This is a genomic window from Streptomyces sp. NPDC088812, from assembly GCF_044750285.1.
Taxonomy (GTDB): Bacteria; Actinomycetota; Actinomycetes; order Streptomycetales; family Streptomycetaceae; genus Streptomyces.
The window spans coordinates 57,672-115,342 of sequence record NZ_JBIVJP010000012.1; the positions used below are offsets into that span (position 1 = coordinate 57,672).

Annotated in this window: 46 protein-coding genes and 1 pseudogene (2 of these 47 cut by a window edge); 20 read left to right on the forward strand and 27 right to left on the reverse strand. The window is 71.9% G+C overall.

Annotated features, from left to right (window positions below):
* Positions 1-208, reverse strand: partial view of a TetR/AcrR family transcriptional regulator gene (locus ACIP67_RS21705; RefSeq protein WP_401693739.1) — the 5' end (the start) only. The gene continues 464 nt to the left of window position 1, outside the view; the window shows 208 of its 672 coding nt (coding positions 1-208); the start codon lies at positions 206-208; the stop codon falls past the left edge of the window.
* Positions 209-311: 103 nt separating this feature from the next.
* On the opposite strand from ACIP67_RS21705, the gene ACIP67_RS21710 reads away from it, so the two are divergent.
* On the forward strand, positions 312-1,265 hold the full coding sequence (locus ACIP67_RS21710) for an NADP-dependent oxidoreductase (RefSeq protein ID WP_401693741.1): 954 nt from the start codon (positions 312-314) through the stop codon (positions 1,263-1,265).
* A gap of 687 nt (positions 1,266-1,952) precedes the next feature.
* Here the strand turns inward: ACIP67_RS21710 and gap are convergent.
* Both gap and ACIP67_RS21720 read right to left on the reverse strand, forming a co-directional pair.
* Positions 1,953-2,951 carry a type I glyceraldehyde-3-phosphate dehydrogenase gene (gap, locus tag ACIP67_RS21715; protein WP_401693742.1) on the reverse strand — a complete coding sequence of 333 codons (999 nt, stop codon included), beginning with the start codon at positions 2,949-2,951 and terminating at the stop codon, positions 1,953-1,955.
* 177 nt (positions 2,952-3,128) lie between these two features.
* Positions 3,129-4,085 carry a GlxA family transcriptional regulator gene (locus tag ACIP67_RS21720; protein ID WP_401693743.1) on the reverse strand — a complete coding sequence of 319 codons (957 nt, stop codon included), beginning with the start codon at positions 4,083-4,085 and terminating at the stop codon, positions 3,129-3,131.
* A 31-nt stretch (positions 4,086-4,116) separates the two neighbouring features.
* On the opposite strand from ACIP67_RS21720, the gene ACIP67_RS21725 reads away from it, so the two are divergent.
* Positions 4,117-4,590 (forward strand): GNAT family N-acetyltransferase, encoded by a 474-nt coding sequence (locus tag ACIP67_RS21725; protein WP_401693744.1) that lies wholly within the window; start codon positions 4,117-4,119, stop codon positions 4,588-4,590.
* 250 nt (positions 4,591-4,840) lie between these two features.
* On the opposite strand, the gene ACIP67_RS21730 is transcribed toward ACIP67_RS21725, so the two are convergent.
* Positions 4,841-5,971 (reverse strand): sulfite oxidase, encoded by a 1,131-nt coding sequence (locus tag ACIP67_RS21730; protein WP_401693745.1) that lies wholly within the window; start codon positions 5,969-5,971, stop codon positions 4,841-4,843.
* A 321-nt stretch (positions 5,972-6,292) separates the two neighbouring features.
* Here ACIP67_RS21730 and ACIP67_RS21735 point away from each other — a divergent pair, with 321 nt between their 5' ends.
* The 4 genes from ACIP67_RS21735 to ACIP67_RS21750 all read left to right on the forward strand — a co-directional run bounded on the left by ACIP67_RS21735 (position 6,293) and on the right by ACIP67_RS21750 (position 13,066).
* Positions 6,293-9,154, forward strand: a complete 2,862-nt coding sequence (locus ACIP67_RS21735; RefSeq protein WP_401693746.1) for a peroxidase family protein — start codon at positions 6,293-6,295, stop codon at positions 9,152-9,154.
* Between the two features lie 13 nt (positions 9,155-9,167).
* Positions 9,168-10,541 (forward strand): hypothetical protein, encoded by a 1,374-nt coding sequence (locus ACIP67_RS21740; protein ID WP_401693748.1) that lies wholly within the window; start codon positions 9,168-9,170, stop codon positions 10,539-10,541.
* Positions 10,542-10,588: 47 nt separating this feature from the next.
* A complete protein-coding gene (locus ACIP67_RS21745) occupies positions 10,589-12,298 on the forward strand; it encodes a thiamine pyrophosphate-binding protein (protein ID WP_401693750.1) in 1,710 nt (569 codons plus the stop codon).
* A gap of 156 nt (positions 12,299-12,454) precedes the next feature.
* Positions 12,455-13,066, forward strand: coding sequence for a GNAT family N-acetyltransferase (locus tag ACIP67_RS21750; protein WP_401693752.1), 612 nt, complete (start codon positions 12,455-12,457; stop codon positions 13,064-13,066).
* Between the two features lie 124 nt (positions 13,067-13,190).
* On the opposite strand, the gene ACIP67_RS21755 is transcribed toward ACIP67_RS21750, so the two are convergent.
* Positions 13,191-13,676: a hypothetical protein gene (locus ACIP67_RS21755; RefSeq protein WP_401693754.1), complete on the reverse strand. Its 486-nt coding sequence runs from the start codon at positions 13,674-13,676 to the stop codon at positions 13,191-13,193.
* Between the two features lie 212 nt (positions 13,677-13,888).
* Between ACIP67_RS21755 and ACIP67_RS21760 the strand changes: the two are divergent.
* Positions 13,889-14,566: pseudogene (locus ACIP67_RS21760) on the forward strand (DUF4397 domain-containing protein); the annotation flags it as partial.
* 182 nt (positions 14,567-14,748) lie between these two features.
* Here ACIP67_RS21760 and ACIP67_RS21765 read toward each other — a convergent pair.
* The 3 genes from ACIP67_RS21765 to ACIP67_RS21775 all read right to left on the reverse strand — a co-directional run bounded on the left by ACIP67_RS21765 (position 14,749) and on the right by ACIP67_RS21775 (position 18,232).
* Positions 14,749-16,554, reverse strand: coding sequence for an FUSC family protein (locus tag ACIP67_RS21765; RefSeq protein ID WP_401693756.1), 1,806 nt, complete (start codon positions 16,552-16,554; stop codon positions 14,749-14,751).
* A gap of 71 nt (positions 16,555-16,625) precedes the next feature.
* A complete protein-coding gene (locus ACIP67_RS21770; RefSeq protein ID WP_401693758.1) occupies positions 16,626-17,387 on the reverse strand; it encodes an IclR family transcriptional regulator in 762 nt (253 codons plus the stop codon).
* Positions 17,388-17,467: 80 nt separating this feature from the next.
* Entirely contained in the window at positions 17,468-18,232 is a 765-nt protein-coding gene (locus tag ACIP67_RS21775) for an SDR family NAD(P)-dependent oxidoreductase (RefSeq protein ID WP_401693760.1), read from the reverse strand.
* Between the two features lie 250 nt (positions 18,233-18,482).
* Between ACIP67_RS21775 and ACIP67_RS21780 the strand changes: the two genes are divergently transcribed.
* The 5 genes from ACIP67_RS21780 to ACIP67_RS21800 all read left to right on the forward strand — a co-directional run bounded on the left by ACIP67_RS21780 (position 18,483) and on the right by ACIP67_RS21800 (position 23,608).
* Positions 18,483-18,635, forward strand: a complete 153-nt coding sequence (locus ACIP67_RS21780; RefSeq protein ID WP_401693762.1) for an SDR family oxidoreductase — start codon at positions 18,483-18,485, stop codon at positions 18,633-18,635.
* A gap of 137 nt (positions 18,636-18,772) precedes the next feature.
* Positions 18,773-20,125, forward strand: a complete 1,353-nt coding sequence (locus tag ACIP67_RS21785) for an MFS transporter (RefSeq protein WP_401693764.1) — start codon at positions 18,773-18,775, stop codon at positions 20,123-20,125.
* A 42-nt stretch (positions 20,126-20,167) separates the two neighbouring features.
* A complete protein-coding gene (locus ACIP67_RS21790) occupies positions 20,168-20,461 on the forward strand; it encodes a YciI family protein (RefSeq protein ID WP_401693766.1) in 294 nt (97 codons plus the stop codon).
* Positions 20,462-20,631: 170 nt separating this feature from the next.
* Complete coding sequence (locus ACIP67_RS21795; protein WP_401693769.1) at positions 20,632-21,438, forward strand: IclR family transcriptional regulator; 807 nt, start codon at positions 20,632-20,634, stop codon at positions 21,436-21,438.
* Between the two features lie 430 nt (positions 21,439-21,868).
* Positions 21,869-23,608, forward strand: coding sequence for an FAD-dependent oxidoreductase (locus tag ACIP67_RS21800; protein WP_401693771.1), 1,740 nt, complete (start codon positions 21,869-21,871; stop codon positions 23,606-23,608).
* Between the two features lie 198 nt (positions 23,609-23,806).
* On the opposite strand, the gene ACIP67_RS21805 is transcribed toward ACIP67_RS21800, so the two are convergent.
* Positions 23,807-26,260 carry a SpoIIE family protein phosphatase gene (locus tag ACIP67_RS21805; protein WP_401693773.1) on the reverse strand — a complete coding sequence of 818 codons (2,454 nt, stop codon included), beginning with the start codon at positions 26,258-26,260 and terminating at the stop codon, positions 23,807-23,809.
* Between the two features lie 162 nt (positions 26,261-26,422).
* Between ACIP67_RS21805 and ACIP67_RS21810 the strand changes: the two genes are divergently transcribed.
* Positions 26,423-27,265, forward strand: coding sequence for an IclR family transcriptional regulator (locus ACIP67_RS21810; RefSeq protein WP_401693775.1), 843 nt, complete (start codon positions 26,423-26,425; stop codon positions 27,263-27,265).
* Between the two features lie 185 nt (positions 27,266-27,450).
* Entirely contained in the window at positions 27,451-28,710 is a 1,260-nt protein-coding gene (locus ACIP67_RS21815) for an MFS transporter (protein WP_401693777.1), read from the forward strand.
* 95 nt (positions 28,711-28,805) lie between these two features.
* Here ACIP67_RS21815 and ACIP67_RS21820 read toward each other — a convergent pair whose 3' ends face one another.
* From ACIP67_RS21820 to ACIP67_RS21840, 5 genes are all read right to left on the reverse strand, one after another.
* Entirely contained in the window at positions 28,806-29,981 is a 1,176-nt protein-coding gene (locus ACIP67_RS21820; RefSeq protein WP_401693779.1) for a spore photoproduct lyase family protein, read from the reverse strand.
* A 409-nt stretch (positions 29,982-30,390) separates the two neighbouring features.
* Positions 30,391-31,008: a hypothetical protein gene (locus ACIP67_RS21825; RefSeq protein ID WP_401693781.1), complete on the reverse strand. Its 618-nt coding sequence runs from the start codon at positions 31,006-31,008 to the stop codon at positions 30,391-30,393.
* A 567-nt stretch (positions 31,009-31,575) separates the two neighbouring features.
* Complete coding sequence (locus ACIP67_RS21830) at positions 31,576-33,027, reverse strand: ricin-type beta-trefoil lectin domain protein (protein ID WP_401693783.1); 1,452 nt, start codon at positions 33,025-33,027, stop codon at positions 31,576-31,578.
* Between the two features lie 225 nt (positions 33,028-33,252).
* Positions 33,253-33,702, reverse strand: coding sequence for a carbohydrate ABC transporter permease (locus tag ACIP67_RS21835; protein WP_401693785.1), 450 nt, complete (start codon positions 33,700-33,702; stop codon positions 33,253-33,255).
* A gap of 380 nt (positions 33,703-34,082) precedes the next feature.
* Complete coding sequence (locus ACIP67_RS21840; protein WP_401693787.1) at positions 34,083-34,763, reverse strand: TetR/AcrR family transcriptional regulator; 681 nt, start codon at positions 34,761-34,763, stop codon at positions 34,083-34,085.
* Positions 34,764-34,894: 131 nt separating this feature from the next.
* On the opposite strand from ACIP67_RS21840, the gene ACIP67_RS21845 reads away from it, so the two are divergent.
* The 3 genes from ACIP67_RS21845 (at position 34,895) to ACIP67_RS21855 (ending at position 38,511) form a co-directional block, all read left to right on the forward strand.
* The gene (locus ACIP67_RS21845) at positions 34,895-36,184 is read left to right on the forward strand and encodes an MFS transporter (protein ID WP_401693789.1); all 1,290 of its coding nucleotides are present in this window, start codon (positions 34,895-34,897) and stop codon (positions 36,182-36,184) included.
* A 40-nt stretch (positions 36,185-36,224) separates the two neighbouring features.
* Positions 36,225-37,979: a glycoside hydrolase family 3 protein gene (locus ACIP67_RS21850; RefSeq protein WP_401693791.1), complete on the forward strand. Its 1,755-nt coding sequence runs from the start codon at positions 36,225-36,227 to the stop codon at positions 37,977-37,979.
* Positions 37,980-38,049: 70 nt separating this feature from the next.
* Positions 38,050-38,511, forward strand: coding sequence for a nuclear transport factor 2 family protein (locus ACIP67_RS21855; protein ID WP_401693793.1), 462 nt, complete (start codon positions 38,050-38,052; stop codon positions 38,509-38,511).
* Positions 38,512-38,834: 323 nt separating this feature from the next.
* On the opposite strand, the gene denD is transcribed toward ACIP67_RS21855, so the two are convergent.
* The 10 genes from denD to ACIP67_RS21905 all read right to left on the reverse strand — a co-directional run bounded on the left by denD (position 38,835) and on the right by ACIP67_RS21905 (position 50,224).
* Positions 38,835-39,833, reverse strand: a complete 999-nt coding sequence (gene denD, locus ACIP67_RS21860; protein ID WP_401693795.1) for a D-erythronate dehydrogenase — start codon at positions 39,831-39,833, stop codon at positions 38,835-38,837.
* A 717-nt stretch (positions 39,834-40,550) separates the two neighbouring features.
* The gene (locus tag ACIP67_RS21865) at positions 40,551-40,931 is read right to left on the reverse strand and encodes an adenylyl-sulfate kinase (RefSeq protein WP_401693797.1); all 381 of its coding nucleotides are present in this window, start codon (positions 40,929-40,931) and stop codon (positions 40,551-40,553) included.
* A gap of 7 nt (positions 40,932-40,938) precedes the next feature.
* Positions 40,939-42,231 (reverse strand): MFS transporter, encoded by a 1,293-nt coding sequence (locus ACIP67_RS21870; protein WP_401693799.1) that lies wholly within the window; start codon positions 42,229-42,231, stop codon positions 40,939-40,941.
* Positions 42,215-43,189, reverse strand: coding sequence for a glycosyltransferase family 2 protein (locus ACIP67_RS21875; RefSeq protein ID WP_401693801.1), 975 nt, complete (start codon positions 43,187-43,189; stop codon positions 42,215-42,217). The genes ACIP67_RS21870 and ACIP67_RS21875 overlap by 17 nt, the downstream gene beginning before the upstream one ends.
* 11 nt (positions 43,190-43,200) lie before the next feature.
* Positions 43,201-44,172, reverse strand: coding sequence for a dimethylarginine dimethylaminohydrolase family protein (locus tag ACIP67_RS21880; protein ID WP_401693803.1), 972 nt, complete (start codon positions 44,170-44,172; stop codon positions 43,201-43,203).
* Complete coding sequence (locus ACIP67_RS21885) at positions 44,163-45,491, reverse strand: sulfotransferase (RefSeq protein ID WP_401693805.1); 1,329 nt, start codon at positions 45,489-45,491, stop codon at positions 44,163-44,165. Before ACIP67_RS21885 ends, ACIP67_RS21880 begins: the two co-directional genes overlap by 10 nt.
* Positions 45,491-45,853, reverse strand: coding sequence for a hypothetical protein (locus ACIP67_RS21890; RefSeq protein ID WP_401693807.1), 363 nt, complete (start codon positions 45,851-45,853; stop codon positions 45,491-45,493). Before ACIP67_RS21890 ends, ACIP67_RS21885 begins: the two co-directional genes overlap by 1 nt.
* Entirely contained in the window at positions 45,814-47,082 is a 1,269-nt protein-coding gene (locus tag ACIP67_RS21895) for an alpha-galactosidase (RefSeq protein ID WP_401693809.1), read from the reverse strand. The genes ACIP67_RS21890 and ACIP67_RS21895 overlap by 40 nt, the downstream gene beginning before the upstream one ends.
* A 318-nt stretch (positions 47,083-47,400) precedes the next feature.
* On the reverse strand, positions 47,401-48,669 hold the full coding sequence (locus ACIP67_RS21900; protein WP_401693811.1) for an MFS transporter: 1,269 nt from the start codon (positions 48,667-48,669) through the stop codon (positions 47,401-47,403).
* Between the two features lie 322 nt (positions 48,670-48,991).
* Positions 48,992-50,224 carry a cytochrome P450 gene (locus tag ACIP67_RS21905; protein WP_401693813.1) on the reverse strand — a complete coding sequence of 411 codons (1,233 nt, stop codon included), beginning with the start codon at positions 50,222-50,224 and terminating at the stop codon, positions 48,992-48,994.
* 720 nt (positions 50,225-50,944) lie between these two features.
* Here ACIP67_RS21905 and ACIP67_RS21910 point away from each other — a divergent pair.
* Entirely contained in the window at positions 50,945-51,781 is an 837-nt protein-coding gene (locus ACIP67_RS21910; protein WP_401693815.1) for a prephenate dehydratase, read from the forward strand.
* A gap of 42 nt (positions 51,782-51,823) precedes the next feature.
* Here ACIP67_RS21910 and ACIP67_RS21915 read toward each other — a convergent pair whose 3' ends face one another.
* Positions 51,824-52,042, reverse strand: a complete 219-nt coding sequence (locus ACIP67_RS21915) for a hypothetical protein (RefSeq protein WP_401693817.1) — start codon at positions 52,040-52,042, stop codon at positions 51,824-51,826.
* A gap of 134 nt (positions 52,043-52,176) precedes the next feature.
* On the opposite strand from ACIP67_RS21915, the gene ACIP67_RS21920 reads away from it, so the two are divergent.
* Together ACIP67_RS21920 and ACIP67_RS21925 are read left to right on the forward strand one after the other, a co-directional pair.
* Positions 52,177-53,721: an NAD(P)-binding domain-containing protein gene (locus tag ACIP67_RS21920; RefSeq protein ID WP_401693819.1), complete on the forward strand. Its 1,545-nt coding sequence runs from the start codon at positions 52,177-52,179 to the stop codon at positions 53,719-53,721.
* Positions 53,714-55,189 (forward strand): class I adenylate-forming enzyme family protein, encoded by a 1,476-nt coding sequence (locus ACIP67_RS21925; protein WP_401693821.1) that lies wholly within the window; start codon positions 53,714-53,716, stop codon positions 55,187-55,189. The genes ACIP67_RS21920 and ACIP67_RS21925 overlap by 8 nt, the downstream gene beginning before the upstream one ends.
* A 409-nt stretch (positions 55,190-55,598) precedes the next feature.
* On the opposite strand, the gene ACIP67_RS21930 is transcribed toward ACIP67_RS21925, so the two are convergent.
* The gene (locus tag ACIP67_RS21930) at positions 55,599-56,864 is read right to left on the reverse strand and encodes a cation:proton antiporter (RefSeq protein ID WP_401693823.1); all 1,266 of its coding nucleotides are present in this window, start codon (positions 56,862-56,864) and stop codon (positions 55,599-55,601) included.
* Positions 56,861-57,671, reverse strand: partial view of a cytochrome P450 gene (locus ACIP67_RS21935; protein ID WP_401693825.1) — the 3' portion only. The gene runs 557 nt beyond the window's last position; only the last 811 of its 1,368 coding nucleotides appear in the window; its start codon lies off the right edge, out of view; the stop codon is at positions 56,861-56,863. Before ACIP67_RS21935 ends, ACIP67_RS21930 begins: the two co-directional genes overlap by 4 nt.

The following is a 57,671-nucleotide window of genomic DNA, read 5'->3' on the forward strand; positions in this document are numbered from 1 at the left end:
GGCACGCCGCGACGTGCTCGGCAAGCGCCGCGGTGACCAGGTCGGCACGTGAGGGGAAGTGCCGGTGGACCGTGGCGACGCCCAGGCCGGCGCGGCGGGCGATCTCCCGCATCGGCAGGTCGAGTCCTTCGGCGGCGAAGGCGGCGCGGGCGACCGCGACGATGCGCCGGCGGTTGTGTTCCGCGTCCGCCCGTGTTTTCCGAGTCACTGTGCTTGCCGTGCCTCTCGCTTGAACCTGATCCGGATCAGCTGCTCCACCTCCATGTCTACCGTGGGGCGACGCCCGGACGGCCCGGGCCGGAGAGGTGATCATGCGCGCAGTGACGTTCGACCGGTTCGGCCCCCCGGAGGTGCTCGGCGTCGGATCCGTGCCCGAGCCGCACGCGGGCCCGGGCGAGGTCCGGATCGCGGTCCGTACAGCCGGGGTGGCGCCGGTCGACCTCGCGCTGCGGGCCGGCGACTCGCCCTCGCGCGACAGCCTCGCCCTGCCCCACATCCCCGGGGTGGACGCGGCCGGGGTGATCGACGAGGTCGGTGCGGGCGTCATGGACCACGCGGTCGGCGACGAGGTGTTCGGCGCGGTCGACGTGGCCCGGCTGGGCGGGGCGAGCGCGCGGTTCGCCGTGCTCGCGTTCTGGGCGGCGAAGCCGGCCGGCTGGTCCTGGCAGGAAGCGGGCGCCGCGGCGACGGGTGTCGAGACGGCGACCCGGGCCCTGGATCTGCTCGGCATCGCCGACGGGCAGGACACGACACTGCTGATCGATGGTGCGTCGGGCGGCGTCGGGAGCATCGCTGTGCAGCTGGCGGTGGCGCGAGGGGCCCGCGTGCTCGGGACCGGCCGCCCCGGCAGCCACGACTTCCTCGCCTCTCTCGGCGCTACTCCGGTCGACTACGGACCCGGTCTGGCCGAACGGGTCCACGCACTCGGCATTCCCCGGATCGACCCCGCGCTCGACGTGGCCGGGGCGGGCTCGCTGGACGAACTCGTCGCCCTGGCCGGCGGCTCGGAGTCCGTGGTCACGCTCGCGGACTTCACGGGTCCCGCCCGCGGGGTGCGCCTCTCGCTCGGCCGGTACGGCGGCCAGCCGGACGGGTGCCACGGGCTGGAACGCGCCGCGGACCTGGCCGTACGGGGAGGGTTCCGCGTACCGGTCCAGGCGGTGTTCCCTGCCTGCCGTGCGGCCGAGGCGCACACGGCTGCGGCAGCGGGCCCGCGCCGCGGAAAGACGGTCCTCGACCTCACGGGACTCACGCCCCACATCTGACGCCGCTCACACGCGCCTCCGGGACCGCCTCGAACTGCGACCGGCCGAGACCGTGGTCCGCCGGCTCGACGGCAACGCCGCCGGGCGGATCCTTCAACAGGTCCCCTGCCTCGACGCCCCGGCCGTCGCAGACGCCGTCCGCGCTGCGACGGGCTTCACCGAGGTGCACCGCCACGGCGAACCCTGGCGCCCACGCCCCCCGCATCGGCAGCTTCCACACTGAGCAACTACTACGGTCCGGCATCAAGATCTGGTCAGCCCTCCACGGAGTGGCCAGTCGCACGCTCATCAGCGTGACCCTCCACATCCCCCGCCGACGCTACGACCAGGCGAAGACATATGGGCACAGCGCCCCGCCCCGGCAGCTCGAATGCCGGGGACGGGACGCTTGTGCATTACGGAGGCAGATCAGCCGAACCAGATGATGGCCAGGGCGGGCAGGCATGCGGCACCCTGTGCTGTGCGGGCAACGTTCCGTTCCCGCTGGGCACATGGGGACGCGATGGGGTGGAGAGACGCGGACCGGCCGGTGGCTCGAGCGGCTGCGATCGCCTGGCATGCGGTCAGGGCGGGGGAGCCGATCACGGTCCTGTCGCGGGAGAGCCGGAAGGGTACCCCGGGTACCGGGAGCACTCCGCCGAGCCCGACCTGACCCGCGCCCTGGGCGAAGGCGGGGTCGGCGTCCGGTCAGCGGGCGGCGAGGAACTCCAGCGTGTCGATCACACGGTTCGAGAAGCCCCACTCGTTGTCGTACCACGCGACCACCTTGACGTGGCGGCCGTCGACGCGGGTGAGGGCCGAGTCGAAGATCGACGAGGCGGGATTGCCCGTGATGTCGGACGATACGAGCGGGTCGTCCGAGTATTCGAGGACGCCGGCGAGCGGCCCCTCCGCTGCGGTGCGGTACGCCGCCAGCACGTCGTCGCGCGTCACGTCACGGGCGACGGTCGTGTTGAGTTCGACGATCGAGCCCACCGGCACCGGTACGCGGATCGAGTCGCCCGACAGCTTGCCGTCGAGGTTCGGCAGCACCAGGCCGATCGCCTTCGCGGCGCCGGTCGTGGTCGGTACGATGTTGACGCCGGCGGCCCGGGCGCGACGGGCGTCGCGGTGCGGACCGTCCTGGAGGTTCTGCTCCTGCGTGTAGGCGTGCACCGTCGTCATGAACCCGTGCTCGATGCCGGCGAGATCGTCGAGCACCTTGGCCAGCGGGGCGAGCGCGTTGGTGGTGCAGGAGGCGTTCGAGACGATCGTGTGCACGGCCGGGTCGTAGGCGTCGGTGTTGACCCCGAACGCGAGCGTGACGTCGGCGCCGTCCGACGGCGCGCTGACGAGTACCTTCCTCGCGCCCGCGTCGAGGTGGGCGCCGGCGGCCTTGGCCGAGGTGAAGCGGCCGGTGGCCTCCAGCACGATGTCGACGCCGAGTTCGGCCCACGGCAGCTGCGCCGGTTCGCGCTCGGCCAGCACCGTGATCCGACGGCCGTCGACGACGAGGGCGTCCCCGTCGACGGTGACCGGGCGCCCGAGCCGGCCGGCCGTGCTGTCGTAGGCGAGCAGCCGGGCGAGAGTGGCGGGCTCCGTCAGGTCGTTGACGGCGACGATCTCGAGGGCGCTGTCGCGCTCCAGCAGTGCGCGCAGCACATTGCGTCCGATGCGGCCGAATCCATTGATGGCGATGCGAGTCATGAGTGAGGTCCCTTCCCTTCGCCACCAGGGTCGCCCGCGGCTCGCGCCGCTGACAGTGGCGGGATCGCCACGGTTCAAAAGGATCCCGCCAGGCGGTGCCGGGTCGCGCCAGGCGGTGCCGGGTCGCGCCAGGCGGTGCCGGGTCCCGCCAGGTGGTGCCGGGGGGTGTCGGGCGGGTTACTCGCCCCGGGTGAAGGTGCGCCGGTACTCGCTCGGTGTGGTGCCGAGGATGCGTTGGAAGTGCAGGCGCAGGTTCGCACCGGTGCCGAGCCCGACGTCGGCGGCGATCTGTTCGACGCTGCGCTGCGAGCGCTCGAGCAGTTCGCGGGCCAGATCGATGCGGGCGCGCATCACCCACTGCATCGGCGTGTAGCCGGTCTCCTCGACGAAGCGCCGGGAGAAGGTGCGCGGCGACACCCCCGCCTGCCGCGCCAGTACGTCGAGGGTGAGGGGCTCGCCGAGCCGGTGCAGCGCCCACTCGCGGGTGGTGGCGAACCGCTCGCCGAGCGGCTCGGGGACGCTGCGCGGCACGTACTGGGCCTGGCCGCCGCTGCGGTAGGGGGCCGCGACCAGACGCCGGGCCGCGTGGTTGGACGCGGCCACGCCGAGGTCGCCGCGCAGGATGTGCAGGCACAGGTCGATGCCGGAGGCGGCGCCGGCCGAGGTGAGCACGCTGCCCTCGTCGACGAACAGCACGTTCTCGTCGACCCGGACGAGCGGATGCCGGGCCGCGAGTGCCCGCGTGTAGTGCCAGTGCGTCGTGGCGCGTCTGCCGTCGAGCAGGCCCGTGGCGGCCAGCGCGAAGGCGCCCGTCGAGATGGCGGCGAGCCGCCCGCCCCGGTCGTGGGCGGCGATCAGGGCGTCGACCACGGCCTGCGGCGGGTCGTCGCGGTCCGGGAACCGGTAACCGGGGACGAAGACGATGTCGGCCCACGCGAGCGCGTCGAGGCCGTGGGCGACGTAGTACGCGAGGCCGTCGCCGCCGGTCACGGGACCGGGTGTCGCCCCGCACACCCGCACCTCGTACGGCATGCTCGCGCGGGTCGTGAAGACCTGCGCGGGAATTCCGACATCGAGCGGCTTCGCCCCCTCGAGCACAAGGACGGCGACGCGATGCAGGCGGGACACTGGCACAGGGAGAGGTTACCGGGGCAAGGCTCCTGCCATGATTCGTGTCATGCGCACACGGATCACACAGGCCGGGACAGCCGACATCCGTCAGGTTCTCGCTGATCACCACCGGTACTGGGGAGACCGCGACCTCAGGTCCCTGCACCTTCCGGCGCTGGTGCAGGAGTTCGGTGAAACCTGTCTGGTCGCCCGAGCCGAGGACGGCATTCACGGGTACGTCATCGGGTTCGTCACCCCGACCGGCACCGGATACGTACACCTCATCGCCACTCGGGACGACGCCCGCGGCACCGGTCTCGGGCGCCGTCTGTATGCGGCGTTCGCCGACGCCGCTCACCACCACGGCGCGCTGCGACTGAAGGCGATCACGTCACTCGGAAACACGGGCTCGATCGCATTCCATCGCCGCCTCGGTTTCGACGCGAAGACCGTCGACGACTACAACGGTCCGGGCCAAGCCATGGTCGTCTTCGACCGCGTTCTGCCGTTCGACGCAGCGCAGCCCTGAGCGACCGGCCGTCCCCTCGCCGGCAATCGCTCCCCGGGCCCCGAGCTCTGAGTGCTGGCAGCACCGGTGGGAGCTTGGGGTGCTCTCCGGGATGAGGATGCGATGGCGCTGGCGAAGTCCGGGGGCGCTCCGGACAGGGCGACGCCCGGGCGGGGATTTCCTGTCCGGGCTTTGAGGCAGGCTCGGTGTCGGATGGTGCCGGCGCCGATGGGTGTCGTGCTCGTCGGGGACGCACAGCCAGGCTGTGCGGTCATGCGCGGTCAGCGGGGTCGGGACAGAGCACCGGCACCCGCTGGACGAGGTTGTTGGCGAACCCGCCTCGGTTCCACGGCTGTTCCAGTGGCTGGGTGCTCCCCGCCGCGTCGCGGGCACGGGTGCTCAGGACATGGTCGCCGGGGACGGCGGACCACGGGAAGGACCACCGGCGCCAGGCCCATCGGTGTCTGTGATCCGGTTCCAGCTCGGCCGGGTTCCACGTCGCGCCGCCGTCTGCGCTCACCTCCACCGACGTCACCGGGGCGCGCCCCGACCAGGCCCGTCCTTCCAGGAGGACCGGGCCGGGCGCGACCACCCGCGTCCTGGACATGAAGTCGGGGAAGCCCGGCGGGATCAGCAGTGCCCGGGGAGCGATGCGGGTGACCGGCTCGCCCGCCTCCTCGGGTACCTGCCTGACCCGGTAGGCCACGGATTGCTGGAAGCCGGTGAACGGTGTGTCGACGACCGTGATGTCCCGCAGCCACTTCACCTGGGCCATCCCGTACCAGCCGGGCACCACCAGGCGCAGCGGGCTGCCGTGCTGGGGCGGCAGAGGTTCGCCGTTCATCGCGTAGGCCACCAGGACCGTGGGCTCGTCGCCGACGGCGACGTCGAGGGGAAGACTGCGCCGGTAGTCCTGTTCGACACCGCGTTCCACGCCGTGGTCCGCCCCGGTGAACACGACGTCGACCACGTCGGACGCGACCCCGGCTTCGTCGAGGAGCAGCCGCAGCGGCACGCCCGTCCAGTCCGCCGTGCCGACGGCTTCGACCAGCCACGGCTGGCTCACCGGCCTCGGCGTCAGCAAGGCCCTGCCGTTGCCCGCGCACTCCATCGTCACGCGCGTGGTGACCGTGGGGTAGGCGCGCAGCTGCGACGGCGAGAGGCTGAGCGCGCGCCGTACGCGGCCGCTCACCGTCAGCCGCCAGGCGGATGCGTCCGGTACATGGGGGATGTCGTAGTGCGTCAGGAGGTAGTGAAGGCCCGGCGGGGTGACGTCGTGGCGCATGGCCTCCAGGGGCATGCCATGGTTCCGGGCGGCAAGAGCCAGTTCGTCCTGCCCCAGGCCCTCGCCGGGTGTGGCCAACCGGGCGGGAGCGCTCACGTCGCCGAGTCGACGCCCCATGCCCTGATTGTCCCCTTCCCGTGCCGTCCCTGCATCGGCGGCCGACACGCGCCCGCGCCGCGCCCGCGCGGAGACGTTCGGGCGTGGAACGTCGGACGGGGAACGTCGGGCGGGGAACGTCGGACGGAGAAGTTCGGCGGGGGAGAGGCCGGGGCGGGCGCGTGGTGGTCGGCGTCGGCGTCGACGTCGACCGAGCAGGCGGACCACCGACCGCTGACCGCTGACCGCTGACCACCGACCGCCGACCGCCGACCCGGTCGGCATCCTCCGTATGCCCTGCTCCACGAGACAGCGCCTCCGGCGTCCGAGAGTGTTTGGGGCATGCGCGATAACCAGCAGTACGAGCGGTACGTCGGCGGCAGTCCGGAGGCCGAGCGCCTGATCTTCGAGCGGCTCGCACGGGACCTGCTGCGAGTGCAGCTGAAGTCGATGAAGCGCAGCGGCTCCGCGGCCCTCCAGCGGACTTTTCACGCCAAGTCGGTCCTGGGCGTGGAGAACGCCGGACTGAGGTTCCGCGACGATCTTCCCGCCGAGTTGCGCACGGGTTTCGCCAGGCCCGGAGCCGAGTATCCGGTCACGGTCCGGCTGTCCAACGCCAGCGGTGTCCGTCAGCCCGACCACACGCCCGACCTGCGCGGTGCGGCGCTGCGCGTCGAAGTCGGTCCCGACGAGATCCACGATCTGCTGATGACGAGCTTCCCGGTCTCCCATGCGCGCAACGCGCGCGAGTTCGTCGTGTTCGCGAAGGCCATGGCAGGTGCGGACTCCCGGCTCCGCAAGGCGTTCGCGTTCTTCGTCGAGCTGCCCCTGGCCGTCGGCTGGTCCACGGCCACGCGCATGCGGCGCAACGTGTCCACGGCAGCCCGGCGCCCGGTGCGCAGCCTGGCACTGGAGACGTACTGGAGCCGCGGCGCCATCCTGTGGGGCGACGCCGGACCGGTGCGGTATCAGCTGCGCCCCGCCGCCGGAGCCCCAGCGGCCCCGGATCCGTCCCGCACGGACCCCGACTACCTGCGGCGTGAGCTCGCGCGCCGGCTGCGTCAGGCGGACGTCGTCTTCGACGTGTGTGTGCAGCGCTACGTGGACGGCAGGCGCACGCCCATCGAGGACGGCGCCGCCGAGTGGAAGGAGGAGGACGCCCCCGTCCTGCCGGTGGCGACCCTGACGATCCCGCGCCAGGACGTGGACACCGCCGTGGCGCGTGCCGTGGGCTCACGGATCGACCAGCTGGCGTTCAATCCGTGGAACACCACCGACGCCTTCCGCCCCCTGGGCAACCTCAACCGGGCACGCAAGGTCGCCTACGAAGCCGCCGGCGACCACCGGCTGGGCCACCGCTTCGTCACCCTCGAGCCGCGGCGCAACACACTGCTCGGACTCCCGCTGCGGGCCTTCTTCCGCGCCGTCAACCGCTTCGTCCCGTGGCACCGGCTGCCCACCCGGCCCGGCCTGCTCAACCTCATGGCCTTCCGGCAGACGCTGCGCCGCCGCAACCTCCTCGACACCGATCTCCACGAGGCCCCACCCGCGGCCCGGCCCGCACCGGTCCCGATCGACGAGGCCCTGCGGACCCGGCGCAGCTACGACGGCTCCTGGAACGACCTCTCGGCACCCGCGATGGGCGCCGTCGGCGCCACCTTCGGCCGCAACATGCCGCCGGTCCATCGACCGGACCTGTTCGACACGCCCAACCCGGTCACCGTCAGCAGGCAACTGCTGCACCGCGAGGGGTTCGTTCCAGCGACGTCGTTGAACGTCATCGCCGCCGCGTGGATCCAGTTCCAGGTGCACGACTGGGTCGACCATCAGCGTCACCCCGTCGGCGAGAAGTCGGTGGAGGTGCCGCTGCCCCCCGGCATGACCTGGCGCAACACCCCTGGCGGAGCGCCGGAGAAGGTGATGCGCTTCGCCGAGAACAAGGCCCTGTACCAGCCCGGCGGGGGGCAGCCGCCGACGTTCGCGAGCGCCGTCTCGCACTGGTGGGACGGCTCGGAGATCTACGGCAGCACCGAATCGGTCGCGAAGTCCCTGCGTGAGCCCGACGGCCGCGCCGAACTGCGGCTGGAGGAGGGACACCTCCCGCTCGGCAACGGCCTCCCGGTCACGGGCTTCCGCGACAGCTGGTGGCTCGGCCTGAGTGCGATGACGACGCTGTTCGCCCGTGAGCACAACGCCGTCTGCCGGGCGCTGCGTGACGAGTACCCGCACATGGACGAGGACCGCATCTACCACACGGCGCGACTTGTCGTCGCCGCGCTGATCGCCAAGATCCACACAGTCGAGTGGACACCGGCGATCCTCGCCACCAAGGCGATCGACATCGCCCTGAAGACCAACTGGCAGGGCCCGCCCAAGACCTGGCTCGACCAACTGGGCACCTGGCTCTTCGAGGCGCACGACCTCGGTGGGATTCCCCGCACCCTGCCCGATCACCACGGTGCGCCCTACTCCCTCACGGAGGAGTTCACCACCGTCTACCGGCTGCACCCGCTCCTCCCGGACGACTTCGAGATCGTCGACCACCGGTTCGGCCACCGGCTCGACACCCTGACGTTCAACGGTCTTCAGGGTGCCGCCGCGGAGCCGCTCATCCGCAAGACCGGTCTGGCGGACACGCTCTACTCCTTGGGAATCGCCCATCCCGGGGCGATCACCCTGAACAACTTCCCCCGTGCCCTCCAGGCGTTCGAGCGCGACGGAGAGGTGATCGACCTGTCGGTGGTCGACCTGGTGCGCACCCGGCGCCGCGGCGTCCCGCGCTACAACGACTTCCTGTCCGGCCTGCACAAGCCGCGCATCCGGCGGTTCGAAGACCTCTCCCACGACCCGGAGACGGTCGTCCGCCTGAAGGACGTGTACCGCTCGGTCGACGACATCGACACCATGGTGGGGCTCTTCGCCGAGAATCCCCCCACCGGCTTCGGATTCAGCGACACCGCCTTCCGCGTCTTCATCCTGATGGCCAGCCGTCGGCTGCAGAGCGACCGCTTCCTCACCGTCGACTTCAGGCCCGAGGTCTACACACCGCTGGGCATGGACTGGATCGAACGGGGCGGCATGACGAGCGTCATCCAGCGGCACTGCCCCGAGCTGGCGAGCCTCCTCCCGCGTACGGCCAGCGCCTTCGCGCCCTGGCGCGCTGTCCAGCCCGTGCGCAACCACGGCGACGCGGACCACGGCTGATCGGGGGAAGGACATGTCGGTACAGCAGAGAGCCGGGCACGCCGGCCTCGAGGACCTCCTGGCCCGGCCGCTCTGGGAGACCGTCTTCGCACGACGCACCCACCGGGTCAGCAAAGGCGCGTCCGTCCCCGCCAGGTCGATGAGCTACGACTCCCCGCACCGGCCGCAGCCCCTGGGAGAGCTGGAAGAGGCCGTGCTCATCGCCCTCACCGGCTGCTCCGGACTCAGCATGCCCGACCGGCCCTTCGAGGACCCGCGCGATCACCAGCCCATCATGGCCAAGCCGAACCTCAACATGGTGGGGCGTACGGCAGGCAGCCCCGACAACGCGCAGGGCACCCACTTCTTCATGATCAACGACAGTGGGACGTACTACCTGAGGAAGCTGCCCCCGTCTCCCCGGCCGGGATTCGATCCCGACACGCTGATCGAGCGGGCCGGCCAGGCGAAGGTACGGGTACTGGACCACCGCCTGGACGTCGCCGAGGGCATGCGCGACTTCCCCGCCTACCTCGACTCCAACCGCTTCCTGTCCAACCTCCGGGGCACCACGGTCTTCCTGCCGGTCGTCGACCTCTCCCACCAGTACATCAACGCGCTGATGTACCTGCTGACCCAGCCCGAGGGAGCCCGGCCCACCTTCGTCGACGACCGCAACTTCTACCGCCCGGCCGGGGTGCGGAAGTGGGTGCGCAACGGCTTCCTCAACCCCGACCTCAAGCTGCCGCTCGGCGCTCTGGGGCCGATGCGCACCCAGGTGGAAGCCGATCTGCTGCTGCAGAACATGATGCTGGTCGCGGACGCCATGGGACTCGGCGCCTGGATCCACGCGTCGATCAACCCTCAGATCATGCTGGGCGACCCGAAGTTCTCCCGCGCCTACGGACGCATGCTGGGCTTCGACTTCGTCACCCCGCGCTTCCGGCCCGCCGACATCCTGCGCTGGCAGGTGCCGCTGCCGAAGTACGCGGCCTTGCGCGCCCACCCGGTGGGACTGCGGGCCGGCGGCGAACACCTCATCAAGGGCGCCTGTCCCCCCAACTACCCGTCGATGGAGGCCGCCGTCGACGCGGTGGTGCGGAGCAAGTTCGGCAAGGGCGGCATCTACGAGGACAAGGAGGTCTTCAGCCGCATCTACAAGGACGGGTACGCACCCCGTTACCTCGAAGAGGCAGGCGAGTACGACCAACGGGTGATCGACTGCGCGCGGGACGTCTGCGTGTACGTCCACGCCACCCACGGGCGCTTCCCGGCACACACCGACGCCCTCCACGTACCCGGCATCTGGCTGCAGACGCACCACCTGGAATCCGAGTACTACGAGCGGTTCTTCCGCAGCGGCCTGACCGACGCCCACCGCGGCCACGCCGCGCGATGGGACCGGTAGCAGCCGCCCCCTCGCGAACCCCGCAAGCACGAACCGAAGGATGCGCCATGCAGGTCTACGAAGCCATCGTCAAGGGGCTGGAAGGCATCGGCGTGCGGGCCGCCTTCGGCGGTGCCGGGGAGAACGCCGCCGGCCTGATGCTGGCCCTGAAGCATTCCGGGCGGATCCGGCCGATCATCACGCGACACGAGCAGGCCGCGTCCTTCATGGCCTGCGGCTACGCCATGTACACCAACCGGCTGGGATTCTGCTTCGCGACCGCCGGCCCCGGTGCGTTCAACCTGTTCTCCGGGCTGGCCATGGCGATGTCCGACTCATACCCGGTCCTCGCCGTCTCCGGATACGCGTCGCGGACATGGCAGGGATGGGGATCGCTCAACGAGACCTCGGGCCTCAACCGCACGCCCGACTCGCAGGCGATGTTCGCGGCCACCACCAAGAAGTCCTTCCTGCTCACCGACATCGACGACACGTGCGACGTCCTCGAGGAAGCGGTCAACATCGCCTTCGAGGGCAGACCCGGGCCCGTGCACATCCATGTCCCCGAGGACCTCACCCACCGCGGTGTCGAGGTCACGAACTTCCGGCCCGTCCGGCTCGACGTCGCACCGGTGCTGCCCGATCCGGCGCGCGTGGAGGAGATCGCGTCGGTGCTGGCCGACGCGCTGGCGGAGCGGAAACGGATCGTGGCCCTCGTCGGCTTCGGCGCGGTCCGCAGCGGAGCGGGACCGCAGGTCAAGCGATTGATCGAGCGGTTCCAGATCCCTTTGCTCACCACGCTGGACGGCAAGGGCATCGTGTCCGAGGGGCACCCGCTCGCCGTGGGCGTCTTCGCGGACAGCGGCCACTCCAGTGCCTGGAAGGCGTTCCGTGAGGCCGACATCGTGCTGTGCATCGGGAACTCCCTCAACCAGCACGCGACGTTCAACTACCGCGAAGACCTCTTCAAGGACAAGCTGCTCATCCACGTGAACATCTCCGAGACGGAGTTCCGCAAGGCGTACCGGCCCGACCACGAGCTCCTCGGCGACGCCCGCCCGGCGGTGGAGGCCCTGGCCGACGCGCTGGAGAGGAAGGTGGTCGGCGACGTGCCGGCGGCCGATGTCGAGCGCCGGGACTACGAGGCCCGGCACATCACCCACCTGACCGGGAAGATCCACCCGGGCCGGCTCGCGCAGACGATCGGCCGGATGCTGCCGCCGCACGCCGTCCTGCTCGCGGACGCGGGCGCCCACCTGGCCTGGCTCGGCTACTACGTGGAGCTGGAGGAGGGACAGAACTTCCGCAAGGCCGGCTCCTTCGGGCCGATGGCCGGGCACGTCAACGGGGCCATCGGTCTGAAGGTCGCGCACCCGGAACGGACCGTCGTCGTCGGCTGCGGCGACGGGTGCTACTCCCTGTCCGGTTTCGAGCTGATGACCGCCGTCGAGAACGACATCCCCGTCATCTGGGTCATCTTCGACGACGAGGAGTTCAAGCTGATCAAACTCTTCCAGCTCGTGACCTACCGGGAGAGTGCCCTCGTCGAGTTCCGTAACCCGGACTTCGCGGCGTACGCGCGTGCGTGCGGCGCCGACGGCTACCGCGTCGAGACGCTCGACGAGTTCGAGGAAGCGTTCCGTGCGGCTCTCGCCTCCGGCCGGCCCACCGTCATCGATGCGAGGATCACCCGCTGGGCGGTCCCCCACTACAGCCCCTCACCCGACGGCGTGATCGACGCCCTCGTGGAAGCCGTCGAGAAACGCTTCCGCGACTGATCGACCGGGTCCCCGAGGCGGCGGCCGACGGCTCCGGCCGACGAGCCGCGGCCGGGGCGGCCGCCGTCCGTCCTGCTCGACCGGGCCGACCCTTGTCGCCCGGGGCCGGCGGTCAGTAGGTTCGGCCCACCGAAGTCGGAGCGGAGGGTTGCCTGGATGCTCACCTTGACCGCGATCGCCGATGACCCGCTCGTCCTGACGCGGCCCGTGAGCCTGGACGACGGTCCGGATGTCGTCTGCCGCCCGCTCACGCACGACGACGCGGATGCTCTGGCTGCCTTCCTCACGGGACTGTCCGCCGAATCGAGGCGACTGAGTACGTTCGACGGGTACGGCCTCGGGGCTGCCCGGGAACTCTGTGACGCGATCGCCCGTTACGACAAGCTCAGGCTGGTGCTCGACGAGGTGCCGTCCGGCAGGATCGTCGGCCTCCTGGAACTCAGCCTCGATCTGCACCCGTCGGACATCGCCCGCTATCGCAAGGCGGGCATCCACCCGGCGGCGACGGACTGCCGCTTCGGCCCGACCCTGGCCGACGACTATCAGGGGAAGGGGGTGGGGACACGGGTCTTCCCGCTCATCGCCGACGTCGCACGGCGCTTCGGCAAGAAGAGGATCATCCTGTGGGGTGGCGTCCTGGCCGACAACCCGCGCGCCATTCGCTACTACGAGAAGCAGGGCTTCCGAACCGTCGGCTCGTTCACCGGCGTCGACGGCGCGCGCTCACTCGACATGATCCTCGACCTGTGTCCGTCGCCGGGCCGGTGACGGCCCTCGCCCAGGGTTCCGTGGCACGCGCGCAGCCTTCGCCGGCACGGGACAGGGCTGCCGGGACCGCCGGTCGCAGTGGGCCCGGTGCGGTGCTCGCGCCGAGCCCGGGCGCACGCGGGAATCAGGTCTCCTCGTCGGCGCGGCCCTCTCCCACCATGTACCGCCAGACCAGGGAGTGAGCCAAGGTGATCAGGACGATCAGCATGAGTGCCTCGGTCTGGATGGGGCGCAGTCCGACGTGCCGGGCGAGTTCCGGGAAAGCGCCGACGACGGCGATCAGGGCGTAGAGCAGTGCGGCGGCGGCCTGCTGCCAGGTGATGAAGTGGTCGCCGCGTGAGCGGGCCAGCAGCCACAGGGTGCACACGCAGCCGATCACGGACAGGACGATGAAGGCCGTCCGCCAGATTCGCGGCTGCTCGGTGCCGCCGACCTGGGCGAACAGGCCCATCAGGGCGGGCAGCAGGAAGGACAGGTAGATCCCGCCGACGACACGGCGCAGGGCGGGGTCGCGCATCCAGTCGGTGTGGCTCTGGACGACGTTCCACCACAGGCCGACCAGGGCGAAGCAGGTGGTGGAGAAAAGGGCGTAAAAGGTGCTGACATCCATGAACGACGAGGATGGCAGCGCTCCGGGCCCCGGCGGGCGCCACACGCCCACGGAGCGTCCCCGCACCACCAGGGCACCACCCGACTGGGCACCGACGACACGGCCGGCGTCATCGACACCTCTTCATTCCCACGGAAGTGAAACCGCCCCGCCCCTCACCGCCGAATGCCCTTCACACAGCCCACCGAGGAAAATGTGCGGAAGGAAGCGTCATGACGTCTCGGACTTTTACCACCTGTGTCGGCATGGGCACGATCACCGCCCTGGTGTTCGCCTGCGCGGTCCCGGCGCTCGCCCAGCCCTCGCCCGCCGATACGGGAAAGGCGACGGTCAGCGTGCTGCACGCGGTGCCGGGGCTCACGGTCGACGTCTACGCGGGCGACCGGCAACTGGTGCCCGACTTCGAGCCCGGCACCCTGACCGAGCCCCGGCAACTGGACGCCGGTTCGTACGACATCAGGATCTTCGAGGACGGGCAGGGACCTGACGGCACCCCGGCCGTCCAGAAGAAGATCGACGTGCCCGCGGGGGCCGACGCGACGGTCGTGGCCCATCTCGCGGAGAACGGCACCCCGGCACTGGACGCCTTCGTCAACGACGTGTCGAAGGTCGAGGCGGGCAAGGCCCGGCTCACCGTCCGGCACGTCGCCGCGGCGCCCGCGGTCGACGTACGTGCCGACGGCACCCCGGTGTTCGAGGACCTGGCCAATCCGGACGAAGCCATGGCCGAGGTACCGGCCGGAACGGTCCGGGCCGACGTGGTGCCGGCCGGCACGGACACCGTCGTCATCGGCCCCGCCGACCTGGACCTCGCCGCAGGCACCAGCACGGTCGTCTACGCCTGGGGCAGCGCCGACGACAAGAGTCTCCGGCTGAAGACACAGACGTTCGACGAGTAGCCCGGCCGCCCCGGCCGGCGCGCCCGCGGAGCGGAGTGCCTGCCGGGACCCCGGGCGACAGCACCCGCGGTGGGGGCCGCCCCCCGGCGTGCGCGCGATGACGGATCGCGGGACCTGCCGGGGAACCGCATCGCGGGCGGCACGGGACCATCGACGGCCCCATGCGGGCTCAGTCAGGCGGGCCACAGGGGAACGGACATCCTCCACCTGTGCGTCGTCGTACCGCAGGAGAGGGCGTCGCGGGTCTTTTCGACGGTGGCGACCACGCAGACTGCGTGCACCAGGTCGGTGGTCCGTGGCTCGGGCTTCCACCGGGTGAGCAGGAGCACGTCCCGCGCGGCACCGGCGGACAGGGCCGTGGCGGCATCGGGGTGCCAGACCGCGGCCAGCGCATCATGGGCCAGGTCGCCCACGGCCCGGTCGACGGGAAGCCAGGCAGCCAGCGCCGGGTCGTCGGCGAGTGCGCGGATGAGCATCCCGTTGTGCCGTTCACGTTCGTAGGCGACGTCACGGCGGGCCTGCCGAGCCTCGGAGGAGGCCGGGTCGCCCCGGTCGATGCAGGCGAGCAGCCGGGCAATGGCGTCCACCGTGCGGTGGTACTGGCGGATCTGGGCGGCCCGGGGCCCGCGCCGTCCGGTGGACCACAGGACGACCAGCGCCACACCGCAGCCGGTCAGGGTCTCGACGACGCGGTCGGCGAACAGGTGGCCGACCGCCGGGTCGGGTGAGGAGGCGGTGTTCGCCATCATCGCCATCGCTGTCACCGCTACGACGGCGAGCGTGTACTGCCGGCTGAGCAACAGGTTCATCCCGTACACACCGATCAGCAGGATGACCACTTGCCCGGACCTGGTCGGGCCCAGGGACCAGACCCCGGCCACCACGAGGACCCCGAACAGGGTGCCGAGGACGCGGTGCAGGGCCCGTTCGAGGGCGAAGTCCCGGGCGGCGCCGGAGTGCAGTACGACGGCCGAGGACAGCACGGCCCAATACGGGTGCCCGATCCCCAGGAACTGGGCGACCAGCACAGCGGCCCCGGCGGACAGGGCGTTGCGGCCGGCGGTGAGGCGGGCCGGGGAGTGTCGGTCCAGGGCGTGCCCGAGCAGCCGGCGCGGTGCCGGTCGTCCGACGTGACTGTCTCGCGTCTCCTCGTATCCGGCGACGGTTCCGGGAAAGTGGTCGGCCACCAACCGGTGGGCCAGTCTCGACTCGATGTGCAGCAGGTCGTCGACGAGCGCGCGGTGCGCGGCGTTGCGGGCGTGCGCGGCGCGGAGCATGCCCCAGGCCCGGTGGACGGCACCGGTGGCGTGGTCGCGGGCGGTGAGCAGGGGCTCGTCGGTCTGGCCGTCGGGGCGCCCGGGCATTCTGGTGCCGTCTGGGTGCGCGGGCATCCGGGCGTAGGTGTCGACGGCGTCCCGGGCGGCAGCCACCGCGCTCCGCTCGGGGTGGCGTGGACGCACCGCCAGGTCGGCGAAGCTGAGCAGGCCGGTCAAGAGGGCGGAGCAGAAGGTGACAAGAACGATCTGCCATGCGTTGTCGGTGTGGCTGCCCAGATAGGCGCCCAGGGCGCAGGCGAAGAACGTGTTCAGCGGCCCGGGCCCTGGCCCGACCACGAAGGCGTAGTACAGGGTGACGGCCACCAGGGTGACGACGGCCAGGGTCGGGGCCATCAGCCAGGGCAGGGGCGAGATCAGTACTCCGAGCGCCATCGAGCCGGGCAGGACGCAGGCCACGACCGAGAAGGTGCGGATGCGGGAGCGGAGCGGCCGGCCGGTGTTCCACAGGGCGATCAGGGATCCGAACAGGGCCATCGGACCCACGTCCAGGCCCGCGATCGCGGTGATCACCAGGACGGGGACGGCCATCACCAGCGAGGTGTACAGGGCCGTACGCCACTGCCCCGGAGCCGGTGTGCAACGGAGGAAGGTGACGATGCGGGCGCGTGTCCCGCTGGTGGCCTGGGCCGAGCCGGGCGGCATGGGGGAGGGGTCTCCTTCGGGTTGCTGTCGGGTGCCGGCCACCGCGGGTACGACGTCGGGCGCCTCGCGCGTCAGGTGGCCGACGGGCGCAGGAGCCCGGCGGCCCCGCGCAGGGCCGCGGCGTGCCGGGCACGCTCCAGACCGCCGCCCCGGTCCGCGGGCATGGACGCCATCAGGGCCAGCCGGTCCCGCCAGCTGTTGCCGGTCAACGGCACGGCGACGGCGTTCATGCCCTGCACCGACTCGCCGACGCTGTCGGCATGGCCGAGTGTGCGGATACGGGCCAGTTCGGAGAGCAGGGCCGTACGGGAGACCACGGTGTGCTCGGTGACGCCGGTCAGCCGCTCACGCGGGTAGAGGGCGCAGACCTGTTCGGTCGTCAGCTGTGCGAGCAGCACCTTGCCGGCCGACGTGGCGTGCGCGGGGTGGGCGCGGCCGATCTCCAGGACCGCGCGCACCGGGTGGGGCGACTCCCGGCCGTCGGTGATGATGACCTGGTCGCCGATCAGAGCGGCGGTGCTGATGGTCTCACCGGTGGCGGTGGCGGCCGCGTCCAGGACCGCCTGGAGGCGGGTCCTGGTCTCGGGGTCGTAGCCGGCCGGCCGGCCGAGCGTGACCAGTTCGGGCCCCGCCGAGTAGCCGCGTCCCGAGGCGTCACGGGCAGCGAAGCCGCGGGCCTCCAGGGTGCTGAGCACCCGGTGCGCGGTGGAGCGGGCCACGGCCAGTTCCCTGGCGGCCTCGGTGACCGAGAGGGTGTCATGGGTGAGGAACAGCCGCATCATGCGCAGTCCGGTGTCCAGTGACTCGATGACGTAGCTCTTGGTGTCGGCCACGGTGTCCTCTCGGTGGGCTGCGGGTGCCGGGTGCCGCCGGGTCGGTGTGGCGGCACCCGGCACCCATGATCCAGGGCCGGTCACACGGCGGTGTAACCACCGTCCACCACCAGCTCGGTGCCGGTGACGAAGCGGGACTCGTCCGAAGCCAGGTAGAGGACGCCGTACGCGATGTCCTCGGGGGTGCCGCGGTGGCCGACCGGGGTGCTGTCCAGCATCCGCTGGGCGTAGGCGGCGGCCTCGGGCGACGGGTCGGCGGAGAGCGACTTGCTCAACTCGGTCTCGATCGAGCCGGGGTGGACGGAGTTCACCCGGATGCTTGCCTTGGCGTAGGTGGCGGCGTCCGCCTTGGTCATCAGCCTGACCGCGCCCTTGGCCGCGTGGTAGAGCGGGATACGGGCGCCGCCGACCAGCCCGTAGATCGACGACATGTTGATGATGCTGCCGCCGCCCTGCCCCAGCATGTGCCGCACGGCGTGCTTGGTGCACAGCCAGACGCCCTTGACGTCGACGGCGAAGAGGAGGTCGTACTCCTTCTCCTCCACCTCGTGGGAGGGCTTGATCGGGCCGGGCACACCAGCGTTGTTGACCAGAACGTCGATCCGGCCATAGGTGGCGGCGATGTCGTCGAACGCGACGCGCACCGACTTCTCATCGGTCACGTCGACTTGCCGGTAACCGGCGGTGCCGCCCCCGGCGGTCGCGGGAACGCCGTCGGCGGGGGCGAGGTCGGCCACCACGACGGTGGCTCCTTCCGCGGTGAGGACCTTGCCGATCTCGGCACCGATGCCGCGCGCCCCTCCGGTGATGACGGCGACCTTGCCCTGTACGCGTCCGTCTGCCATGGCCGTGCTCCTTCATGTGCTCCTGAGCCTCGCACTCATCCTGAGATCGTCCCGCTCTGCGGGACATTAAACAAGGTGATGTGTAAGAGACTGCTGGCTGAAATCCTGTTTTCAGCTTACACCTCGACGTCGCGAGCCCCTCCGTATCGACGCTTGTCCTCTCTAGAGGGACAAAAGCTTTCCCGTCGTGGTCGGAGCCTCATCCGGTCCAGGCCCTCGCTCTCAACCGGACGGACTGCGGGCCGACGCCGTGCGCCCGTCCTGGGCCGACACTCCGCCGGGCCGGCTGGGCACCCCGGGGGACGTCACCGAGGCCGTGCTGTTCCCATGGGACCGGACCCGTGCGGGCTACATCACCGGACAGACGCTGTCCGTGGACGGCGGCTTCACCCGGTCCGGCTGACCGGGGTGGACGAGGCGGAAAGTATTTCCATTGGACGGAATCGCTGTATCGCGGACCGTGTGACTGAGGACACGCTCGTCCTCCGTCGCATGCGAACCCCACAGGAACTCTCTCCGCGAGCCGCGTTCGGAGGATCCATGTCCGCTCACTTCCCGTCCCCGACGGCCGCCCGCCCGGCCGTCCTTCCCGCCGCCCCGCAGGTCCAGCCCAGGAAGGCCGCGCTCGCCGCGTTCCTGGGCAGCATGCTGGAGTACTACGACTTCTTCATCTACGGATCGGCCGCCGCCCTGGTCTTCCCGACACTGTTCTTCCCCGCCGGCGACCAGACGGTCGGCACGGTCTCCGCCCTCGCCACCTTCGGCGTGGGCTACGCCGCACGTCCCCTCGGCGGCATCGTCCTCGGCCACTTCGGCGACAAGGTGGGCCGCAAGAAGGTCATGGTCTTCACGCTGCTGCTGATGGGCCTCTCCAGCCTCGTCGTCGGCCTGCTGCCCACCTACGAGCAGGTGGGCATCGCCGCACCGGTCCTGCTGGTGCTCGCCCGCCTCGGCCAGGGCATCTCCGCGGGCGGGGAGGCGGCGGGCGCCAGCACCCTGACCCTGGAACACTCTCCCGAGGGACGCCGGGGCTTCTTCACCAGCTTCGCCATGTCCGGCACGATGGCCGGCATCCTGCTGGCCGGCTTCGTGTTCATCCCGGTGGCGGCCCTGCCGGAAGCCCAGCTGCTGTCCTGGGGCTGGCGGCTGCCCTTCTGGCTGAGCATCGTCATGATCGTACTGGCGTACCTCGTCCGCCGGCGTCTGGACGAGACACCGGCCTTCGAGGCGGTGGCGGCCGGGGAGCAGGCCCCGCCGCTCCCCCTGGCACATCTCTTCCGCACCCAGTGGGCGGACGTCCTCAAGGTCATGTTCGCCTCGCTCTTCGCGGTGTTCCAGACCGTTTTCATGGTGTTCGGCCTGGCCTACGCCACCTCCGACGCGGTCGGTCTGGAGCGGTCGGCCATGCTGTGGGTGTCGGTGGCGGCGAACGCGGTGGCGGTGGTGGCGGTGCCCGCCTCGGCGGCGCTCTCGGACCGCGTCGGCCGCCGGCCGGTATGGATCACGGCCGCCCTGAGCTGCGCCGCCCTGGTCTGGGCGTACTTCTGGGCGCTGTCCACCGGCAGCCTGCCGTTGATCGTCCTGGTGGCCGTGCTGCTCAACGGCGTCGCCTACTCGGGCATGAACGGCCTGTGGCCCGCGTACTTCTCCGAGCTCTTCGCCGCGCGGGTGCGCTACTCCGGGTTCGCCACCGGCAGCCAGTTCGGCTTCCTGCTCGCCGGGTTCGCCCCGGCCATCGGCTTCGCGATCATGGGGGACGGCGTCACCGGCTGGGTGCCGGTCGCGGCCTTCGCCGCCGTCTGCGGCGTGGTCTCGGCGATCGCCGTCCTGACGGCCCGCGAGACCCACAGGGTCCCCCTGCCCGAGCTGGGCAAGCCGCTGCCCCGCCGCTGAACGGCTCGCACCTGCGCTCACCCACGGAACGAAGGAACCGCCATGCCGGTCTACACCGTCACCTACACCTACACCGACGACAGCGCCGGTCGCGACCGGCACCGCCCCGCCCACAAGGAGTACCTGGCCGGGCTCGGTGACCGGGGCGTCAACCTCTGCTCCGGGCCGTTCGGCTCCCAGGAGGCCCCCGGTGCCCTGCTGCTGATCAGGGCCGACAGCAAGGAGGAAGCCGTCCGGTACACCGAGGACGATCCCTTCCGGCGACATGGGCTGGTCGGCGCCGTCGCCGCCCGGGAGTGGCTCCCCATGCTGGGACGGCTGGCCGCCGAGATCTAGCCAGGGCCCGTCCGGCGGCGTCACGCCGCGGACGCGGGGTCCCGCACCCCCCGTTCGCGGCGTCGCCGGCACGCGCCGGCGCTCCGGGCGGCCCGGCGTCCCGCGGCGGCCCTCGGCACACTGGTGCGCCCACGAGACGTATGCCAGTCTGGAACGGAAGGTGACCGTACATGGCCAGGTCCAGCGCCGGTGAGTCGGTGCTCAGCCGCGCGATGCGCGTCCTGCGGCTGTTCACGGCCGACTCGCCCGCGCTCACCGTGTCGGAGATCGCCCGCCGGGCCGACCTCCCCATCGCGACCGCCCACCGCATCGTGGGCGAGCTGGTCGCTCTCGGAGCCCTCGACCGGGCCGAGGGCAAGCAGGTGCGCATGGGCTACCAGCTCTGGGAACTGGCATCCCGCTCCTCCCGGGTCCTCGATCTGCGCGAGGTCGCGATGCCGTTCATGGAGGACCTCCAGGCGGTGGTACGGCACCACACGCAGATCGGTGTGCTGGAGGGCACCGACGTGCTGTACCTGGAACGGCTCTCCGCCCGGGGCGCGGTGCGGAACATCACCAGGATCGCCGGCCGGCTGCCGATCCACGCGACCTCGGCCGGCCTGGTGCTGCTCGCCCACAGTCCGCTCGAACTTCAGGAGGAGGTCCTGTCACGGCCGCTGCGGCCGTACACGGCCCGGACGGTCACCGACCCGGCGCGGCTCCGCTCGCTGCTGGCGCAGATCCGCCGCGAGGGATTCGTGGTCGCGACCCAGATGATCAGTGAGGCGGGCACCGGCGTCGCGGCCCCCGTCCGGGACGCCGGCGGCGAGGTGGTGGCGGCCCTGTCCGTCGTCATCCCGGCCTCCGACCCGAGCCCCCACACCCTGGTGCCGGCGCTGCTCGCGGCCGGTCGCGGCATCTCCCGCGCCCTGGGCGCTCCCACCGCCGACGAGGACCTGCTGCGCAGCCACGGCCCCCGGCTGCCGGGCAACAGATGACGACGGTTCTCCCATTGAGCGGAAAGCGTGTTGTGGACGCCCCCGCCCGCGCTGCACGCTGGTCGCACCGCTGGAAGGACCCCGCAGGGACCGACGGCAGGGACCGACGGCCGGGCCCCGGACCGGAGGCCGGCGATCCGCTCCGTGCCGGCCTGTGCGTCCGCCGCCGAGCCAGCTGACTCCTGGTCGCCATGAGTGTCGGCGAGCGTGTCCTCCAGGAGGGCGGCCGCCACGAGGGCATCGAATCCCGTCAGGGTGGGGAGAGCCGGCGCGTCGACCTCCCGTCGTGCACCGCCCGTTGCGGCTGCCTCTGCTCCCCGCATTCGGCGCTCAAGGACCTGATCACCCTTCAGCTCACGGTGGTTTGTACCTCCGTGACACCACCGACCATCTGACCGAACCGCATTCAGAGCCGCGAAAGTTGGACATCATGAGCGACACGACCTACCAGTGCGACGTGCTCGTCATCGGTTCCGGCGCCGCCGGGATCTCCGCCGCCCTCAAGGCGAAACAGCAAGGCCTCGATGTCCTGGTCGTCGACAAGGAGCCGTACTTGGGCGGCACCACAGCCATCTCCGGTGGCTGGCTGTGGGTGCCCGGCAACAAGCAGGGCGTCGCCGAGGGCGACACCCGCGAGGAGGTCGAGACCTACATCAAGGCACTCGCCGGCGACTCCTACGACCCGGCCGCGGTGAAGACGTTCCTCGACCTGGTGCCGGAGGCACTGGACTTCTTCGAGAGCGACGCCGATGTCGCGTTCCACTACCCGGAGATGGCGCCCGACTACCGGATGGACGCCCCCGGTGCCCGCAAGTCCGGCCGGGCCCTGACGGTGAAGAAGGCCAGCGGCCGGATGCTGAAACGGGACAGGCTGCGCGTCCAGCCCTACCTGTACACGTACACCGTGTTCGGCTACATGCCGGAGATCGGCCCCGACATCGCCACGTTCATCAAGGCCAACCGCTCCCTCAAGGCGTTCCTCTACGTCGGCAACCGGTTGGTCAGGACGTGGGCGGAGCGCGTCCTCTTCCGTCGCGCCTTCACCCGCACCAACGGCAACGCGCTGATGACCCGCATGCTGGCGAGCGCCGGGGCCATGGGCATCCCGATGTGGACCGGCACCAAGGTCACCGAGGTCCTCAAGGGCGCCGACGGTGTGGTGAACGGCGCGCTGATCACCGGAACGCACTCCGGCACGGTCCGGGCCAGGCACGGCGTGGTCATCGCGGCCGGCGGCTTCTCCGGCAACACCGGGCTGCGTACCAAGGCGTTCGGGCACGACCCGCGCGGGGACAACCACTTCACGCCCACCATCGGCCACCAGGGCGACAGTTATTTCCTGGCCGAACGGCACGGCGGGGTTCTCGACACCCGACCGCACCAGCCCGCGTCCTGGGGCCCGGTCACCGTCTGGAAGAACCTGCGCGGACAGGACCAGATCTTCCCCCACCTGCGCGCGTTCGGCCTGCCCGGACTGATCGCGGTCAACCGCAGGGGCGAGCGGTTCGCGAACGAGTCGTACTCCTACCACGATTTCGGCGTCGAGATGATCAAGGAGAACGCGGACGAGCGGGACACCTACGGCTGGATCATCGCGGACAAGAAGGCCATGCACACCTACGGCATCGGCTACGCCAAGCCCTGGCCGCTGCCCACCTGGTACTACAAGAAGGTCGGTTACCTCGTCGAAGGCTCGTCCGTGGAGGACCTGGCCGCAAGGATCGGTGTGCCGGCGGCCGGCCTCAGGCGCACCCTGGACGAGTTCAACGCCGACGCCGCCCTGGGCCGGGACCTGAGGTTCCACCGCGGCTCGAACTGGTTCCACCACTTCAAGGGGGACATGGAGCACAAGCCCAACCCCAACCTCGCCCCCATCGACAGGGCGCCGTACTACGCCGTGCAGATCCAGATGGGTGACCTGGGCACCTACGCGGGACTCGCGGTGAACGACCGCAGCGAAGTCGTCGACTCCGCAGGTGCGGCGGTGCCGGGCCTGTACGCCGTCGGTACGGCCGCCGTCAGTGTCTTCGGCGGCGGATACCCGGGCTACGGATCCAACATCGGTCCCGCGATGGTCTTCGGCTACCAGGTCGGCCGGGACATCGCCGCCCACGCCGCGGAGCGCGCGAGCGGACCGCGGAGGAGCGGAAGCCGGAGCGGAGGGCGCTGAGACACCCTGGGCCGGTCCCCGGCCGCGCCACGTCGCCACCGGAAGTCCGGCCCTGTCTCCCGTCCCGCCCGGTTCGTCGGCCGCGGCACCAGGCCGGCCGGGCATGCCGGATCCGGACACCCGACTCCTGTTCGCTCACGGATCGGGTGGCGTCGGTGACGCGCAGGCGTTGCCGGAGAACGCCCGGTCGGACACCGTTCACAGCGGCGCTGCGAGCCGCCCGGAATGGGTGGCGAGGGGTTGTTCGGCCCAGATGGTCTTTCCGTGCCGGCCGTAGCGGCTGCCCCAGCGGGTGGTGAGCTGGGCGACGAGGAACAGGCCGCGCCCTCCCTCGTCGCTCCAACGGGCCCGGCGCAGCCGGGGCTGGGTGTTGCTGGGGTCGGTGACCTCGCAGACCAGCACGCTTTCGCGGATCAGCCGCAGGCTGACCGGACCGCCGGCGTAGCGGACGGCGTTGGTGACCAGTTCGCTGACGATCAGCTCGGTGGTGAAGGCCAGCTCGTCGAGCCCCCAGGCGGTCAGCTGGCGGGTGACGGCCTCCCGGGCGCCGGCGACGACCGCTGGGTCGGCGGGGAACTCCCAGCTCGCGGTGGAGTCCGCGGGGAGCGCGCTGGTGCGGGCCAGGAGCAGGGCGACGTCGTCGTGGCGTGGGTGTTCTTCGAGTCCCGTGAGAAGAGTGCGGCCGATGGTGCTCAGGTCGCGTTCGGGACCGGAGAGTGTGGCGAGGCTGTCGGTCAGCCACCGTAGGCCGGCGTCGACGTCGTGGGTGTCGCGATAGAGGAGGCCGTCGGTGTAAAGGGCGAGGACATTGCCGGGATCCAGGTCGATGACGGCGGTCTCGAACGGCATGCCGCCCACGCCCAGGGGCGGGCCGGGCGAGACGTCGACGACCTGGATCGTGCGGTCAGGACGGACCACGACAGGCGGTGGGTGCCCGGCGGTGGCCATGGCGCAGTGGCGGGTGACCGGGTCGTAGACGGCGTACAGACACGTGGCGCCGATGGCGTCCCCGTGGGGCTGCCCCTCGGCCGCGAGGCTCTGGACCAGATCGTCGAGGTGGGTGAGGAGCTCGGTGGGATCGAGCTCGAGGTCGGCCAGGGTCCGGATCGCGGTGCGCAGCCGGCCCATGGTGGCGGTGGCGTGCAGGCCGTGGCCGGCGACGTCCCCGACGACGAGGGCGACCCGCAGGGAGGGGAGAGCGATGACGTCGAACCAGTCGCCACGGATCTCGGCGCCGCCGCCGGCGGGCCGGTAGAACCCGACGGTCTGCACCGCGGCGGTGCTGGTGGTGGCCGCGGGGAGCAGACGTTGTTGCAGGGCGACGGCCGCGCGGTGCTCGCGGGTGTAGCGGCGGGCGTTGTCCACGCTCAGTGCGGCCCTGGACGCGATCTCGGTCAGCAGCTCGGCATCCTCCTGGTCGAAGGCGTCGGTCCGCTCGGCGCGCCAGACCGCCACCACGCCGAGTACCAGACCGCGCGCGAACAACGGTGCCAGTGCCAGCGAATGCCCGCCCTGGGGGACGAACAGCTCGAGCAGCCGTGGGTCGCGGACCTGGGTGATGAACTGTTCGCGGCCGATCACCGTGGCCTTGCCGTGCTGAAGTCTGCGCAGGGTGGGCGTGTCCGACAGTCGGGGGACCGGTGCGCCGGGCTGGAGAAGTCCGGCGGGCCAGGTGCCGGTGGCCGATGCCACGGCGGCCCGGCGCCAGTCCTGGCTCCCGGTGGCGAGCGCCGCGGGGGGTTCGTCTCCCTCGAATACGGCCTCGGCGAGCTCCACCCATGCCACGTCCCCGAAAGCGGGCACGAGAACGTCCACCAGGTCCTGCGCGGTGCCCTCCACGTCCAGCGTGGTGCCGATGCGCCCACCGGCCTTGGTCAGCAGCTCCAGCCGCCGGCGGGCCCGATATCCGTCGGTCACGTCGACGTACGTCTGGCACATGCCCAGGAGACGGCCGGCCGGGTCGGTCAGCCGGAAGGAGGAGCCGGAGGCCACGCGCTCGCGGCCCGGATCCGACGCGAGGCGGCCGCGCACCTGGAAGTCGAGCACCGGCTCGCCGGTGTCACGCACATGGCGCAGCACGCGCTCGATGGTCTCGACGTCGAAGTCCGGTTCTCTCTCGCCGATGCGGCGGCCGATGAGCCGCTCGGCGGGAACGGCGACCAACCGCGCTGTCGCGGCGTTCACCCAGCGATACCGCAGCTCGCCGTCCATGACGGTGATCGAGATGGGGGACTGTGCGAACAGTGCCTGGAGGATCGCCCGGTCGACTTCCTCCCGCTCCACCTGCCAGGCGTCGGCGGCGCTGATCGACCAGCCGGCCCGACCCTCCCGGCCCAGCAGCGGGCGCACGTACAGCGCGACCCGCAGCTCGTGCCCGTCGCGATGCCTCAAGGCCAGCACGCCGTCCCAGCCACCGGCGGCTCCCTGTCGCTCGCCGGAGGCCGCCACCGCATCCCAGTGCTTCCGGACGGCCAGCAGATCCACTGCGGGCGTGCCACAGACGTCTCCCGCCGGATATCCGAGCAGCGCCTCCGCCTGCGGGCTCCACAGGGAGATCCTGCCGGTGCCGTCCACCACCGCCGTGGCCGGGTGCGGTCCCCACAGCCGGCTTTCCGCTCCTGCGCCGAGGCCTCCGGCTCCGGGTCCGCTCATCGGTATCAGCCCATTCCGTGGCGCCGCCCTACCTGCCCATGATATTGACACAGGCGACGCCGTCTGCTCGGAACGCGGCCGGGAGCGGGCCGAGCTCGCCCGCTCCCGGGGCACCGCAGGGGATTTCCCTGTGCGGAACACTGGGCGACCTACCATTCCTCTATGAGGAACTCTCGGGAACAGACAGACACCTCGAACGACACGGAAGCGGGCCCGGTCGCCCCCGCTTCGACCGACTCGGCCGCCGGCGTGCCGAAGACTTCCGGTGCGGGGCACGGCACCGGCCTGGAATCCGTCGAGAACGCCCTGACGCTGCTGCTCCTGCTCCGGGAGAACGGCCGCCTCCGGCTCAGTGACGCCGCCGACCGACTCGGCGTCGCCCGCTCCACCGCGCACCGGCTGCTCGCCACCCTGCGCGGCCGCGGTTTCGCGGTCCAGGGTGCCGACAAGGCGTACCGGCCGGGGCCCGCCCTCTACCGCCTCGGCATGTCGCAGCACTCCGAGTACGAACTCGTCGAGACCGCCCGGCCCCACATGCTGTGGCTCAACGGCAAGCTGGGCGAAACCGTGCACCTCGTGGTGCGCTCCGGGGCTGAGGCGCGCTTCCTGCGCAGCATCGAAGGCACGCACGCACTGCGCGTCGGCAGCCGCGCGGGTGCCGTTCTGCCCGCGCATCTCGCCTCGGGCGGCAAGGCACTGCTCGCCGACCTGAACGTGGCCGAACTCGCCGAGATCTACGGGGCGAAGGGCGGCCAGGGCGAGGAGACGGACCCCGAGGCGCTGCACCGGCGGCTCGCCGCGGTACGCCGCCGGGGCTACGCGATCAACATCGGTGACACCGAGCGGGGTCTCTCGGCGGTGGGCGCCGCCGTCCGCGAGCCCGGTGGGCGCGCCGTCGCCGCGCTCACGGTGTCGGCGCCCTCCCTGCGCTTCACCCGGACGCGCCTGGACGAGGCGGCGGTGGTGCTGCTGGAGGCGGTACGGCGCATGGAGGCCGCCCTGTGACGCCGGACGCCGGGTGGGCATAGTTCCGCTCTGCGGAACCGGAGGCCCTGACTTGTTGCTCTCTGCGTAACCGCGCTGGTTCCATCCCGGTCATCGACAGGTCGCCCGCGCGACGCCGGAGGGACACCGGGGGTGCGCGCCGCGTCCTGACGATCCTTCTGCCTCCCCCGACAGGATGTGGCCGCATGACCATCGACGCTCAGGCTCCCGCCACCCACTCCTCCACCCCTTCGCGCGCACCGGCGCCGGCCTGGGCGGTCGTCGCCCTGTGCACGGCGGCGATCACCGTGGAGGGCTTCGACCTCATCGTCTACGGCGTGGCGCTGCCCGCGATGCTCGGCGACGACGCACTGGGACTCGACACGTCCCTCGCAGGCACCCTCGGCAGCCTGGCCTACGCGGGCATGCTCATCGGCGCGCTGGTCTGCGGTACGCTCGCCGACCGGCTCGGCAGGCGCCGCCTGCTGGTGGCCGCGGGCACCGTCTTCACCGTGTTCACGGTGGCGTGCGCGCTCGCCGCGGAGCCCTGGCAGTTCGGCCTGTTCCGGCTGCTCGCCGGCGCCGGCATGGGCGGTGTGATGCCCTCCTGTGTCGCGCTGAGCAAGGAATACGCGCCGCGTGGCCGTTCCGCGCTGGTGGCGACCATGGTGCTCGCCGGCATCCCCGTCGGCGGTGTCCTGTCCGCGCTGACCGCCACCACGTGGGGGGAGACCCTGGGCTGGCGCGGTCTCTTCGCCGTGGGCGGCGCCCTGTCGCTGCTCGTGGTCGCCGCCGCGTATTTCCTGTTGCCGGATTCCCGGCCGCTTCCCGCCGCCGCGGCCGTCGACGAGGAGGCCGGCGGCGGGCGGCGCGACAGCGAGGCGGCCGGTGTCCGGACCGTGCTCTCCGGCACGTACGCCCGGTACACGGTCCTGTTCACCGTGACCAACTTCGCGGTGCTGCTCGCCTGGTACGGGCTGAACACATGGCTCACCCAGCTGATGCGCGAGATGGACTATCCGCTCGGCTCGGCCCTGCGCTTCACCCTGGTCCTCAACCTCGGTGCCGTCGTCGGCTCGTTCGCGCTCGCGCTCCTTGCCGACCGGATCGGACCGCGACCGGTCACCGCCGGCAGCGCCGTGCTCGCCGCGGTCGCCGTGCTGGGCCTGTCGCAGGGCGGCGGCACGGCCGTGATCCTCGGCGTCACCGCCCTCGCCGGTGTCGGCGCCCAGTCGGCGCTGACGATGCTCAACGACTGGGTCGCGTCCAGCTATCCGGCCTCGGCCCGTGCCACGGCGCTGGGCTGTGTCTCCGGCTTCGGGCGTGGCGGTGCGATCGTGGCACCGTTGCTGGGAGGCTGGATCCTGGACGCCGCGATGGGCCCCACCACCGTGTTCTACGTGTTCGCCGCGGCCGCGCTCGTGTGCGCCGGGGCGCTGCTGGCGATCCCGGCGCGGCGGGGCTGACGCTCCGACGAACGTCCGGGGGCGCGGCGGGACTGCTCGCCGGAGGGACCGGAGGGCGCCCCGGCACGGCATCGGCGCCCTCGACCGGGGCGGGCTCAGAAGGCGTACCGGACGTGCAGCCAGGGCGCGTGGAGGCGGATCAGGGCACGGAGGGCGTCGACCGCCTCGGCCTTGACCTCGTTGCGGTAGCGGACGTTGAGGGCGCCGTTCTCGGAGCGCTTGGCCTGCTGGAGTTCCGGCCGCCACAGGACCTCCTCGGCGCGCGGGTGCCAGCCGAGGTTGACCTCGTGCAGCTCCCGGTTGTGCGTGAGCATGATCACCTCGGCGGCGGCCTGACGCTTCACCCGTGACGGCAGGACGTCGTCGAGGTGCCTTAGCAGCTCGGCCCAGGCGTCCTGCCAGCCGGGGCGGACTACCACGGGGGAGAGGTTGAAGTGCACCTCGTAGCCGGCGTCCAGGAAGTCCGCGGCGGCGGCGATGCGCTCGGCGACGGACGAGGTGCGCACGTCCAGCAGCCGGGAGTCGTCCGGCGGCATCAGCGAGAAGCGGATCCGGGTCCGGCCGCGCGGGTCGAGGCGGAGCAGGTCGGGGTTGACGAACTTGGTGGCGAACGACGCCTTCGCGGTCGGCCACTGCCGGAAGGCGTGCACGAGATCCGCGGTGTTGTCGCAGATCAGCGCGTCCACCGAGCAGTCGCCGTTCTCGCCGATGTCGTACACCCAGGACTCGGCGTCGCACTGGTTCGGCTCGGGCTTGCGGCCCTGCCGCGCGATGTGCCGGGCCAGGTGGGCGACGATCCGCTCGACGTTGGTGAAGACGGTGACGGGATTGGCGTATCCCTTGCGCCGCGGTACGTAGCAGTAGGCGCAGGCCATGGCGCAGCCGTTGGAGGCACCCGGGGCGATCCAGTCCGCGGAGCGGCCGTTGGGGCGTGTGGTGAGCGTCTTGCGCTCGCCCAGGACCAGCGTCTCGCCCTTGACGCGGACCCAGCGCTCGACGTTGCCCTCGTTGCCGTGCAGTCCGGGGATGCGCCAGTGGGAGTCCACCGTGATCACCCGTGCCCCGGGGAACCGGGCGATGACCTGCCGGCCGCGCGGGGAGGCGGCCGCCGCGGGCTCGGCGTGGATCTCCCGTACGGGCAGCAGACGGCGGGCCGCGGCGGAGTCCCGGAAGAACGGGCCCTCGTCGGCCGCGGCCGGCCCCGGCCCGAGGGCGTCGAGCCCGAAGAGCGTGCCGGAGCCGTCGTCCGGGGTGGTGGACGGGTGGTTCATGAGTGCTCCGGTACACGTGGTGCGAGGAGGTACGGGACGCGCCCCTGTCCTCCACTGTACGAGGCAGCGGCGTTCGCGCCACATGCCCGCACGACCGCGGCCCGCGCGGAAGCCGGACCCTCCCGGCCGCCGAGGGCCCGCCGGGACACGCCGTTCCCTCCGTCGGGCCGCGTCGTTGTCCAAGCCGTCGACGCCCGTTCGCGGGTACCGGGCTCGTTCAGGAGGTAACCGCACCGTGCTGACGTACGTGACACGCGAGGGTGTCCCGCTGGCCCTCACGCTCGTCGTGTGCGGGGCAGCCGTGGAGTCGGGGTCGGGGAGCGGGTCGTGCGCTGCCCCCGGCCGGGGACGCGTCCGTGCGTCGCGTCGGCCGGCGGCACGCCGACCGACGCGTCACGTCGTCGTCCCGTCACCCGAGAACCGAAGACGATGTGCAGCCGAGACTGGCGCGGCTCGCGACGGTGAACGAGATGCTTCCGGTGTTCTCCCAGAGGTTGTTGATGTTGGTGAACAGCCACCTCGTCGTGAGGCTGTGGTCAGCCGATGACAGGGTGGCCGTCCGCCCCTCCGTGCCTGGCCTGATCCGGAACCTCACCACGGTGTCCCCCAGCTTCTGCGGCGGCGTCTCCTGGGCGCTCAGTGTCGTCCCGGCGAAACTGCCCGGCCCTGTCACCGACTCCGCGTCGGCCACCGCCAGGACCGATGCCAGATTGACCCGGTGGATGTGGTGCTGCGCCCCGATGGGGTTGCGTGTGGTCTCCGGACGCCACCTGAACGTGAACGTCGACCCCGGCGCGATCCGCCCTCCGAACGGGTTCGGCGACGACGACTCGTGGATCACGCCCTCGCCCAGCCGGGCACCGAACACGTTCCGCCAGTAGAAATGCGGGTTGAGCCACGCGTTCCCCGGCTGGATGCACTCCGGCTCGATCGCTGCGGTGGCCTGCGCCGCCGTGGGAGGTCGTCCCTGCGCTGCGGCAGCGCTCCCCGGCAACGACGTCCCCAGCAGCATCGCCGCGACGAGCACACCCAGCCCCCATGCCTCCCGTGCCCGCCGCCGCCTTCGCGGCACCGGCATCGTGGCGCCCGTGATGCGGCCCGCCGGTGTGTTCTCTGCTCCGTGCATGTTCCAGCCTTTCTCTGCTGCGTAGCCCGTCGTCGGCTCGCTCCGGATCGAGGTGGTGCGACCGCAGACGGGACGGTCCGTCAGGCGGCCCCTGGCGGCGTCGCCTGCCGTGAGGTGGCCGTCGGTACAGCGGACGGCGGTCGCGCCGTCGATGGCGGTGGGGCGTGCGGCCGGCCCCGACCCTCGGGAGCGGCACCATGGACACGCTCTGACGCTAACTCACTGCACAGGCAAAGTCACGCTCGGTGACATTCGGTCGAGTGACTCAGGAGCACAGAATCGTTCACTTCCGCATTCGAGGTTTGGCGCTGCGAGAGCGGTCGGCGGGCCCGGGGCGCTCGGTCCTCGCCGTCCCGGAATGCTTGCGGTCAGGCGCACTTCGGTCGGGGCGCCGGCGCTGAGCACACGCCAGGAGGGCTCCTCCCGGTCCGCCGGGGATCGGGAGGAGCCCTCTGCTCGTGGGGGACGTCAGGTGGGAAGGTTCCAGTTCTGGGTGTCGAGGTTGTTGCAGTCGTAGATCTGCAGCTGGGTGCCGTTGGCCGTGGCGCCGGACGGGATGTCCAGACAACGCCCGGACTGCGGGTTGTACAGCGCGCCGTTGGACTGGTGCTGCCACTGCTGTCCGCCGGAGCCGTTGCACTCCCAGAGCTGCACCTTGCTGAAGTCGGCGGTGGCGTTGGCGTCGATGTCCAGGCACTTGCCGAAGGCGCGCAGGGTGCCGTCCGCAGCCACCGACCAGCGTTGGCCCGTCGCCTCGTTGCAGTCCCACAACTGGACCGCGTTGCCGTCGGTGTTGAGGTTGCTGTCGACGTCGAGGCACTTACCGGAGATCCACGGCGTGGTCACCCGGCCGACCCGGCCGCCGAGTCGGCCGATGCCGAAGCGGACCTCGCACTGGTTGCCGGTGCCCGTCCAGGTCGCGCTCAGGTAGAGGAAGGACGTGCCGTCGGCGAGCGGATTGATGGGCGAGCTGTAGCCGGGGCAGGACGGCTCGCCGGAGTCGTAGCCGCCGGTCGGGCTGGTCTCGACGGGCGCCTCGATCTCGGTCCACTCACCGCTGCCGAGGCTGGTGTTGGAGAGGACGACCGTGCCCGACTCGGCCATCACGGTCTCGGAACCGGTGGTGCCGGTGGTGACCCGTTGGCCGGAGATCAGCAGAGTGCCGTGGGAGCCGCCACCCGACTGCCAGGACAGGTAGGGGGTGTGCAGCAGATGGCGGCCGTCGCTGGTCTGGACGAGGGTGCCTGCGCCGGCCGTGGGTGACCAGTCCAGGCCGTCCGGGCTGGTCTTGATGTAGACCTCGCAGGCGTGGTCTGCGTCCGTGGCGTCCCGGCACAGCTCGTAGGCCATCATGAAGTTCCCGTCGGGCAGGGACACGATGGTCGACATGCCGGGGCGCGCCAGGTTGTCGCTGGGGAACGCCACGTCCTCGGTGAGCGAGGAACTCCAGGTCAGCCCGCCGTCGGTGGAGGTGTAGTGGCCGATGACCTGGTTGTTGGTCGAGGAGCCCGCGGGCCGTTCGTCGGAGATGAAGCAGGCGAGCGTGTTGTTCTCGGCCAGCAGGAACCAAGGCTCTCGGATACCGTGGCCGATGCTGTTCGGCAGGCCGCTGGTCGAGGTGCAGTCGGACAGGTACTGCCAGGTCACACCGTGGTCGGTGCTCTTGAAGACCTCAGTCTTCTGGGTGGTGTAGTCGCCGGCCTGCCACGCCGTGCCGGCCGCCAGCAGATCACCGGCGTTCAGTCCGTTCGCGGTGCGCGGCACCTCGTACAGGACGGGGGCTTCGAGGTCCCAGCCGCTGGTGTGCGAGGTGATCGTGGAGATGGGGCTGGAGCTCCAGGTCAGCCCGCCGTCGGTGCTGCGATGGATCGGGAGATCGTTGACGGAGCCCTGGTTGCGGTGGGCGAAGGTGGCCAGCATGGTCCGGCCCGACGAACCGTCGTGGTCGAGGCGGATCGACCGTGGGTAGCTGTCGTCGCCTTCGGAGGAGGACGACAGGTTCGGCGAGGCGAGTACCGATCCGTCCGGGGCGGGAGTTGCTGAGCGCCCACCAGATCGGGTAGGCGAACAGCACCGTCAGACCGATGAGGACGACGTACTGGAGGGGCCCGGGCCCGGGCCGGCTGAGGCTCCTGTGCTTCATGGTCACTCTTCTCGGGAACGCAGCAGGCGCACGGACACCAGGGACAGCGCGAACACCAGCAGGACGAGCAGGAAGGAGTCGGCCGCGCCGGTGCCGAGGTCGGACGACGTGATGTGGCTGTAGAGGTAGAGGCCGCCGGTGGTGGTGGAGCCGTACGGTCCGCCCTGGGTGACCACGAAGGGCTCGGCGAACATCTGGAACACCGCGAGGGTCTGCACCACGACCAGGAAGGCGATGCTGCGGCGGACCAGCGGCAGGGTCACCGACCAGAACTGGCGCCGCCGGGAGGCCCCGTCGAGGGCGGCGGCCTCGTACACCTCGGCCGGCACCGCCTGGAGCCCGGCCAGCATGACGATGATCGCGAACCCGGAGGTCTTCCACAGGAAGAGCAGGGCGAGCGTCGGTTTGGCCCAGGCGGTCGAGGTGAGCCAGGCGACCGGGGGCAGGCCCACCAGGTTCTGATCGGGATCATCGAGGGCACGGCCACGCTGCCGACGGACATCAAGGCGCCGCACCGGCTGGTGGTGCGGGGCAGCACGATGGCTTCCGCCGAGGAGGGGACCGACCCCTCGACGGCCGGCTGAGAACGCGCCTCGGCCCTGCGGTCGACGGCACACGTACCGCGTCCGGCTGCCGGCAGAGGGCGGGACCGGCACCCCACCGGGGTGAGGGCCCCGGTGCGGCCGCACCAGGTACCGAAGGCCACGGCGGACCGGCCCGGCCGAGCGTCCTCGGCGCGGACGGCTTCACCGCCGGCTGAGCCTCAGCGGGCCCGCCCCGGCCGTCGCCGCGGAGGCGGCCGGCGAAGAGCGGGCGACCGGCTGCCGCACGGTCAGTCCAGTCCGTGGCCGTCCGCCGTCAGGGCCCGGGTGAGCCGGTCGAGATAGGCACGGTAGTCGGCCAGGAAGTCGAGGCGGCCCCGGGAGATGGCCCATTGCACCTGGAGGCCGTCGGAGACCGCGAGTATCTCGCGGGCGATCTGGTCAGGGTCGATGTCGGGTTTCAGCTGACCCGCGGCGAGGGCCGCCCGCAGGCTCGCGGCCAGGGCGCCGGCCGCACCCTCGTTGCGGGTGACGAAGAACGCGTGCGCCGGGTGGGCGGGATCGGTCGCCTCCACCGACAGTTTCGCGAACAGTTCGATGAGCCCCGGCTCGGTGAGGTTGTGCGCGGCGAGGGCCAGCACGGCGCGGAACTGCTCACGGACGTCGTCATGGGGGACGGCCCCGTGGACCCTGAGGTAGTTGCGCTCCTCGCGGGCCACGAGCACGGCCATCAGCAGCTTCTCCTTGCTGCCGAAGTGATGCACGATCACGGTCGCCGACGTGCCCGCGTCGGCTGCGATCTTGGCGAGGGAAGAGCTGAGGTAGCCCGCCCGCGCGAAATGGAGGGTGGCCGCTTCGATGATCGCCGCCCGGCGGCTGTCGGCCGCCGCGTAGGTCCCCGTCGACCGGCGACGCCGCTTCGGCCGCTCGGCCGGGCGGGGCGCCTCGGGCGTGTCAGGTCTGTTCTCCATCGGCACCAGCCTAGCGACCCGGCACGTGTGACCTGCGCCACTCGATATAACTATTGGTGGCGTTCAGTTTTTAACTTACGGTTCACGCACCCGCATCCCCACCGCACAGAGCCAGAGCCGTCGGAGGCGCCATGAACGAACAGGACACGGTCCACAGAGCGGTTCCGGCCCCCGCGGCCGGCGCCACCCGGTCCGCAGTGCCCCTCGGCAGGTTCGTCGCGGGGCTGATCGTCGCCCAGTGCCTGTCGTTCGCGGCGCTCTTCACGCCGATCCTCGTCTCGCTGTCCGTCCGCGTGGGGCAACTGGACCCGGGCCACAGGACCGCCTCCCTGAGCCGGGTCCTGGCCGTCGGGGCGGTGCTCGCGATGATCGCCAATCCGCTGTTCGGCGCGCTGTCGGACCGCACCGCCTCACGCTTCGGCCGGCGCCGCCCGTGGCTGCTGGCCGGCGCGCTGGTGACCGCCCTCGGCACGCTCGTGTGCGGGACGGCCGGGAGCCTGAGCACGCTGGCCGTGGGCTGGGCCGTCACCCAGCTCGGCGCGAACGCCGTCTACGCCGCCCTGCTGGCCACCATCCCCGACCGCGTCCCCGGCCACCTGCAAGGCCGCGTCTCCGGCGCGGTGGGCATCACGCTGTACGTGGCCATGGTGCTCGGCACCGTCATCGCCCAGCCGCTGCTCGGCAACATGCTGCTGCTGTTCCTGGTGCCGGGGCTGCTCGGCCTCGTCGGGGTCGCCGTACTGGTCTGGATCATGCGGGACGACGCCCCCGCCGACCGTACGGCCCTGCCGCCCTTCCGCCCGGGCAGCTTCGCGAAGTCCTTCTGGGTCTCGCCCCGCCGGCACCCCGACTTCGCGTGGAACTTCTGCGGACGCTTCCTGATGTTCTGCGGCATCTCGACGATGACGGGTTACCAGTTCTACTTCGCCGTGGACCAGCTGGGCCAGAGCGTGTCCGCGGCCTCGGCGACCGTCGCCGTCGCCGCCGTCGTGACCATGGCCGGCACCGTCCTCGGCTCACTCGGCGGCGGCTGGCTGTCCGACCGCACCGGGCGCCGCAAGATCTTCGTCTTCGTCGCGGCACTGATCTGCGTCGTGGGCCTCGTGCTGACCGCCCGCGCCCACACCACCGCCTCCTTCTACACCGCCGTCGCCGTGTTCAGCGTCGGACTCGGCTCCTACATGGCCGTGGACACGGCCCTCGCCATCGGCGTACTGCCCCACCGCGCCGAAGCGGCCAAGGACCTCGGCGTGCTCAACATCGGCAACACCCTGCCGCAGTCCCTGATCCCCGCCGTCGCCCCCGTCCTCCTCGGCATCGGCAGCACGGCCGGCACCAACTACACGGCGCTGTACCTGTTCGGCTCCGCCTGCGCCTGTGCCGGCGCCTTCGCCATCCACTTCGTCCGCGCCGTCCGCTGAACCCCCGGCCCCCGCTCCACCTCACGCAAGGAGAATCCCCGTGCACTACCGCGACAGGCGTCTGCCCGTCCCCGAGCGGGTCGAGGACCTGCTCGACCGCATGACGCTGGAAGAGAAGGCCGGTCTGCTCTTCCACACCATCGTCACCCCCGGCACCGACGGCTCCCTGGTCGACGACCCGGCCCAGGCCCCGGCGGCCCCGGCCCGGACGATGATCGGCGACCTCGCCATGAACCACTTCAACGTCCTCGGCTCGGCCGGCGCCCGCCAGATGGCCCGGTGGCACAACCGCCTCCAGGAACTCGCCGAGAACACCCGCCTCGGCATCCCCGTAACCCTTTCCACCGACCCGCGCCACTCCTTCACCGACAACCCGGGCACCGCGATGCTCTCCGGAGCCTTCTCCCAGTGGCCGGAGACTCTCGGCCTGGCGGCCGTCCAGGACACCGACCTCGTACGCAGCCACGCCGACACCGTCCGCCGCGAGTACCTCGCCGTCGGCCTCCGCGTCGCACTGCACCCGCAGCTCGACCTCGCGACCGAGCCGCGCTGGTCGCGGATCTCCGGCACGTTCGGCGAGGACGCCGACCTCACCGCGCGCCTGGCCACCGCGTACATCGAGGGCCTGCGCGGGCCGGGCGGCACCCTGGGCCCCGACAGCGTGGCCGCCATGGTCAAGCACTTCCCCGGCGGAGGACCGCAGAAGGACGGCGAGGACCCGCACTTCCCCCACGGCCAGGAACAGGTCTACCCGGGCGGCCGCTTCGACTACCACCTGCGGCCCTTCGAAGCGGCCGTCGCCGCCGGCGCCACGCAGGTGATGCCCTACTACGGCAAGCCCGTCGGCACCCCGTACGAGGAGGTCGGCTTCGGCTTCAACCGCGACGTCGTCACCGGACTGCTGCGGGAACGGCTCGGCTTCGACGGGATCGTCTGCACCGACTGGGCGATCGTCAACGACCACCCGATCATGGGAGAGCCGCACCCCGCCCGGGCCTGGGGCGTCGAACACCTCAGCCCGGCGGAGCGCGTGCTGAAGGCACTGCACGCCGGTGTCGACCAGTTCGGCGGTGAACACTGCCCCGACCTCGTGGTCGAACTCGTCGCTTCCGGCCGACTGGCGGAGTCCCGGATCGACGCCTCGGTGCGGCGGCTGCTCGCCGAGAAGTTCCGCCTCGGCCTCTTCGACGAGCGCCGCTACGTCGACCCCGACGCCGCCGAGGAGACCGTCGGCCGCTCCGACTTCCGCGCCGCCGGCGCCGCCGCCCAGCGCCGCTCGCTGACCCTGCTCAAGCCGGGCCCGCTCCCCCTGACCGGCCGGCCCCGCCTCTACCTCGAGGGCGTGGACCCGGCCGCCGCCGCCCCGTACGGACAGGTCGTGGCCGACCCGGCCGACGCCGACCTGGCCGTCCTGCGCCTCGGCACACCGTACGACCCCCGGCCCGGCCGCTTCGAAGCCTTCTTCCACACCGGCCGCCTGGACTTCCCCGAGGACCGCCTCAAGGAGATCCTCGTCCTGCTCGACGCCGTTCCCACCGTCGTCGCCATCCACCTCGAACGCCCGGCCGTCATCCCGGAGATCGCCGACCGCAGTGCCGCACTGCTCGCCGCCTTCGGCGCCGACGACACGGCGCTCCTCGACGTGATCTTCGGTCGCGCCCGGCCGGAGGGGCAGCTCCCCTTCCAACTGCCCCGCTCCATGCAGGAGGTGCGGGCGGGCCGACCGGACGTGCCGCAGGAGAGCGCCGACCCCCTGTTCCCCCACGGACACGGACTGCGCTACCCACGGCCCTGACCCGGTCCCGTCCGTCCCACCGGGCCGGCTCCGCGCGGACAGACCGCGCACCGCACAGAAAGAAGAGAACATGCCCCCGAAGACCCCTCCGACGACCCCGGCCGACCAGCTTCGATGGCTGGTCGACCGGGCCGCGATCAGCGACCTGCTGATCGATTTCGCCCGAGCCCTGGACGACAAGGACTGGGAAGGGTACGCCGCCAACTACGCCGAAGACGGCGTACTGGCCATCTCCCCGACCGTCGCCCACACCGGACGCGCGGGCCTGGCCGAGTTCGTGGCCGGCAGCCTCGGCCGCTACGCGGGCACCCACCACCTGAGCACCAACCACGCCATCGCGATCGACGGGGACGAGGCGACCACCAGGTCGTACCTCGTGGCCGCCCATGTGCTGGACGCCTCCGACCCCTCCCGGCACGCCGACGGCGCCGGCTGGTACCGGTGCAGACTGCGCCGCACACCGCAGGGATGGAGGTTCACCCATGTCGCCCTGGAGATCGTGCACGTCTCCGGGGAGCCGATCGCGCACTGATCCGGCAGGCGGGACCGACGGCTCCACCTCCGCGCATCTCCTGCGCCGGTGCCCCCCGCCGGCGGGAGGCACCGGCGGTGACGAGGGTGCGCCACCGGCTGCGTACGGCAACGCGGTGACGGATCAGCGTCGCCACCACCCGTCGAGAAGCGCGGCCCGAGCCTCGCCCGGTCGAAGGGCTCCAGCGGGTACAGGTCCGTGTCAGATGCCGCGGGCCGGGTTCGTCCGGAGCCCGAGCCCGTCATGCGCTCCGGTCGCGCAGCTACGCAGATGAGCGGATACGGAGGAAACGCGCCCGTTGCCGAACGGCTCCGGCCGCGGCGCTAGCCGGTGGCTCGGGTGGTGAGGTAGTCCTGGACGAGGGACCGGAGGCCCGGGTCGGGGTGCAGGCCGAGTGCGGTGGCGCGCCGGTTGTCGAAGACGGCCGGCCATGAGGCCACGATGGCTTCGACGGCTGGGTCGGGTGTGACGGTCACCAGGTCGGCGGCGGCGTCGCCGGCCGTCTCGCGCAGGGTGGCGAGGATGTCGGCGACCGAGACGGTGAGGGCCGGAAGGTTGACGGGCAGTGGCCCCTGCAGGCATCCCGGTCCGGTGCCGCGTTCTGCTTCGGCGACGCGGAGGATGCCCTCGACGGTGCGCCGGGGGGACGCCAGGGCCACTTCCAGGCCGAGGCCGACCGGGCAGGTGGCCGGCAGGCCCGCGAGGGGTTCGCGGATGAGGGAGGACAGGAAGCCGGAGGCGGCCGCGTTCGGCCGGCCGGGCCGTACCGCGACGGTCATCAGGCGGGCGACGCGTCCGTCGACATAGCCGCGGCGCGTGTAGTCACCGATCAGGTGCTCGCAGATGAGCTTCTGTGTGCCGTAGCTCGATCGCGGCAACGGCAGGGTCGTCTCGCTGACCGCCGACGGCAGCGGCAGGGACCGGGTATGGCCGTAGACGGCGAGGCTGCTGGAGAACAGCAGGCGGGGCACCGGCCCGCCGGTCGTCGCTTGTGTCCGGGCGGCGTCGAGCAGTGCGCGGGTGGTGTCGACGTTGACGCGCAGGCCGAGATCGAAGTCGGCCTCGCACGCGGCCGACACCGCGGCGGCGAGGTGGAACACCATGCCGACCGGTCGGGCGAAGAGGTCGTCGAGGTGGTCGGTCAGGTCACCGTGCACCAGGTCGACGAGCGGGTCTGCCGTCGCCGGGGCGCCGGGCTGCGCGATGCGGTCGGCGAGCACCAGCCGTGTGATCGGCACGCCGCCGAACGTCCGCTGCCGCAAGAGAGCTTCGGTGAGCCGGCGTCCCAGGAAGCCGGCTGCGCCTGTGATGAGGACCCTCATGTGCCCCTCCTCGATGGTGGCCGGCCGGCGGCTGCCTTTCGGCGTGATCTGCCGCTGTCACCGGTGCGTGGTCCGGCCCGCCCGCGGCCTCCGGGTACTCGCCGTGCGGACCCGGTACCACGCGCGCGAGGGGGGCCGCCGTCGCGGTGCCCCTCGGCTGGGTCGGGCGGGTGCGGGTACACCACGTCCATGCCCTCCGCCCGGCGTGCGGGACCCCGTGGTGATCACCCGGCAGACGGACCCCGGCAGTGCGGCGCGGGCGGGCGACAGCCCCGTCCGGTCCGTCGTCACGATCATGCGACTCCCGCCCCTCACGGAAACATGCGCAGTCGACAGCGGCGGCAACCTACCCGCGGTCCGGCGCCGGCAACCCACGGAGGAACTCGTCCCGGCCCCCACGGCAACGGGGGCGAACGGCTCGTGCGGGCGGCACGGTTCGCCGACGACCGCGCTCGTCCTCGACGGTGCCCCGTTGCTCCTGCGTGCGCCTCCGGTCCGGCGGGGGATGCCGGCCTCCGCAAGGGCGGGCGCGGGCGCCGGGACGGTCCCGGTCATGTCGGTGGCGGCCACGGGGAGGACGGCGCCGGTCATCGAACCGTGAGCGTTCGAGAGACCGACGGCTCCACGAACCAGGCCAGGTGCCGCTCAGGGGGCGCCTGCCATGAAGCGCTTCTCCGTCAGCAGCCCCAGCAGCAGCGAGAGAGACTTCCCGGCGGACTATGCGGGCGCTTGGACGACAAGGTCGGGGTCATGCGGAGAACCACCGGCTCCGGAGGGGGCCGAGGCCGCTGTCCGCGTCGCCATGTGCACGTGCAGGAAGTGCGTGCCGCTCTTGCCGTGCCGTTCGCGCACGACGTCGCTGCTGTCCGGGTACGGCGCGACCGTCGAGGAGACCAGGACGATCACGCCGTTGCGCGCGAGGACCTCGGCCGTCAGCCCGACCCGCTGCACGTCGTCGGCGTCGAGCACGGCCACACGATGCCCCGCACCGCGCAGTCGCTCGGCCGCCGCGTGCGCGAGGGGTGATGTGCCCGCGTCCGGCGGTCCGGTGAGCCACACCGTCACGCCGCAACAGCACTGCTTGAGGCGAACCAGCATGATCGGGTCAACCTCGTTCCGTGGTGGGGGAGGTGGTGCGGCGTGCGCTCAGGTTCCCGGAGAGGGCCCACCAGAGCAGGCCGTAGACGATCACGATGCCCGCGATGCACAACGCGGCCCGCGGCGCGTCCATGGTCGTCGCGAGGCCTCCGGCCACCAGTTGGCTCACGCCGAGGGAGAGGGTGGAGAACATGAAGTCGACGCTGAGGACTCGCCCGCGGATGCCGTCCGGGGTGGCCGACTGCAGGGCGAAGGACGACAGGGTGGAGTTCATGCTGCCGCCGACGTGGGCGGCCACGACCAGCAGGACGGCCAGGGGGAACCAGCTGACGGCGGAGAAGCCGGCGTAGGCGAGGCCGAACGTGAGGGTCGAGGCCAGAGTGAGGCGGCGCATCCGGCCCTCCCGCCCCGACAGCAGTCGCCGGCCCAGCACGGGACCGATCAGCGCCCCCACGCCGCGAGCGGCGTACAGCAGGCCCACGCCGACGTCGCCCACGTGGAACACGGCGGCGCCCAGGGCCGGGAAGAGCGCCAGCACTCCGTTGCCCAGGGCGGTTCCCGGCTTGGCCAGCAGCAGGGCGACGATGCGACGGTCCTGGCGGGCGAACGACGTCGTCTCGCGGAGATCGTCCCGCACCGTGCCCCGCGGCTTGCCGCCCCGGCCGCCACCGCAGGGCCTCCGCACCCGCTGGACCAGGGCCGCGGAGACGCAGAAGGAGACCACGTCGAGGGCGAAGCACCAGTGGGTGCCGAGGGTGGAGGCGAGCAGTGCGCCCAGCGAGGCTCCCACGGCGAGCATGACGCCCCAGGCGCCTCCGCTGAGGGCGTTGGCGGTCAGCAGGTCCGAGGTCGGAACCAGATGGGGGAGCGCGGCGTTCGCCGCGGGAGCGTAGAAGGCCTTCACTCCCGCGACACCGCCCAGCGCGATCAGGGCGATCCAGGCGGTCGACTCGGTCCGCACGAGGAACAAGGTGGCGATGAACCCGGCGGACAGCAGATCGCAGACGATCATCAACCGGCGGCGGTCGATACGGTCGACGACCACTCCGGCGTAGGGGGACAGCGCGGCGATGACCAGCGTGTCGGCCGCGAGGACCAGCGCTCCCCACAGGGGGGCGCTGGTCAACTCCTGGAGCAGGGCCAGGAGCGGGATCATCGCGAACCAGTCCCCGCCCAGGCTGACCAGCTGGGACAGGTAGACGCGGCGGAAGTCGGCCTCCTCGCGCAGCAGTCGACCGGCAGACCTCGGTCGTGCGGGAGCGGCCGGTGCGCTGTCCGTCGCGCTACTGCCCGTCAGCACGCAGCGCCTCGCGGAGCTCCTCGGACTTCCACGCGAGGAGGAGGGCGAGCCGATGCCGGTTCACCTCGGGCAGCCGCTCGATCACCTGCTCGTCCACCCGGGCGAGGAAGCCGCGGCCGAGTTCCAGGGCCGTCGCCATCGCGTCATCGGTGTTCTCCAGCATGGCGAGCATCGCGATGCGCAGGTCGCCGAGGCACATGTCGCGCTCGTAGACGGGCAGCAGTTCGGGGGCGTGCTCGCGGAGGATGTCCCCGGTGACCACCATCATGCGCATACGGGCCGCGATGTTGTCGGGCTCGTACAGGCGCTGCGTGATGGAGCGTTCCCCGGCTTCCCGGATACGCCAGTGGTAGACGACCTGCCCGACCACGTCCACCGACCGGGCCTCGATATGGGCCCGCACGGTGACCGGCGCGTCCTCGTACTGGGCGAGGGAGAAGGCGAAGCGGTGCCGGTCCCAGAACGACCGGCGGAACACCTTGTTCCAGATCATCCGGTCGAGGATCAGATCGCGGTCGCGGGTGATGTGGGTGCGGCTGCGCGGGGCGGCGAAGACATCGGCGTAGCGCGGATGACGGTGTGTACCGGAGGAGTCGAGACGCCGGACGTCTCCGGACGCGAAGTCGGAGCCGGTGGACTCCAGGGACTCCACCAGCGCCCGGTAGGCCGTCGGCGGCACGACGTCGTCGGAGTCGGCGAAGGCCAGATACGTGCCGGTGGCCTGCTCGGCGCCGGCGTTGCGGGCGGCGCTGAGACCTTGGTTGTGCTGGGTGACGAGGGAGAACCGGTCGTCCTTGGCCACCCATGAGGAGGCGATCTGCGGGCCGGCGTCGGTCGAGCCGTCGTCGACCAGGATCACTTCGATGTCCTCGAGGTACTGGGCGGCCAGGGACTCCAGGAGTTCGGGGAAGTAGGGGGCGACGTTGTAGAAGGGCACGACGACGCTGAGTGTCGGCATCTGGGGCTACCTCAGTCCTGGGATGTGCGGGCGAGAACTCCCGTGGCACAGGCGATTCCCCCTGCGCCCTTGGTGAGTTCCGGTATCGGGACGCGGGCGACGCACTCGACGCCGTGCCGGGACAGCAGGGCCGCCGTGGCACGGGACCCGGTCGGCATGAGGACCGCCCGCGGCGCCACCGTGACGAAGTTGAACGCCAGGTGGGTGCGGACCTCCTCGGACTCGGGGATGTCGACGACCGTGAAGCCCAGCTCGCGCAGGTGCCGGATCTCCGCGGGGTCCATGATCGAGGTGCGGGCGGCGAGCAGGTCCGCGTCGAGCACCTGGAGAACGCCGAGCAGGTGCTGGACCCCGGTGGGCACGGAAAGCCGCAGGACGCGCGCGCCCTGCTGCCCGGCCTCGTCCGCGACCTGCCGTGCCCCTGCCTCGTTCGTGCGCGCGCCGAGTCCGACGGCGACCAGGTCGGGGCGCAGCCACTGGGCGTCGGCGCCCTCGAAGACGCCGTCGGCGCCGACGGTCCGGGCCACCGGGATGCCGAGCCGGGCGCAGAGCCTGAGGGTCTGGAGTTCCTCGCCGGCCCGGACGGCGCTCGCCATCCGGGGAATCACGGCGCCCGCCTTGGTCATCCACAGCAGGTCGCGCGCGTACATCGCGTTGGCGCCGCGGTACGGATTGCCGCCGGGGGGCTCCGGGGCGGGCAGTTCGTGCACGGTGACGCCCAGCGCGCCGTACGCCCCGGCGAGCGCGTCCAGGTCGCGGCGGAGCGCGGTGTGGTCGAGTCGCTCCAGGTGCTGGAGCGCGTCCGGCTCACCGGCGGTGAGGAGAGCGGCCGGCGGGCAGTGCAGGGCGACGTCGGTGAGCCGGTCGAAGTCGCGGCTCACTCGCAGTGGTGCCCAGTTCCCGCCGACCGCGATGTCGTCGTCGTGTCGTCCGGGGCGGGGGCGCCAGCCCGGCCCGTGGTAGGCGGCGGCGGTCACACCCACCGGTCCTCCTCCCCCTTGCGGTAACCGAGTTCGTCCGCGACCTCCCGGATGCCCGGCTGGTCGAGGGCGGGGAGCACGAGGTCGGCCCGGTGTCTCCAGCGCGCCGGGCGGGGCCGCGCGGTCGCCATCACGACGGGGAAGCTCACCGGCCGGGGCGGCTGTGGGATCCCCGCGAAGGTGAAGACGGACCGGAGGGTCCGCTCCCGGGTGGCGGGATCGAGGAGCTGCTCGAACGGCACGCGCAGGACCGCGTCCGCGGTGTCGGGGCCCAGTGTGTCGAGGGCGGACCGGTGCGCCCCCGCCCACTGGTGCGCGCACACCCGTTCCAGCCGCTGGTCGACGAGCTTCTCCCAGCCGGGAGGAAGGTCGAAGTTCCACCAGCGTCGAGCGGCCGCGCCGAGTTCCGAGTATCCGTCGATCGACAGGGCGTGCCGGTCGGAGACGTCGTAGGAGAAGAATCCCCGGTCGCGCCAGCCGTCGTAGAGCCCGTTCACGCTCGCGGCGGGGTTGCGGGTGAGGTGGATTACCCGTATTCGGGCGTTCGGCATCAGCCGTCGCAGCAGCGGCAGCCGGTAGGCGTCGACCGACGACTTGATCACCACGGGGTGGCGCCGCAGCGCGCCGCGATCGGCGGCGGTGCGGGCCCGGGGGACGACGAACGGCGGTTCCTCGATGCAGTAGCCGTCGTGGGGCGGCCGCAGGCCGGCGTCGGACGCTTCGCCCCGGAAGGCGGGCGGTAAGTCGTAGAAGGACGGATCGATACGGGGGTGGGTCACGCGGAGGCGGTGCAGGACCGTCGCGAACAGTGAGTCGGGCTCGTCGGGTCGTGCACCGGTCCGTACGGCGTGGTCGACGGCCTCCCGCACGGTCGCGTACGCGATCTCCTCCAGCGGCCACTGCAGGGCGAGGCGTCGCGTCACCACGGCCGCATACCGCAGCCGGTCCGCGGCGCCGGCCGGGGGACGGGCCGGGCCCGACCCCAGAAAGGACATGAAGTCCCTGGAGAACGCGGTCCAGTCGAACTCCACGTCCGGCTCCAGGGCGTCGGAGCCGTCGCGGCCGCGGTCGAGCCGGTTCAGCTTGTACAGAGCGGTGTGCTCGCCGGCGATGGACAGCACGTCCGGCTGGTCGGAGAGGATCTGGTGGAGAAGGCTGCTGCCGCCCCGGGACGAGGCCACGATGGCCACGACGCCGGTGACGTGGGACAGGTCCGCGTCCGTGGCCGGCCGGTCGGGTGCCGCGCCGTGCACCTGGTCCCCCGTGCGCCGGGCAGCGGCGATCGACCGTTCGCGGGAGGGGACGTCGACGACAGGCACCATCAGAGCCGGACCTCGCTCCCGGCAGCCGCAGCGAAGACGATGCCGCCGCCCGGCGGAACGTCGATGGCCAGCGGGCCTCCTGGGTGCTCGCGCCCGGTGGTGAGCCGTTCTCCGGTCGGCGACAGGACGGTGAAGGAGAGCCCCGCAGCCTGCGCGTCCACCGTGAGCCGGGTCCCGTACCCGCCGTTGAGCACGACGGTCGGCCGGTGGACCCGGCACGATGTGGCGGGCTGGAGAACGAAGAGGACATCGCGTTCGTCGGCCTCGGCCCGCAGGACGCTGTGCGAGGCGTCGTCGGCGCGACGGTGCCGCAGGAAGCCGCTCAGGTTGTCGGCGTAGAGCCGGTGGTGCCACCGGAGCACGTCCTTGCTCTCGTCGGACAGGCGCGCGAAGTCCGAGCCGTAGGCCGGGATCCCGGCGGCCAGCATGGCGATGACCGCCACGGCGACGTCCTGTGGTGTGTCACCGGGGCCGAACGTCTGGTAGTCGTTGATCGAGGGTACTCCTCGACCAGCCGTACGCAGACGTCGGCCATCACCCTGCGCGCCTCGGCGTTCATGAAGCACAGGGAGTAGAACTGGGTCTCCCCCAGGACGGGTTCGCCGGAACTCGGGGCCATGAGCAGGTGGCGGCGGTCGGCGAAACAGTCGGCGGCGGGGCCGACGGCGTGGGGAGCGCACCAGATGACGGCCCGCGCTCCCATGGCCTCGAGACGCCGTACCAACCCCTGCATGTCGGGGAACTTCGCGGGATCGGGCTTCCAGTCACCGATGTTCAGGGGGGTGTCGTACGCGGTGTCGAGGCCGGGGCCGAACCAGCCGTCGTCGATGATGAAGTTCCGGACACCGACATCCAGGCCGATCTTGACGTTCTCCAGGACCATGTCCGCGCCGATGTCGTCGCTGGCCCAGTCGGTCCAGCTGCACCAGAAGGGTTCGAACGACTCTCCGACGATGCGGTCCCGCAGCCCGAAGACGGCCCGGGTCCGCTCGGAGAAGTCCCTGAGGACGTGAAGCCACGGCCCGTGACCGCCTTCCACCCCCGGCCGGGTGAGGAGGTAGACGTGTTCGGTCACGGATCCGTCGGCGGCCGGCACCGATCGGGGCAGCGGATACTCCTCGGTGCCGCGCCGGATGCTCACCTCGACGCCCCGCGTGTGCACGTTCAGCGCGCGGTTGGAGACGGGTTCCAGGAGGCGGAGGTCGGTCTCGACGAGGGCGCCGATGACCCCCATGGCCAGGTCCACGTTCCCGTCCCGTCCGGTGAACATGTAGAGCGGGACCTTCACGTCGTTGATCTTCGACTGGGCGAGTCTGCCGTACTTCCAGAAGCCCGTGACGTGCATGAGGTTCATGAACCACCGCCCGCTGTCCGGCGGGACGACCTCGTCGAAGTTCCCCATCGGGGCGCGCAGCAGGTACTCGAGCGAGACGATCCGCTCACCCCTCGGCGGGCGCACGGCCACCTGGAAGGGAGCCGTCTCGCCGACCCTGACGTCGAAGTCGTCCTGAGCGACGTCGACTGCTTCCCCGAGCGTGAAAGGGCCGAACTCCCTTTCCTCTCCCGACTCGAGCCGAACGATCAGACGCATGTGTGGTACCGCGTTCATTGGTTGCCCTTCTGATGACAGAAGGCCCACTCCGGGGCGGTGAGATCGAACTCTGTTACATGCCGTTCACAGTCGGGTAGGCAACCATAAGCCAACACAAGGCGTCAATGATCAGACTCAGATTCCTAACAAAACCAACAAAGCTGAATCCAAGTGAACATGCGCGGCGGGTCGTAGCCGTCGGCGAGCTGCTGTGGGTCGGACTTGTCCGCACCTGTGCGGGGGCCGGGGGAGTGCGGGGGCCGGGGGAGGGGTCGTGCCGTCCTCTGCACCGGCGGCCGGACCGGCGGCGAGGCCGCCTCAGGGTGATCTGCGGTTCGTGGACGCATCCCGCCGTGAGGCCGGCGGGTTCGGCGCCCTGGTTCCCGCGGGCGCGGACGACTTCGGCACGTCCGGTCCGCAGTCCCGCAGCCCACCGAGCGCCAGAACCGTCATCGCCGCCGCGGCCCCCGCCGCCACACCGAAACCGCCGTGCGCACCGCTCGCGTCCACCACCCGTCCGGCGACCGCCGCGGCACCGGCTGATCCTGCCGCGCTCGCGGAGTTGACCCAGGTGAACGCCTGGGTGAGGACGGCGCGTGGGGTTGACGACTCGGTGAGGACGGAGGCGAGAATCAGGAGGACCGGCACGGCGAGTCCGGTCAGGGCGAGGGTGGCGCCGACCGCGAGGGGCGCGTCGAGGTAGGTCAGCGGGAGGCTCGCGACGGTGAGGCAGGCGGCGGCCGCGGCCTGGCGGCGCCGGGGCGAGCCGCTGCGGCGCCATGCTCCGTAGGCCCAACCACCCACCAGGTTCGTGCAGTTGGAGGCGGTATAGAGCGGCGCTGCCGCGTCCGGTGTGCCGCGGCCGACGGCGTATGCGGTGACGGACACCTGCATCGCGCCGAAGAACACCCCGAGCGCGAGACCGAGCGCGGCCTGCCGCAGGAACGCGGAGCGGAGCAGGGCGCGTCCGGCGTGCCGGCGTTCGGCGCGGCCGGTGCGGGGCGGCATGGTGCGGCGCTGGGTGGCGAGGGCGAGTCCGCTGGCGACGACGAGTGCGGCGGCGAGCAGCACCCCGGCGCCCGGACGGCCCGCGGCACCGAGGACGCTCACCAGGGCCGGGCCGGCCAGGTAGGACACACCGTTGGCGAGGGCCTCCAGGGCGAAGGCGGTGGGCAGCGCGGCAGCCCGGTCGCCGGACAGCAGGGCGGACCAGCGAGCGGCGGACAGGGCACTGAGCTGGGGCAGCGTCGCCCCGACGAGCACTCCGGCGACGAGGTTTGGAACGGCGCCGGAGAGCAGCAGCGCCACGGCCCCGGCATGTGCGCCCACCGCGCAGGGAAGCACCCGCGCCTGGCCGAACCGGTCGACAAGGCGCCCGATCTGGGGCCCGGCGACGGCGTCCGCGGCAGCGAACCCGCCGGTGACGAGACCCGCGGCGGCATACGACCCGGTGCGTGCGTGCACCAGCCAGACGATGCCGATTCCCGTCATGGCGATGCCCAGACGCCCGGCGACGGAGGGAAGGAAGAAGGCCGCGGCACCCGAAGTGCGCAGCAGAGTACGGTAGTTCGCCGAAGCCGAAGGCACGACGCCATCCCTTTCGCCGCCCGGCGGGACGCGCCACACGGGGTCGTCGGCGTCCGGAGGTGCCGACCCGTGGCTGCGCCTGGAGCCGTCCAGTGGTGGCGTGGAGCGGGGACGCGCACCCCACGCCGACTCCGTCACCGGGCAGATGTCATGCGGTAGTTGCCGACCTCCACGAGCCTAGAGGAACGGCGCGCGGAAACGAACAGGGGAGGCCGGCGGACTCGGTGTCCGCGGCAGCGGGTGGGGTGTCGCCGCGCCGTCCCCGTCGCCGAAGCCGTCCTCACCCCCCCCACCCGCAGTCGTCCGTCCTGGATCGGGGCCCTCAGTCGCGGCGGTAGCGCACCGGGAGCGACAGCACGCCGCGGATGATGCCGGAGCCGATCCAGTCCAGCGAGTCCACCGGGGCGGCCAGTTCCAGTTCGGGGAGGCGGGACAGCAGGGTCCGCAGGGCGATGGCCGTCTCCAGCCGGGCGAGCGGGGCTCCCAGGCAGTAGTGGATGCCGTGACCGAAGGCCAGATGACGGGCGCCGGAGCGGGTCACGTCGAGAACGGTGGGGTCGTCGCCCTCGGTCTGAGGGGCGTCGTGCCCGGCGGAGCCGAGAGCGACGACGACCAGGCTGCCCCGGGGGACGGACACCCCGCCCAACTCCAGGTCCTCCGCCGCGTAACGGCTGGTGGAGCGCTCGACGGAGGTGTCGTACCGCAGGAACTCCTCCACCGCGCCGGGCATCAGGTCGGGCCGCTCGCGCAACAGCCCCAGCTGATCGGGGTGTCGCAGCAGGGCCAGTACGGCGTTGCCCAGCAGGTTGACCGTGCTCTCGTGGCCCGCGACGACCAGCATCAGGGCGGTGCCCACCAGTTCCTCCTCGGAGAGCCGGCCGTCCTCCTCGTCGCGCACGGCGACCAGAGCCGACAGCAGGTCGTCCTGGGGACGGCCGCGTTTGTCGGCGACCAGACCGGCCAGCAACCCGTGCAGACCGGCCAGCGCCGGCCGGTGGTCGGGCGAGGCCACCTGGAGCGCCTGTCCCGACCAGCGGCTGAAGTCCGGACGGTGTTCTTCGGGGATGCCGAGGAGTTCGGCGATGACCGTGGCGGGCAGCGGCGCGTTGAACGCTTGGACGAGGTCGATCGTGCCCGACGGCGGCAGCGCGTCGATCAGGTCGTGGGCGATCTGCTCGATGCGAGGCGCCAGTTCGGCCGTGCGGCGCGGGGTGAAGGCGGCCGAGGCCAGGCGGCGCAGACGGGAGTGTTCGGGTGGGTCGGCCTCCATCATCTGGGCGCCGAGGCCGATGCCGGGCCGGTGCAGGACGTAGCCGGCGGTGGCGAGCGCCTCGGCGGCGGGTGTGGCGTCCTTGAGCAGCGCCGGGTGGGTCAGCGCCTCCCGGGCCAGGTCGTATCCGACGACCACCCATCCCCGCAGACCGAGGTGGAACTCGGCCGGGTGAACGGGGCCCCGTTCCCGCAGCCGGGCGTACAGCGCCGGGGAGTCGGCCTTGAAGGCGGGGTCGATGACCACCCTGCCGTCCTGGTAGGGGCATTGCTCCTTGGATTTCATGGGGTGTCTCCCGTGTCGGCGGTCCCCGTGCCGTCCGGGGCGTGCCCGGACGGCATCGGAGGCGCGGTCAGGTCGTCGTCATGAGAACGAGCCGGTTGCCGTGCGGGTTCAGACCGGCCGGGGTACGGACGCAACACGCCGGAGGGGCGCGTGCACCGCACGCCCCTCCGGCGCCGGACACTTCGGCTGTCACTGTGGCAGACCGTCGGTACGGGCAGCACCTCCAGGCGTGCCGCGTCGGCCGAGGCCACCCCGGCCGGGCACGTCCTCGTCCCCGCCGGCGCGGCCGCGGCCTTCGCCGGCCGTCGGCGACTCGCCGGCCGCGGGACACCGGCCGAGGCCGTCCGGTGAGGAGCAGCGACGCGCCCCGTCCCCCGGTCGTGGTCGGCATGCCGCGCCCTCGTGCACTGCTCCGCCGATGGGCGCCGCGCCGCGACCGGCGCGCCGGTGCCGTGCTGTGCGCGGTGGGTGCCGGGCCCTCAGGGTGCGCGCTCGTCACCTGTCAAGGTGGTTGCTTGTGTGCGCCGGGGGGCGTGGCCGTCAGGGGTTCCTCGCCCTCGCGCCGAGGCGGCCGGGGGAGCGGCGCCGTCGTACGGGACGGCGGCCGCCACCCCGGTGCGTGCGAGCGAGGTCGGTACACCGATACTTCTTCAGGCGCGGTACGGGATGGAGTTTCCGCCGCCCGACGACAGGACCTCCCCCCAGGAAGGCTTTGACCCGGTGACGACCGTCGCATATCAGGGTGAACCCGGATCGAACTCGGCGACCGCCGCGCACGCCCTGTACCCCGGGTGCGGAGAGCTGCCCTGCACGGGCTTCGAGCAGGCCTTGGACGCGGTGACGCTCGGCACCGCCGACGTCGCCGTGATCCCCGTGGACAACTCCGCTGCCGGACGCGTCGCGGACGTACACCATCTCCTGCCGGAGTCGGGGCTGTTCATCATCGCCGAGTACTTCCTCCCCATCCGCTTCGACCTGATGGGAACGCCCGGTGCGTCCCTGGACCGGGTGGAGTGCGTACGCAGTCACGTGCACGCCCTGGGGCAGTGCCGCAAGCTGCTGCGGGAGGGCGGCTGGCGCACCCTCGTCACCGACGACACGGCCGGGGCGGCGCGCGAGGTGGCCGAGCTGGGCGATCCGCGGCACGCGGCGCTCGCCCCGCCTGCCGCGGCCGGGCTCCACGGCCTCGACGTACTGCGCTCCGGGGTCGAGGACGACCCGGACAACACCACCCGGTTCGTCGTACTGTCCAGGGACGCCGCCCCGGGCCCGGACACGGGGGAGCCGACGATGACGAGCCTGTTCTTCTGCGTGCGCAACATCCCCAGCGCGCTCTACAAGACGCTCGGCGGGTTCGCCACCAGTGGTGTGAACCTCACGAAGATCGAGAGCTACCAGATGGGCGCGGGGCTCAACGCCAGCCGCTTCTACGTCGAGATCGAGGGGCACCCCGACCAGCGGCGCGTCGCCCTCGCCCTGCACGAGCTGCGGTTCTTCTCCACCGAGGTGCGCCTCCTGGGCGTGTACCCCGCGCATCCGCACCGGCTGAAGCCCTGACCGGTCACCGTCCGGGCGGGGTGTCTTCCGGCCGCCGGCGCCTCACGGCGTGCCGAGGCCGTTCAGGAAGGTGTCGACGACGACGTCGGCCGCCTGCTCGGGGCTGAGCCGGGGCATCTGCCGGGCCACGAGGTGCATGGGCTGCGGCAGGAGCGCTCCGGCCCGGCCCTGGGGGAGGCCGGGGTGGAGGAGGCCTATGAGCGAGGGCACCGCGAGGGATGCCGCCGCCGCGGCGGCATCCCGGCACGCACGGTCCGGCAAGCTCCCCGAACGCTCGCGACGGCCGTCGCGCGGTGCACGACCGCGCCGGCGCGACCACCCGTGCCTCTCGTCCCGTCTCAGAGCCTTCTGACCGTCTCAGAGCCTTCTGAGATCGCGCCACTAGCGTCCCGTCCATGGTGCGCGATTACCTGATCATCGGGGCCGGGCCGGCCGGACTTCAGCTCGCCGCTCTGCTGGAACGCGACGGACGCGACTACGCCGTCCTGGAGCGGGGGAGCGGACCGGGGACGTTCTTCACCCGCTACCCCCGGCATCGGCAGTTGATATCGATCAACAAGGTCAACACCGGGTACACCGACCCGGAACTCAACCTCCGCATGGACTGGAACTCACTGCTCAGCGACGACCCTCGGCTGCTGTTCGGCCGGTACAGCGAGGACTACTTCCCCCACGCCGACGACCTGGTGCGCTATCTGGCCGACTTCGCGGAGCACACCGGCGTGCGCGTCGAGTACGGCACGGAGGCCGTCCGCATCTCCCGGTCGGACGAAGGCTTCACCGTCCTCGACGGCGGCGGGCGCACCTGGCGGGCCAGACGGCTCGTCGTGGCGACCGGCGTCTCCCGGCTCAACGAGCCGCGCATCCCCGGCATCGAACTCGCCGACCGCTACGACGACTTCGACCCCGATCCGGCGGGCTTCACCGGCCGGCGGGTGCTGATCGTCGGCAAGGGCAACTCCGCGTTCGAGACCGCCGACGCCCTCCTGGCGAAGGCCGCGGTCATCCACGTCGCCGGCCCGCACTCGCTCAGGATGGCCTGGAAGACCCACTTCGTCGGGCATCTGCGCGCCGTCAACAACAACTTCCTGGACAGCTACCAGCTCAAATCGCAGAACGCCGTCCTGGACGGCACCGTGGAGAGCGTCGAGAAGACCGACGACGGCCGGTTCCGGGTCGTGTTCCGCTACGCCCGCACCACGGAACGGCTGCGGGAGCTGCACTACGACCGGATCATCGTGTGCACCGGCTTCCGCTTCGACGCGGACGTCTTCGACGAGACGTGCCGCCCCGCGCTCGTCATCGACGGGCGGTTCCCCGAGCAGACCTCCGCCTTCGAGTCGGTGAACGTCCCGGGCCTGTACTTCGCCGGCACCCTCACCCAGCAGCGGGACTTCAAGAAGTCCACCAACGGCTTCATCCACGGCTTCCGCTACGGAGTACGCGCCCTGCACCACATCCTCGGCGCCCGCCACCACGGCACACCGTGGCCGGCCCGGCCGATCGGCCGGGCACCGGAGGCGATCGCCGACGCCGTCGTCGCCCGCGTCAACCGCTCGTCCGCCCTCTGGCAGCAGTTCGGGTTCCTCGGCGACGTGGTCGAGGTGGACGGCGACCGGGCCCTGTACCGGGAGGAGGTCCCGCTCGCCCACGTCACCGACGGCGGCCTCGGCCCCGCGGAGCACCGGTTCGTCGTCGACCTGGAGTACGGGCCCGACCACGACCACGTCGACCCGTTCGACGTCTCCGTGCCACGGGTCAGGGAGAACGACGTCGAGCACGCCATGGACTCCACCTATCTCCACCCCGTCGTCCGCCACTACCGCGACGGAGTCCTCGCCGGCACCCATCACCTGGCGGAGAACCTGGAGAACGAGTGGGACATCCCGGAGGTCCACCAGCGGCCGCTCACCGCGTTCGTGCAGGCCTGCCTTGGCTGAGCCGTTCCCCGGTGGCGTACTGGACCTCCTCGAGGCGGCGGGGGACCGTCCGGTCTTCGAACACGCCGGACGGCAGGTCTCCGGCGCCCGTCTCCTGGCGGCGGTACGGCGTGCGGTGAACGGTCTGCGGCAGCACGGCGTCCGCCCCGGGGACGGCGTCGCCCTGCTGCTGGGGGTCAGCCCCGAGGCGTTCGCCGCGATCATGGCGGCCCATGCGGTCGGTGCCCGCGTGGTCGGAGTGCGTCCCGGGCTGACCGCGCGTCAGCGCGAGCACCTGCTCGCGGACACCGCCTTCCGCGTCACCGACGGGCCCCCGGCCCGGCCCGCCGACGCCCCGGACACCCGACGGCCCGGACGCGTCCTCGCACTCGACGGCCTGCTGGCGGCGGCTGACGACGGCGTCCGGCCGCGGGTCTCGGCCCGGCCGTGCGACGTCGCGCGGCTCATCCACACCAGCGGCAGCACCGGCGCGCCCAAGGCGTGCGCCCAGACCTACGCGGCGCTGACCGCGGCCTGGACGCTCCGGCCGGACGACTGGCCGCCCGCCGTACGGGACCTGGCCGCGCGCCTGGACCGGTTCCTGGTGTTCGGCACCCTGGCCAGCCAGGTGATGATGGAGTACGGCCTGCTCGCACTCGCCGCCGGCGGCACCCTCGTCACCGCCGACCCGCCGGCCTTCCCCGACGCCCTGATACGGCACCGGGCCACCGCGAGCGTCATCACCGTGGCCCGTCTGACGCACCTCGTGGCGAGCCGGCGCGCGTCACCCGTTGACCTCGGTCACCTGCGCGCGCTGATGGTGTCCGGCTCCCCGCTGGAACCGGGGCGGCTGCGCGAAGCCCTCGACGTGCTCGGGCCGGTCGTCTTCCACGGCTACGGCCAGACCGAGACCGGCATGATCTCCATGGCCGTTCCCGGTGACCCACCCGGTTCGCTGGGCGTGCCGCCGGTCGAGGTGGAGGTCCGGGACACCTCCGGACGACCCGTCCCGCCCGGCACCGACGGCGAGCTCTTCGTCCGGACCCCCTCGCAGAGCTCCGGCTACTGGCGGGAACCCGCCCTCACCGCCGAGGTGTTCACCGACGGCTGGGTGCGCACCCGCGACCTCGGCCGCCTGGACGCCGAGGGACGGCTGTGGCTCACCGGACGGACCCGCGACGTGATCATCGTCAACGCCAACCTGTACTACGCCGGCGCCGTCGAGCAGGTCCTCGCCACCCATCCGGCGGTCGCCGAGGCCTACGTCGTCGCCGTTCCCGACGACAGCACCGGGGAGACGGCCCACGCCTTCGCGGTGCCCACCGCCGGTCGCACCCCGGACCTCGGCGAACTGCGCGCCCTGGTGTCGGCGCACCTGGGCGAAGCGTGCGCGCCGACCCGGCTCACCCTCATCGAGGAGGTGCCGCTCACACCCGCCGGGAAGCCCGACAGACGGCGGCTCGCGGCCGAGGCGCGGCACCCCGGCTGACCTGCCCGGCCCCACGCCCCGTGCACCCGGCCGGCCTGCCCGGCCCCACGCCCCGTGCACCCGGCCGGCCTGCCCGGCTCCCACCGCCCCGTGCACCCGGCTGACCTGCCCGGCTCCCACCGCTCCGCGCACCCGGCCGACCTGCCCGGCCTCCACCGCCCCGCGCACCCGGCCGGCCTGCCCGGCCTCCACCGCTCCGTGCACCCGGCTGACCTGCCCGGCCTCCACCGCTCCGTGCACCCGGCCGGCCTGCCCGGCCTCCACCGCTCCGTGCACCCGGCCGGCCTGCCCGGCTCCCACCGCCCCGTGCACCCGGCCGGCCTGCCCGGCTCCCACCGCCCCGCGCACCCGGCCGACTTGCCCGGCCCCCACCGCTCCGCGCACGACGGTGGTGGGGGGCCGGGCGGAGTCAGTGGGCCTCGGCCGCCGCGACCGTCCGGCGCGGCTCCCCGTCCCGCGTCCGCTCCCGCCGGTCGATCAGCGCCAGCAGCGGTGTCGCCATGACCGTGGTGACGATGGCGACCACGACCAGGGCACTGAACATCGCCTGGGTCACGATCCCCGCCGCCAGACCGAGATTGAGCGCGATGAGCTGCATCAGGCCCCGCGCGTTCATCAGCGCCCCGACCCGCAGCGCCACCCGGTTCGGCTCGCCGGCGACACGTGCGGCCAGCCAGCAGGCACCGAACTTCCCGGCGACCGCGACCACCACGCACCCCGCCGTGAACAGCAGCACCGGCCCGGAGCCCAGCAGCGTGAAGTCCGTGTTCAGCCCCGAGTAGGTGAAGAACAGGGGCAGGAACACCGTGCCGACCGGCTTCAGCGTCTCCACCGTGTGGTCGAGCTGCCGTGACCGCGGGAACACCAGCCCCAGACTGAACGCGCCGAACACCGCGTACAGGCCGATCTCGTCCGCGTACCAGGCCACCAGGAAGAGCACACCGACCAGCACCGGCAGCAGGCTCTCCGGCGCCGCCCGGTCGGCCAGCGACGCGGTCCGGCCCCGCAGCCGCACGACGACCGCCATCACCGCGATGAGACCGAAGCCGCCCGCGACGGCGACCGACACCAGCCCGGCACTGCCGCCGGCGATGCTGAACACACCCGCGAGCAGCACCCAGGCGACCGCGTCGTCGACGGCGCCCGCGCCGAGCGAGAGCGATCCGAACCGGGTGCCGGTCAATCCCCGTTCGGCGATGATCCGGGCCAGCATCGGGAACGCCGTCACCGCCAGCGCGACCCCGACGAACAGGGCCGACACCGCCATCGGGACGTCCGGGGCCAGGGTCCCGGTGCGCTCGCCGACGGCGACGATCAGCACCACGCCCAGCGCGACCGGCACCAGCACGCCGGCCGCGGAGACCAGCCCCGCGGGCCGGGCGACACCGCGCAGCCGGTCCACCCGGAAGTCCCAGCCGACGTGGAACATGAACGCGACGAGGCCGATCTGCCCCACGACGTAGAGGACCGGCCGCAGCTCCTGGGGGAAGAGACCCGTCTCGACGCCGGGCAGCAGGGCGCCCAGCACCGACGGGCCCAGCACCACGCCCGCGAGCATCTCACCGACGACCGGTGGTTGCCCGACCAGGTGCAGCAGCCGGCTCACGGCCCGGCAGACGACCAGGATGACGACGACGGCGAGGAAGAACGCTGGTGCGAGATCCGTGGCGCTCATCTGCTGTTTCCCTCCGGGTGGGGGACCGGGCAGCGCCCGGCCGGATGCTCTGCGAAATGACGTGTCGCAAGCCGCTGGTGGCGGGCGTGCAGCACCATGACCGTGCCGAGCACCAGCTGCCGCACACCCCGTGTGACGTCCTCCACCGCGTCCCACCAGCGGAGGAACCTCCGCAACGCGGCGAGACGGCGGGGCCGGGGCGGCAGGCCGCGGGGTATCAGCAGACAGGGCGCGCGGTGCGGGATGGACCGGGTGTGCGAGGCCGTCGAGTCCAGCCGGAAGCGGCGCAGCACCTCCCGGACGGCGGCGCGCAGCACCAGCGGCGACAGGCGCCACGCCGGGCAGGGACGGTTCGCCGCCATGCCGAACGGGATGTGGTGGACGTCCTTGGCGGACAGCGCGCTCCAGCGGTCCGGATCGAACACGTCGGGCCGGTCGTGGCCCGTCGCGTGGTAGTCGGGGTAGCTGAAGCACACCACGGAGCCGGCCGGCAGCACCGTGTCCTCGTCGAGCGGTATCGGGCCCGTGGTGATGCGGTGCGCGATGCCGAACAGCGGGTACCGCCGCATCGTCTCGTCGAGCACGTGCGTCAGGTAGCGGTCGTCCCGCGGGTCCGCCGACAGCCGGTGCTGCACCCGCGGGTGGCGGGCCAGGGCGAGCAGGAGGTGCGCGGTCGCCTCGGACAACTGGACCACGGCCGTGTTGAAGAAGGTCCCTTGCAGGTAGTGCACCTGTTCCGGCGGTGACAGCGAGGCCGGCAGCCGGTGCGGCACCTCGCCGGCCGCGACCCGGTCGCTCAGGTACGCC

Bases quoted from the DNA above. Each gene is read 5' to 3' on its own strand.
- ACIP67_RS21745 (WP_401693750.1), top strand. From the start codon at position 10,589: ATGCAGGTCTACGAAGCCATCGTCAAGGGGCTGGAAGGCATCGGCGTG.
- ACIP67_RS21855 (WP_401693793.1), top strand. From the start codon at position 38,050: ATGCCCCCGAAGACCCCTCCGACGACCCCGGCCGACCAGCTTCGATGG.
- ACIP67_RS21885 (WP_401693805.1), bottom strand. From the start codon at position 45,491: ATGGTGCCTGTCGTCGACGTCCCCTCCCGCGAACGGTCGATCGCCGCT.
- ACIP67_RS21840 (WP_401693787.1), bottom strand. From the start codon at position 34,763: ATGGAGAACAGACCTGACACGCCCGAGGCGCCCCGCCCGGCCGAGCGG.
- ACIP67_RS21815 (WP_401693777.1), top strand. From the start codon at position 27,451: ATGACCATCGACGCTCAGGCTCCCGCCACCCACTCCTCCACCCCTTCG.
- ACIP67_RS21830 (WP_401693783.1), bottom strand. From the start codon at position 33,027: ATGCTGGCCACCTTCGCCCACCGCAACCAGGGCTCCGTCAACGATCTC.
- ACIP67_RS21905 (WP_401693813.1), bottom strand. From the start codon at position 50,224: ATGAAATCCAAGGAGCAATGCCCCTACCAGGACGGCAGGGTGGTCATC.
- ACIP67_RS21845 (WP_401693789.1), top strand. From the start codon at position 34,895: ATGAACGAACAGGACACGGTCCACAGAGCGGTTCCGGCCCCCGCGGCC.
- ACIP67_RS21785 (WP_401693764.1), top strand. From the start codon at position 18,773: ATGTCCGCTCACTTCCCGTCCCCGACGGCCGCCCGCCCGGCCGTCCTT.
- ACIP67_RS21895 (WP_401693809.1), bottom strand. From the start codon at position 47,082: ATGCGTCTGATCGTTCGGCTCGAGTCGGGAGAGGAAAGGGAGTTCGGC.
- ACIP67_RS21775 (WP_401693760.1), bottom strand. From the start codon at position 18,232: ATGGCAGACGGACGCGTACAGGGCAAGGTCGCCGTCATCACCGGAGGG.
- ACIP67_RS21805 (WP_401693773.1), bottom strand. From the start codon at position 26,260: ATGAGCGGACCCGGAGCCGGAGGCCTCGGCGCAGGAGCGGAAAGCCGG.
- denD (WP_401693795.1), bottom strand. From the start codon at position 39,833: ATGAGGGTCCTCATCACAGGCGCAGCCGGCTTCCTGGGACGCCGGCTC.
- ACIP67_RS21735 (WP_401693746.1), top strand. From the start codon at position 6,293: ATGCGCGATAACCAGCAGTACGAGCGGTACGTCGGCGGCAGTCCGGAG.
- ACIP67_RS21865 (WP_401693797.1), bottom strand. From the start codon at position 40,931: ATGCTGGTTCGCCTCAAGCAGTGCTGTTGCGGCGTGACGGTGTGGCTC.
- ACIP67_RS21740 (WP_401693748.1), top strand. From the start codon at position 9,168: ATGTCGGTACAGCAGAGAGCCGGGCACGCCGGCCTCGAGGACCTCCTG.
- ACIP67_RS21730 (WP_401693745.1), bottom strand. From the start codon at position 5,971: ATGGGGCGTCGACTCGGCGACGTGAGCGCTCCCGCCCGGTTGGCCACA.
- ACIP67_RS21725 (WP_401693744.1), top strand. From the start codon at position 4,117: ATGATTCGTGTCATGCGCACACGGATCACACAGGCCGGGACAGCCGAC.
- ACIP67_RS21790 (WP_401693766.1), top strand. From the start codon at position 20,168: ATGCCGGTCTACACCGTCACCTACACCTACACCGACGACAGCGCCGGT.
- ACIP67_RS21765 (WP_401693756.1), bottom strand. From the start codon at position 16,554: ATGCCGCCCGGCTCGGCCCAGGCCACCAGCGGGACACGCGCCCGCATC.
- ACIP67_RS21755 (WP_401693754.1), bottom strand. From the start codon at position 13,676: ATGGATGTCAGCACCTTTTACGCCCTTTTCTCCACCACCTGCTTCGCC.
- ACIP67_RS21875 (WP_401693801.1), bottom strand. From the start codon at position 43,189: ATGCCGACACTCAGCGTCGTCGTGCCCTTCTACAACGTCGCCCCCTAC.
- ACIP67_RS21795 (WP_401693769.1), top strand. From the start codon at position 20,632: ATGGCCAGGTCCAGCGCCGGTGAGTCGGTGCTCAGCCGCGCGATGCGC.
- ACIP67_RS21750 (WP_401693752.1), top strand. From the start codon at position 12,455: ATGCTCACCTTGACCGCGATCGCCGATGACCCGCTCGTCCTGACGCGG.
- ACIP67_RS21710 (WP_401693741.1), top strand. From the start codon at position 312: ATGCGCGCAGTGACGTTCGACCGGTTCGGCCCCCCGGAGGTGCTCGGC.
- gap (WP_401693742.1), bottom strand. From the start codon at position 2,951: ATGACTCGCATCGCCATCAATGGATTCGGCCGCATCGGACGCAATGTG.
- ACIP67_RS21920 (WP_401693819.1), top strand. From the start codon at position 52,177: ATGGTGCGCGATTACCTGATCATCGGGGCCGGGCCGGCCGGACTTCAG.
- ACIP67_RS21810 (WP_401693775.1), top strand. From the start codon at position 26,423: ATGAGGAACTCTCGGGAACAGACAGACACCTCGAACGACACGGAAGCG.
- ACIP67_RS21820 (WP_401693779.1), bottom strand. From the start codon at position 29,981: ATGAACCACCCGTCCACCACCCCGGACGACGGCTCCGGCACGCTCTTC.
- ACIP67_RS21800 (WP_401693771.1), top strand. From the start codon at position 21,869: ATGAGCGACACGACCTACCAGTGCGACGTGCTCGTCATCGGTTCCGGC.
- ACIP67_RS21930 (WP_401693823.1), bottom strand. From the start codon at position 56,864: ATGAGCGCCACGGATCTCGCACCAGCGTTCTTCCTCGCCGTCGTCGTC.